The 56,451-nt window shown below is 57.7% G+C and carries 59 protein-coding genes (1 of these 59 only partly in view); 42 read left to right on the forward strand and 17 right to left on the reverse strand.

The features are described 5' to 3' along the window. From NOR97_RS16400 to NOR97_RS16470, 15 genes are all read left to right on the forward strand, one after another. Window positions 1-1,308, forward strand: coding sequence for an AAA family ATPase (locus tag NOR97_RS16400; protein WP_170345133.1), 1,308 nt, complete (start codon window positions 1-3; stop codon window positions 1,306-1,308). Next, the gene (locus NOR97_RS16405) at window positions 1,305-2,414 is read left to right on the forward strand and encodes a ParB N-terminal domain-containing protein (protein ID WP_257601169.1); all 1,110 of its coding nucleotides are present in this window, start codon (window positions 1,305-1,307) and stop codon (window positions 2,412-2,414) included. Before NOR97_RS16400 ends, NOR97_RS16405 begins: the two co-directional genes overlap by 4 nt. 974 nt (window positions 2,415-3,388) lie before the next feature. Further along, window positions 3,389-4,315, forward strand: a complete 927-nt coding sequence (locus NOR97_RS16410; protein ID WP_170346802.1) for a hypothetical protein — start codon at window positions 3,389-3,391, stop codon at window positions 4,313-4,315. Between the two features lie 84 nt (window positions 4,316-4,399). Continuing rightward, window positions 4,400-5,356 (forward strand): MoxR family ATPase, encoded by a 957-nt coding sequence (locus NOR97_RS16415; protein WP_257601170.1) that lies wholly within the window; start codon window positions 4,400-4,402, stop codon window positions 5,354-5,356. After that, a complete protein-coding gene (locus NOR97_RS16420) occupies window positions 5,353-6,258 on the forward strand; it encodes a DUF58 domain-containing protein (RefSeq protein ID WP_257601171.1) in 906 nt (301 codons plus the stop codon). The genes NOR97_RS16415 and NOR97_RS16420 overlap by 4 nt, the downstream gene beginning before the upstream one ends. After that, entirely contained in the window at window positions 6,255-6,626 is a 372-nt protein-coding gene (locus NOR97_RS16425) for a hypothetical protein (protein ID WP_170346804.1), read from the forward strand. Before NOR97_RS16420 ends, NOR97_RS16425 begins: the two co-directional genes overlap by 4 nt. Next, complete coding sequence (locus NOR97_RS16430) at window positions 6,619-7,578, forward strand: VWA domain-containing protein (RefSeq protein WP_257601172.1); 960 nt, start codon at window positions 6,619-6,621, stop codon at window positions 7,576-7,578. Before NOR97_RS16425 ends, NOR97_RS16430 begins: the two co-directional genes overlap by 8 nt. After that, window positions 7,578-8,477: a VWA domain-containing protein gene (locus tag NOR97_RS16435; protein WP_257601173.1), complete on the forward strand. Its 900-nt coding sequence runs from the start codon at window positions 7,578-7,580 to the stop codon at window positions 8,475-8,477. The genes NOR97_RS16430 and NOR97_RS16435 overlap by 1 nt, the downstream gene beginning before the upstream one ends. Next, window positions 8,474-9,148, forward strand: a complete 675-nt coding sequence (locus tag NOR97_RS16440; RefSeq protein WP_257601174.1) for a tetratricopeptide repeat protein — start codon at window positions 8,474-8,476, stop codon at window positions 9,146-9,148. The genes NOR97_RS16435 and NOR97_RS16440 overlap by 4 nt, the downstream gene beginning before the upstream one ends. After that, entirely contained in the window at window positions 9,145-10,326 is a 1,182-nt protein-coding gene (locus NOR97_RS16445) for a hypothetical protein (RefSeq protein WP_257601175.1), read from the forward strand. Before NOR97_RS16440 ends, NOR97_RS16445 begins: the two co-directional genes overlap by 4 nt. A 110-nt stretch (window positions 10,327-10,436) precedes the next feature. Beyond that, window positions 10,437-11,156, forward strand: a complete 720-nt coding sequence (locus tag NOR97_RS16450) for a response regulator transcription factor (protein ID WP_257601176.1) — start codon at window positions 10,437-10,439, stop codon at window positions 11,154-11,156. 9 nt (window positions 11,157-11,165) lie between these two features. Then, on the forward strand, window positions 11,166-12,323 hold the full coding sequence (locus NOR97_RS16455; RefSeq protein WP_170346810.1) for an FIST N-terminal domain-containing protein: 1,158 nt from the start codon (window positions 11,166-11,168) through the stop codon (window positions 12,321-12,323). Window positions 12,324-12,325: 2 nt separating this feature from the next. Beyond that, window positions 12,326-14,581: a PAS-domain containing protein gene (locus NOR97_RS16460; protein WP_257601177.1), complete on the forward strand. Its 2,256-nt coding sequence runs from the start codon at window positions 12,326-12,328 to the stop codon at window positions 14,579-14,581. Between the two features lie 45 nt (window positions 14,582-14,626). After that, window positions 14,627-15,301, forward strand: a complete 675-nt coding sequence (locus tag NOR97_RS16465) for a hypothetical protein (RefSeq protein ID WP_257601178.1) — start codon at window positions 14,627-14,629, stop codon at window positions 15,299-15,301. Window positions 15,302-15,333: 32 nt separating this feature from the next. Next, window positions 15,334-15,687 (forward strand): hypothetical protein, encoded by a 354-nt coding sequence (locus NOR97_RS16470; protein WP_170346913.1) that lies wholly within the window; start codon window positions 15,334-15,336, stop codon window positions 15,685-15,687. Between the two features lie 15 nt (window positions 15,688-15,702). Here the strand turns inward: NOR97_RS16470 and NOR97_RS16475 are convergent, their stop codons facing one another. Next, window positions 15,703-16,515, reverse strand: coding sequence for a quinoprotein dehydrogenase-associated SoxYZ-like carrier (locus NOR97_RS16475; protein ID WP_170346813.1), 813 nt, complete (start codon window positions 16,513-16,515; stop codon window positions 15,703-15,705). 122 nt (window positions 16,516-16,637) lie between these two features. Here NOR97_RS16475 and NOR97_RS16480 point away from each other — a divergent pair, with 122 nt between their 5' ends. Next, window positions 16,638-17,669, forward strand: a complete 1,032-nt coding sequence (locus tag NOR97_RS16480; RefSeq protein WP_257601179.1) for a quinoprotein relay system zinc metallohydrolase 2 — start codon at window positions 16,638-16,640, stop codon at window positions 17,667-17,669. Window positions 17,670-17,674: 5 nt separating this feature from the next. On the opposite strand, the gene NOR97_RS16485 is transcribed toward NOR97_RS16480, so the two are convergent. Further along, a complete protein-coding gene (locus NOR97_RS16485; protein WP_257601180.1) occupies window positions 17,675-18,454 on the reverse strand; it encodes a pentapeptide repeat-containing protein in 780 nt (259 codons plus the stop codon). 29 nt (window positions 18,455-18,483) lie between these two features. Further along, a complete protein-coding gene (locus NOR97_RS16490) occupies window positions 18,484-19,098 on the reverse strand; it encodes a hypothetical protein (protein WP_170346816.1) in 615 nt (204 codons plus the stop codon). Between the two features lie 174 nt (window positions 19,099-19,272). On the opposite strand from NOR97_RS16490, the gene NOR97_RS16495 reads away from it, so the two are divergent. The 7 genes from NOR97_RS16495 to NOR97_RS16525 all read left to right on the forward strand — a co-directional run bounded on the left by NOR97_RS16495 (window position 19,273) and on the right by NOR97_RS16525 (window position 25,521). Continuing rightward, window positions 19,273-20,385, forward strand: a complete 1,113-nt coding sequence (locus tag NOR97_RS16495; protein WP_117873003.1) for an S-(hydroxymethyl)glutathione dehydrogenase/class III alcohol dehydrogenase — start codon at window positions 19,273-19,275, stop codon at window positions 20,383-20,385. 1 nt (window position 20,386) lies between these two features. Beyond that, entirely contained in the window at window positions 20,387-21,220 is an 834-nt protein-coding gene (fghA, locus tag NOR97_RS16500; protein ID WP_257601181.1) for an S-formylglutathione hydrolase, read from the forward strand. A gap of 22 nt (window positions 21,221-21,242) precedes the next feature. After that, entirely contained in the window at window positions 21,243-21,632 is a 390-nt protein-coding gene (locus tag NOR97_RS16505; RefSeq protein ID WP_374041633.1) for a cytochrome c family protein, read from the forward strand. A gap of 136 nt (window positions 21,633-21,768) precedes the next feature. Beyond that, on the forward strand, window positions 21,769-23,571 hold the full coding sequence (gene xoxF5, locus NOR97_RS16510; RefSeq protein WP_170346817.1) for a lanthanide-dependent methanol dehydrogenase XoxF5: 1,803 nt from the start codon (window positions 21,769-21,771) through the stop codon (window positions 23,569-23,571). A gap of 69 nt (window positions 23,572-23,640) precedes the next feature. Next, window positions 23,641-24,144 (forward strand): c-type cytochrome, methanol metabolism-related, encoded by a 504-nt coding sequence (locus NOR97_RS16515; protein WP_171170159.1) that lies wholly within the window; start codon window positions 23,641-23,643, stop codon window positions 24,142-24,144. Beyond that, on the forward strand, window positions 24,128-24,970 hold the full coding sequence (locus tag NOR97_RS16520) for a substrate-binding domain-containing protein (protein ID WP_374041634.1): 843 nt from the start codon (window positions 24,128-24,130) through the stop codon (window positions 24,968-24,970). The genes NOR97_RS16515 and NOR97_RS16520 overlap by 17 nt, the downstream gene beginning before the upstream one ends. Continuing rightward, window positions 24,967-25,521, forward strand: a complete 555-nt coding sequence (locus tag NOR97_RS16525) for a PQQ-dependent catabolism-associated CXXCW motif protein (protein WP_257601184.1) — start codon at window positions 24,967-24,969, stop codon at window positions 25,519-25,521. Before NOR97_RS16520 ends, NOR97_RS16525 begins: the two co-directional genes overlap by 4 nt. 1 nt (window position 25,522) lies before the next feature. Here the strand turns inward: NOR97_RS16525 and NOR97_RS16530 are convergent, their stop codons facing one another. The 3 genes from NOR97_RS16530 to NOR97_RS16540 are packed head-to-tail and all read right to left on the reverse strand — an operon-like array spanning window position 25,523 to window position 27,808. Next, window positions 25,523-26,341, reverse strand: coding sequence for a quinoprotein dehydrogenase-associated SoxYZ-like carrier (locus NOR97_RS16530; protein WP_170346821.1), 819 nt, complete (start codon window positions 26,339-26,341; stop codon window positions 25,523-25,525). Next, window positions 26,338-27,282, reverse strand: coding sequence for a YncE family protein (locus NOR97_RS16535; protein WP_257601185.1), 945 nt, complete (start codon window positions 27,280-27,282; stop codon window positions 26,338-26,340). Before NOR97_RS16535 ends, NOR97_RS16530 begins: the two co-directional genes overlap by 4 nt. After that, entirely contained in the window at window positions 27,269-27,808 is a 540-nt protein-coding gene (locus NOR97_RS16540; protein ID WP_171363241.1) for an SRPBCC family protein, read from the reverse strand. Before NOR97_RS16540 ends, NOR97_RS16535 begins: the two co-directional genes overlap by 14 nt. A 366-nt stretch (window positions 27,809-28,174) precedes the next feature. Between NOR97_RS16540 and NOR97_RS16545 the strand changes: the two genes are divergently transcribed. The 7 genes from NOR97_RS16545 to NOR97_RS16575 are packed head-to-tail and all read left to right on the forward strand — an operon-like array spanning window position 28,175 to window position 33,348. After that, on the forward strand, window positions 28,175-29,308 hold the full coding sequence (locus NOR97_RS16545; RefSeq protein WP_257601401.1) for an ABC transporter substrate-binding protein: 1,134 nt from the start codon (window positions 28,175-28,177) through the stop codon (window positions 29,306-29,308). A 12-nt stretch (window positions 29,309-29,320) separates the two neighbouring features. Continuing rightward, window positions 29,321-30,292, forward strand: a complete 972-nt coding sequence (locus NOR97_RS16550; RefSeq protein ID WP_257601186.1) for a YVTN family beta-propeller repeat protein — start codon at window positions 29,321-29,323, stop codon at window positions 30,290-30,292. Window positions 30,293-30,311: 19 nt separating this feature from the next. Next, window positions 30,312-30,749: a hypothetical protein gene (locus NOR97_RS16555; protein ID WP_170346824.1), complete on the forward strand. Its 438-nt coding sequence runs from the start codon at window positions 30,312-30,314 to the stop codon at window positions 30,747-30,749. A 15-nt stretch (window positions 30,750-30,764) separates the two neighbouring features. Next, on the forward strand, window positions 30,765-31,013 hold the full coding sequence (locus NOR97_RS16560; RefSeq protein WP_257601187.1) for a PepSY domain-containing protein: 249 nt from the start codon (window positions 30,765-30,767) through the stop codon (window positions 31,011-31,013). 20 nt (window positions 31,014-31,033) lie between these two features. Next, on the forward strand, window positions 31,034-31,999 hold the full coding sequence (locus NOR97_RS16565; protein WP_257601188.1) for an ABC transporter substrate-binding protein: 966 nt from the start codon (window positions 31,034-31,036) through the stop codon (window positions 31,997-31,999). Between the two features lie 6 nt (window positions 32,000-32,005). Then, window positions 32,006-32,755, forward strand: coding sequence for an ABC transporter permease (locus tag NOR97_RS16570; protein WP_210093068.1), 750 nt, complete (start codon window positions 32,006-32,008; stop codon window positions 32,753-32,755). Further along, window positions 32,752-33,348, forward strand: coding sequence for an ABC transporter ATP-binding protein (locus NOR97_RS16575; RefSeq protein ID WP_257601189.1), 597 nt, complete (start codon window positions 32,752-32,754; stop codon window positions 33,346-33,348). Before NOR97_RS16570 ends, NOR97_RS16575 begins: the two co-directional genes overlap by 4 nt. Window positions 33,349-33,350: 2 nt before the next feature. On the opposite strand, the gene pqqE is transcribed toward NOR97_RS16575, so the two are convergent. The 10 genes from pqqE to NOR97_RS16625 all read right to left on the reverse strand — a co-directional run bounded on the left by pqqE (window position 33,351) and on the right by NOR97_RS16625 (window position 41,529). Next, window positions 33,351-34,463: a pyrroloquinoline quinone biosynthesis protein PqqE gene (pqqE, locus tag NOR97_RS16580; RefSeq protein ID WP_257601190.1), complete on the reverse strand. Its 1,113-nt coding sequence runs from the start codon at window positions 34,461-34,463 to the stop codon at window positions 33,351-33,353. Continuing rightward, window positions 34,463-34,735, reverse strand: a complete 273-nt coding sequence (gene pqqD, locus NOR97_RS16585; RefSeq protein WP_170346830.1) for a pyrroloquinoline quinone biosynthesis peptide chaperone PqqD — start codon at window positions 34,733-34,735, stop codon at window positions 34,463-34,465. Before pqqD ends, pqqE begins: the two co-directional genes overlap by 1 nt. After that, complete coding sequence (gene pqqC, locus NOR97_RS16590) at window positions 34,735-35,484, reverse strand: pyrroloquinoline-quinone synthase PqqC (RefSeq protein WP_171118343.1); 750 nt, start codon at window positions 35,482-35,484, stop codon at window positions 34,735-34,737. Before pqqC ends, pqqD begins: the two co-directional genes overlap by 1 nt. Then, window positions 35,481-36,377: a pyrroloquinoline quinone biosynthesis protein PqqB gene (pqqB, locus tag NOR97_RS16595; RefSeq protein ID WP_257601191.1), complete on the reverse strand. Its 897-nt coding sequence runs from the start codon at window positions 36,375-36,377 to the stop codon at window positions 35,481-35,483. Before pqqB ends, pqqC begins: the two co-directional genes overlap by 4 nt. 23 nt (window positions 36,378-36,400) lie before the next feature. Next, window positions 36,401-36,502 carry a pyrroloquinoline quinone precursor peptide PqqA gene (pqqA, locus tag NOR97_RS16600; protein ID WP_117873022.1) on the reverse strand — a complete coding sequence of 34 codons (102 nt, stop codon included), beginning with the start codon at window positions 36,500-36,502 and terminating at the stop codon, window positions 36,401-36,403. 102 nt (window positions 36,503-36,604) lie between these two features. Beyond that, window positions 36,605-37,288, reverse strand: a complete 684-nt coding sequence (locus NOR97_RS16605) for a response regulator transcription factor (RefSeq protein WP_170346833.1) — start codon at window positions 37,286-37,288, stop codon at window positions 36,605-36,607. A gap of 3 nt (window positions 37,289-37,291) precedes the next feature. Beyond that, window positions 37,292-38,893 (reverse strand): HAMP domain-containing sensor histidine kinase, encoded by a 1,602-nt coding sequence (locus tag NOR97_RS16610; protein WP_257601192.1) that lies wholly within the window; start codon window positions 38,891-38,893, stop codon window positions 37,292-37,294. Beyond that, window positions 38,890-39,681, reverse strand: a complete 792-nt coding sequence (locus NOR97_RS16615) for an ABC transporter permease (protein WP_170346835.1) — start codon at window positions 39,679-39,681, stop codon at window positions 38,890-38,892. The genes NOR97_RS16610 and NOR97_RS16615 overlap by 4 nt, the downstream gene beginning before the upstream one ends. Then, a complete protein-coding gene (locus tag NOR97_RS16620; RefSeq protein ID WP_257601193.1) occupies window positions 39,678-40,424 on the reverse strand; it encodes an ABC transporter ATP-binding protein in 747 nt (248 codons plus the stop codon). The genes NOR97_RS16615 and NOR97_RS16620 overlap by 4 nt, the downstream gene beginning before the upstream one ends. A gap of 220 nt (window positions 40,425-40,644) precedes the next feature. Continuing rightward, complete coding sequence (locus NOR97_RS16625; protein WP_257601194.1) at window positions 40,645-41,529, reverse strand: LysR family transcriptional regulator; 885 nt, start codon at window positions 41,527-41,529, stop codon at window positions 40,645-40,647. Window positions 41,530-41,637: 108 nt separating this feature from the next. On the opposite strand from NOR97_RS16625, the gene glyA reads away from it, so the two are divergent. From glyA to NOR97_RS16660, 7 genes are all read left to right on the forward strand, one after another. Beyond that, window positions 41,638-42,903, forward strand: a complete 1,266-nt coding sequence (glyA, locus tag NOR97_RS16630; protein ID WP_170346838.1) for a serine hydroxymethyltransferase — start codon at window positions 41,638-41,640, stop codon at window positions 42,901-42,903. A gap of 162 nt (window positions 42,904-43,065) precedes the next feature. Next, entirely contained in the window at window positions 43,066-43,821 is a 756-nt protein-coding gene (locus NOR97_RS16635) for a DeoR/GlpR family DNA-binding transcription regulator (RefSeq protein WP_170346839.1), read from the forward strand. Between the two features lie 123 nt (window positions 43,822-43,944). Beyond that, complete coding sequence (locus NOR97_RS21235; protein ID WP_374041637.1) at window positions 43,945-44,241, forward strand: FAD-dependent oxidoreductase; 297 nt, start codon at window positions 43,945-43,947, stop codon at window positions 44,239-44,241. A gap of 37 nt (window positions 44,242-44,278) precedes the next feature. Beyond that, on the forward strand, window positions 44,279-45,118 hold the full coding sequence (locus tag NOR97_RS16645; protein ID WP_257601195.1) for a DMT family transporter: 840 nt from the start codon (window positions 44,279-44,281) through the stop codon (window positions 45,116-45,118). Window positions 45,119-45,387: 269 nt separating this feature from the next. Then, on the forward strand, window positions 45,388-46,407 hold the full coding sequence (locus NOR97_RS16650) for a putative 2-aminoethylphosphonate ABC transporter substrate-binding protein (RefSeq protein WP_257601196.1): 1,020 nt from the start codon (window positions 45,388-45,390) through the stop codon (window positions 46,405-46,407). Window positions 46,408-46,539: 132 nt separating this feature from the next. Next, entirely contained in the window at window positions 46,540-47,655 is a 1,116-nt protein-coding gene (locus NOR97_RS16655; protein ID WP_257601197.1) for a putative 2-aminoethylphosphonate ABC transporter ATP-binding protein, read from the forward strand. Then, window positions 47,652-49,673: a putative 2-aminoethylphosphonate ABC transporter permease subunit gene (locus NOR97_RS16660; RefSeq protein WP_257601198.1), complete on the forward strand. Its 2,022-nt coding sequence runs from the start codon at window positions 47,652-47,654 to the stop codon at window positions 49,671-49,673. The genes NOR97_RS16655 and NOR97_RS16660 overlap by 4 nt, the downstream gene beginning before the upstream one ends. Window positions 49,674-49,697: 24 nt before the next feature. Here NOR97_RS16660 and NOR97_RS16665 read toward each other — a convergent pair whose 3' ends face one another. Then, complete coding sequence (locus tag NOR97_RS16665; protein ID WP_257601199.1) at window positions 49,698-50,588, reverse strand: LysR substrate-binding domain-containing protein; 891 nt, start codon at window positions 50,586-50,588, stop codon at window positions 49,698-49,700. Between the two features lie 120 nt (window positions 50,589-50,708). Between NOR97_RS16665 and NOR97_RS16670 the strand changes: the two genes are divergently transcribed. From NOR97_RS16670 to NOR97_RS16690, 5 genes are all read left to right on the forward strand, one after another. Next, window positions 50,709-51,896: a 2-aminoethylphosphonate--pyruvate transaminase gene (locus tag NOR97_RS16670; RefSeq protein ID WP_257601200.1), complete on the forward strand. Its 1,188-nt coding sequence runs from the start codon at window positions 50,709-50,711 to the stop codon at window positions 51,894-51,896. 18 nt (window positions 51,897-51,914) lie between these two features. Continuing rightward, complete coding sequence (phnA, locus tag NOR97_RS16675; protein WP_170346845.1) at window positions 51,915-53,159, forward strand: phosphonoacetate hydrolase; 1,245 nt, start codon at window positions 51,915-51,917, stop codon at window positions 53,157-53,159. Window positions 53,160-53,177: 18 nt separating this feature from the next. Further along, window positions 53,178-54,626, forward strand: a complete 1,449-nt coding sequence (gene phnY, locus NOR97_RS16680) for a phosphonoacetaldehyde dehydrogenase (protein ID WP_170346846.1) — start codon at window positions 53,178-53,180, stop codon at window positions 54,624-54,626. Window positions 54,627-54,732: 106 nt separating this feature from the next. Beyond that, a complete protein-coding gene (locus tag NOR97_RS16685) occupies window positions 54,733-56,085 on the forward strand; it encodes an aspartate aminotransferase family protein (protein ID WP_257601201.1) in 1,353 nt (450 codons plus the stop codon). 240 nt (window positions 56,086-56,325) lie between these two features. Next, window positions 56,326-56,451, forward strand: partial view of a Na/Pi cotransporter family protein gene (locus NOR97_RS16690; protein WP_170346848.1) — the start only. Its footprint extends 1,539 nt past the window's final position; only the first 126 of its 1,665 coding nucleotides appear in the window; the start codon lies at window positions 56,326-56,328; its stop codon lies beyond the right edge, outside the window.

Genomic DNA, 56,451 nt, shown 5'->3' on the forward strand with positions numbered 1-56,451 from the left:
ATGTACACGCACGAAGACCTGAATGCATTGCGCAATCAATCTCTCAAACTTCAGGGGTGGATTCGTCAGCAGACCTTTAGCCCCGAGATGGAGAAGACACTCCGCCGGTTTTCGAGCTGGGAGGTGTCCGAGCTGATCTTCCGGGTCAACCAGTCAACCTTTCGCGGAAAGCTGGCCGCTGATCCGTCGCTGCCCGGTGGCGAGGTTGAGCCCGAGGGGCGGCAGCGCTGGTTCAGCCTGGAGGAAGTGAATGAGTTGCGTCGGAGGCTCAAGGTAAATCGCAAATCCCTCATGCCGCCGCGTCCCGAGGGCAAGCGGGCCATTCGCGCAGCCGTGGCGAACTTCAAGGGCGGTGCGGGCAAGTCAACGGTAGCGTTGCATCTTGCGCATGCTGCGGCGCTTGATGGGTACCGTGTTCTTGTCGTTGACTTCGACCCGCAGGCCACGCTGAGCCATTCCATGGGCCTGACCGATGTCGCAGAGGATTATACTGTCTGGGGGATCATGGCCCGTGACCTGATCCGCGAGACCGAGCGCATGAACAACCGGCCCGCCGCGGCCGAGTCCGGCACCGCCCTGCCCCACCGGGAACTGCCCCCGGCGATCACCGATATGGGGCTTGGAGATCTGCGGATCAGCGATTTCATCAGACGGACGTCATGGTCGACCATCGATGCGATCCCATCCTGTGCGAACGCGGCCTTTGTCGAATTTGCCTCGGCACAGTATCGCCACCTGAACCCTGAGTGGTCTTTCTTTGCAGCGGTGTCCCGGTATCTGGATCAAATTCCTGACGACGCCTATGACCTGATCCTGTTCGATTGCCCGCCGGCCATTGGGTATCAGTCCATGAACGCGGTGTTCGCGGCGGACATGTTGTACATCCCGTCTGGCCCGGGATACTGGGAATATGACTCGACCACGTCCTTTATCGGTCAGTTGGCAGAAGCTTTGGAGGATCTGGCCTACGGGTTCGACAAAACCTTACCCACGGGTAAGATCGGTCTTCCCAAAACCTTCTGCGAACTGCGGTTCCTGCTTACACGGTACGAGCCCGGCAACGCCTTGCATCTGGCAATGTTCGATGCCTTTCAGAAGGTTTTCGGGGACCACGTCGCCCAGCACCCGGTTGAAATGACCCGCGCGGTCGAACAATCCGGCCGCTTTCTGAGTTCGGTTTATGAGATGGACTATCGCGAAATGACCCGCGAAACTTGGCGTCGGGCCCGCTCGACCTTTGACAATGTTTACGAGGAATTCCGGGGTGTGATGCTTTCTGCCTGGGACAAGCTGGAGGATGACGCATGAGCCGTAAGCGCAGAATGTTTGATATCGACCTGCCTGCAATGGATGACATTCCTGTCGGCAAGGTTCCGGACAAGGTTCTTGAAAAGCGGCGTGGACCGATGGCTGCGGCCATTTCGGAAAATGCCGATGCGCTGCGCGACCAGCAATCGACGGAAGAGTCCATCCGCGCAGAAAACGATCGTCTTGCGCATGAGCTTGTGCGGCTGCGTTCCGAAGGCCTGGTGACGGAGCGCGTGGCATTGGGTGACATTCTGTTTGAAAAGTTGACGCGGGATCGCAAACCAGGGCCGGATCCCGAGCTGGACGAGTTGAAGGCGTCAATTCAGGAAATTGGATTGTCCAACCCCATCCGACTTGAGCGCCGCACAGATGGACGATTTGAACTGATCCAGGGGATGCGGCGCCTGTCTGCCTATCGGGCCTTGTACGAGGAAACGGGAGACGAGTCCTATGCCAGAATTCCAGCGGGTATTTCAGAGGCGGGCGATCTCGACAGCAGCTACCGGCGCATGGTGGATGAGAACCTGATCCGCAAGGATATCTCGTTTGCTGAAATGGGTGCTTTGGCACGCGCGTATGCCGAAGACCCGGCAAATGATTGCCCGGATGTAGACAAGGCGGTTTCCACGCTGTTCAAATCCGCCAGTTACACAAAGCGGAGCTATATTAGATCGTTTGCCAGTTTGCTGATGATGTTGGACAAGGTTCTGAAACATCCGAACGACATTCCACGCAACGTAGGCGTAGAGTTGAAGCGCAAGCTGGACGCAACACCGGGTCTGGTGCGCCAGGTGAGCGCCGCAGTCATGAGCGAGCCGGACCGTGACGGAGCGCGGGAAGTTGCTATCCTCAGGTCTTTTCTGGGCGCACAGGAAACAAGCGTGGCAAGGAAGGCTCCGGTTGAAAGCGCCGGTAAACCACGGCGTGCGAAGACCACGTTTCAGGTATCTGGGCGGGCAGGGATCGCCAAGTGCTCGGCATCCAGTGGTCGGATTGAGTTGAGATATGATTTGGACTTTACACGTGTTGATCGCAGCAAACTTGAGGCGGCAATAGCTGCTTTCATCGATGCTCTTCCCGAGGAAGATGATCTTACCCACGGGTAAGGTTTGGTTTGAAGCTCCGAGAAAGGGCGCCGGTCGAATCCGGCGCCTTTGTCTTGTCGCAAAAGCCTGGGCGTTCTCAGCAAGGGATACCTGCCCATGAGTCCCCCTGAGTCTTCTTGCCTGAAGCTAGTGTCCTGTCACCGGCGCGGCAGGGGCTTGAGAGCGGCACGTGTGGCCTCTGTCATTGACGTTGGTTCAGAAACGTCCCGTTACGAGGAATGTTGTCGGGGCCACGCATCACGGCGTTTTGTCCCGGTTCGTGCCTTCAGGTCAGGGTAGGGGACTCGAAGCCGGTTCGGGATTGCAGCTTGCAATATGTGATGTGGGAACACGGGTGACATTACAGTTGTTCAGCGCGCGGAGTCTCGTCACAAGGATAACATGTGATAAGGAAAATTATCACGGTTTATAAGACTCGAGTCGCATTCGAAAGTAGTGTGCAAAAATATCATTTTTTGCACACAAAGCTTGCAAGGGGATTTGCACCTTCGCGATTTCGGGGCACCCAATTCAACCGAACAACGCAAAACCGGGGTGTGATGTGAAATCCTGAACGCACCAAATCGGTCCGGCGCACGGGTTTGGCTTGGGCGCAGGGTCCACAACCAATAATGGACGATCGCAATGCGGGTGACGCAGGCGCATATTCCCTGGTCATGCAGTGCAGTCCGAAATCAGCATGCACCATGGCCATGATCCCCGAGCAGCCATCTGCACGGCGGCCAACCAAATCAAGTTGTTCATCACGCCAACCTTGGTCCAGGTGCATCGATGCCAGGCTGTCTGCCCTGACGGGAATGGACCTGGTCGACATGGCGGGCAAAGTTCAATTCGCGCCGGCCGCGCTGCCCGGTTCCGCAGGTTTCTCGACCGGCGGGCTTGGCGGATCGCCATTCCCATCCAGGCGGATTTCAAAGAATTTTGCGAGAGACCCGTATCCCGGATACAATGCGCGTCACTTTGAGAGGGGCAGAATGCGCTATCTGTTATTGCAAGTATTGGCGATCGTCGCTTTTGCAGGCGCGCTTTGTGCAGAAAAGAACGATTACATCGAACTTGCACAAAGAGGATGGGGGTATGAGCTGCGGTCCACGATGCTGGGCCGTGATATGGCGATACCCGTTCACATCAATGGCCGCGATCAGGCCGGTGCAGCCTTGTGCCTGGTCGGTGAAAAACCGCATCCGCAAACGCTTGTCGTTCTTGATACCTTTCGGGCTTTGCTGAAACACAGCTTCGGCCACCCGACACCCATGCGGTACGCTGGCCCATCTGCGCGGGATTGTGGAACCGGTCGAACCGTGGTTTTGCGATTGTATTCCGGGTACCCTCCCAACCGGGACCTTTCCGCAGATATCGACTGGCTCAGTGAACTCCACCAGCTTGGACTGCCTGCGGGTCGGACCTATGTGGTGACATCACCGGCGATGGCACAGACCTTTTTTGGTCATCGGGGGCAGGGGACCCATATCGTGGTGAAACAACCGGCGCATGATCGACCCAGCAAGCTGGAAAGAGATTTTCACAAATCGATTCTGCTGGAAGAGCTGTTTCAGTCCTTCACCTTCGGCATGGACATCCTGCTGTATGACAAATCGTCAGGGTTTTTGTCCAAATTGCAGGAAACGCCGGTAAACTTGCAGCGCCTGCCTTGGAGTTCGCACGACTTCATGCGCGCATTGCTGGATTCGAACCCAAGCGGTCTTTGTGCGTTTGACGTCTTCATGATGCATGCTGTCGCGCAATCCCCGGTGGATCAAACCATTGACCCCGGCTTTATCGATTACATTGACGCCCAATATGACCGCCTATGGGCGCAGACGGATGAAACCCTGGCCAATCCCAGATTTGCAGCCCTTTTTGATGAAGGCTGCACCAATTCGGTTCGTGTGGCCAGGTAATACCATCTGACGTGTTTTGTCGGGCGGGTGACTCCGGGTAGCCTGAGCGCAGGCAACGCGCCCTCAGAGGCTATGGGAGGACATATGGATACGAGGCCTGAAAACCCGCCACGCGCCATTGCGGGATTGTCCGCGTATCTGTCGCAGGGGCTTATCGGTCACGCGCATCTGGTGGACTCTCTTTTGATCGCGCTGCTGGAAGGTGGCCATCTTCTTGTAGAAGGTCCGCCCGGTCTGGCGAAGACTCGAGCGGTCAAATGGCTGTCTAACGCTGTCGAGGGCGGCTTTGCCCGCATTCAATGCACACCTGACCTGATGCCGTCCGATCTGACCGGAACACCGGTTTACCAGCCTCAGGAAGGCCGCTTTGAATTTGTTCCGGGGCCGGTGTTTCACACGCTGGTGCTGGTTGACGAGATCAACCGCGCGCCGCCAAAGGTGCAGTCCGCCTTGCTGGAGGCCATGGCAGAACATCAGGTTACGGTTGGAAATGAAACCTATGCCCTGCCGGATCCCTTTCTGGTCGTGGCGACCCAGAACCCCATTGAACACGACGGAACCTTTCCCTTGCCCGAGGCGCAGTTGGACAGGTTTCTGCTGCATGTCGTACTGACATTGCCGGATCTGGAAACGGAACGCGAAATCCTCGATCTGGTCATCGCCGAAACACGGAATGGGCCGCCGGTCGCGCAGCAGATGACGCTTGAAGAGCTGAAGATTGCCCGTGCCGAGGCGCAGTCGGTTCACGTCGCGCCAGAGCTGCGGGACTATATCGTCCGGCTTGTGCTTGCGACCCGTGAAGGCCCGTTTGCCGATTTCGTCGAGCACGCAGTCTCGCCGCGTGGGTCGTTGGCCCTGGCCTCGGCATCGCGCGCACGCGCCTATCTGCGCGGTCGGGATTTCGCCCTGCCTGAAGATGTCGCCGCCGTCGCGCCCGATGCGCTGGCCCACCGCATGGTGCTGACCTGGAGAGCCGTTGCAGATGGCAAAAAGCCGCGCGAGTTGGTGGCGGACATTCTGAATGCGGTCGAGCCGCTGTGACGGGGGTACTGGCACATGCGGGGGTTCGCCTGACGACCGAGGCTTTGATTGCATTGCGGCATATCGCGTTGACCGACCACGGCAACCCGACAATGACGGCCCTGCCCGGAGGATTTTTGACCCGAAAACGCGGGCAGGGCGTCGAGGTTGCAGATGTACGCGAATACGTGGACGGGGATGACATTCGTCATTTGGATCGCGGTACAACCGCCCGCACGGGGCGTTTGCATATCCGGCAGTTTCAGGAGGAACAGGATCGCGTCGCCCTGTTGGTTGCGGATTTTCGTGCGCCGATGTTCTGGGGCCTCCGACGGGCGTTTCTGTCAGTCGCTGCCGCCGAAGCCCTGACCCTGATCGGGTGGTTCATGGTTGAAAGCGGCGGCCGTGTTGGTCTGTTGGCGCTCACCACCGGCGCACCCGTCATCGTACCCTTGCGCGGAAAAACGCGCGGGATGCTGGATGTGATCGGTGGCATGGTTCAGGCCCACGCGCACAGTCTGACCGGGCTGCAAAAGGGTGAGGATGAAAGCTGGACACTGGAACAGGCACTTGTCGGCGTTGAGCGCCTGACGCCGACTGGCGCCGAGATTATCATCGCGTCTGGCTTCGATCAGCAGGGAGGCGGCTTTTCGGACGTGCTGGACCGGCTCGATCATCGCCGCAACCCCAGACTGTTGCTTGTGACCGAAAGCAAAGCGCATGAGATGCCCAAAGGCTGGTATCCGTTCCGCCTTTCTGATGGGCGGCAAAAGCGGGTCTATCTGGCCCAGGCAGAGCCTTCCGGTGAACTTGCGTTTCAGAAGGTCGCAACACATCCTGCGCTTGTCCTGAATGCCAGTGACCCGGTCGAACAAACCTCTCGTCGCATTTCGTCGGTTTTCGCGGCAAGATATGTGGCATGAGTGAGAAAGCACTCTCTGAAGCCACGATGTTGGCCAGCCTGCGGGATATCCATTTGCCCGCCGAGGCCGCAGGCGGGGCGGTCGCGGAATACGCGGCTGTTCTTGGTATCGCGGCGCTGGCCTCGGTCGGCTGTGTCGCCATCCTGCGGTTGCTGAGCATCAGGACCGCAGCAAACATACAGCTGGGCCCATCTGATCAGTCTGCCGAACAACCGGGGTGGTCCGTGGATCGCCGCAGGGTGGCTCTTTTGCACAAACTGCGCGCTCAGAATCCGAAGCGTTATGCAGAGTTGACGGGTGATCTTTACCAACCCGGCGGTGAACCGGATCTGGAGACCTTGCAAGAGGAGGTCGCGGGTCGTGTTTGAACTTGCTGATCCCTGGGTCTTGCTGGCGCTGCCATTGCCTCTTGTCATCATGCGTTTGGTCAAACCGCGGCCGGTTTTCGAGCGGGGGTTCCCAGTCCCGGACCGCATAGGCGGAATGCTTATGGCGGCCAGCCCACAGGTTAAGGCCAGGACCCGGGTTTTGGCGGACCTCCTGATTTTGTGGATCATTTGGGCGCTCACGATTTTTGCCCTGTCCGGTCCGCGCGAACTGCAACCCGTCAGCGCCTTGAAAGTGTCCGGACGGGACCTTGCGATTGTTCTGGATCTTTCGGGATCGATGGTGCGGGATGATTTTCATCTCGACGGGCGCCAGATCACCCGTTTGGAGGCGGTGACCCGCGTTGGATCCGAGTTCGCCCGACGCCGCGCCGGCGACCGGGTGGCCTTGATTGTTTTCGGGTCCGAAGCCTATTTCGCCACGCCTTTCACTTTCGATACCGAGGCTGTCGCGCGACGGATCCAAGAGGCCACGATCGGTATCTCGGGCCGTGCGACGAACATCTCCGATGGTCTGGGCCTTGCTTTGAAGCGCCTGGCCAACAGCCAGGCGGCGTCGCGGGTCGTCATTCTGTTGTCGGATGGGGTGAACAACGCGGGCGCCACGAACCCCGGTGGCGTGGCCGAACTGGCGGCCGAGATGGGGGTGCGGGTCCATACGATTGCTCTGGGTCCAAAAGACCTGCAAAGCGCCGAACCTGGTGAGCGCGGCGTCGTCGATGCGACGACCCTGCGCGCCATTGCCGAAATTTCCGGCGGCGAAGCATTTCGCGTCAAGACCACCGATGATCTTATTGAAGTGACACAGGCACTGGATCGGTTGGAGGCGACGGACAGCGCGGGCCTTACGGCCGAGGTCTACCGATCATTTTGGACCTGGCCCGCAGCAATGGCGGCCGCACTTGCCCTGTTGGCGGCGTGGAGGCAAGCGTGATGATTGAGCTGGATGTCACCCTGCTCAGACCGGTCTGGGGGCTTTTGCTGCCCGTCGTCTGCGGGGCAGGGTGGTGGTTGCTTTCCCGCGCCGGAGGGTTCGGAGCCTGGGACAAGATTACCGAACCGCAGCTTGTCCAGGCGATGGCCGCGATTGGCCGGATCGAAGGCGGCTCCTTTCCGCTCAAACCGGCCGCGTTGCTGCTGACCACCGGCATCATCGCAATTGCTCTGACCGGCCCGGCAATCGAACGGCGCGACGCGCAAACCTATCGCAATCTGGATGGCGTTTTGTTACTTGTGGATGCATCTGACAGCGTGGCGGAAGGCGACCGCTGGCCGCAAGTGCTGAGCATGGGGCGTTTGGGTGTCAGTGCGCTTGGGTCCCGCCCCGGCGGCATCATCGTATACGCGGGCGACGCCTATGTCGCCACGGATATGACAACCGATCACCGCCAATTGGGTCAAACGCTCTCGCTCATCGATGGGCAGACCGTTCCGGACAAGGGATCGCGACCCGAACGCGCACTGGCTTTGGCGTTGCAGCGGATGGAAGAGGCGGGCATCCTGGCCGGGGACGTCGTCTTGTTCACTGACGGGGACGGACTTGGAGCACCTTCTTTGCAGCAGGTCGCATCGCTTGCCTCACGAGGGGCACGTGTGTCTTTGGTTTCAGTTCACCCTCCGACTGCGCAAAGTCAAACCCATGCCGCGCTCGGCGGGGGTGCCGTCTTCACTTTGGACCAGTCAGATGATCTGGTCAATTGGCTGGCAGATGATGCCGCCACCCGCTTGAAACGGGCGGACTATCCGGTGCTGTTCTGGCACGATCTGGGACGGTACCTGTTGTTCTTCGCTCTGCTCCCCCTGCTGTTTTTGTTCTGGAGGGAAGAGGCATGAGGTGGTTCGCGATTGCAGGTGCCGCATGTATTGCTTTTGCCTTTGCGCTGGGTGGCGCTGCCCCCTTTGGCCGCGTCGCATTGGCAATCGGTCTGTATCCAATGGCTGCAAAGCTGTTTTCCGACCCTGACTGGCAAGGTGTTGCCTTCTACCGTGCCGGGGTTTTTGACAAAGCAGCCAGTGCTTTCGAGCACGCCGGGAACCAGTACAACCTTGGCAATGCTTACGCCCGGACCGGCCAATTGGCCGCCGCGCTGGAAGCCTATGATCGGGCCATGGCCAAAGGAAACCTGGATGCTCAGGCGAATTTCGATCTGCTGGCCGCTTTTTACGCGGGGCAGCAGATCGCCCCCGAGGCTTTGGGCCTTTTCCCCGAACGCAATTCCGGGCCCAAGGCCGAGAGTTTTGTCGCGCGCGGGAATGCGCGGGCGGCGGGAACCGGCAGTGAGGTCACGAACGCGAACACGATGCTGGGACTGGCGGAATTGGACAGCCGCGGGCAACTGGGCGTGCGCCGTATCTTTGATGACAAGTTTATGGTTGCCGATCTGCGCTGGCTCAATCAGCTGTCCGACGTTCCGGGTGAATTCATGGCGGCCCGGATCGCACACGAACACAAGCGCCGGGCAAAGCTTGGTCTTTCGCCGCCAAAAGCGGAGAACCCGGAATGAAGTGGCTGGTCTTGCTTCTTGTTGCACTTCCGATGCAGGTTTTGGCGCAGTCCAAAACAGTGCTGCCGTCCGAGGCGTCGATAGAGGTTACCATTGCAGACGACGCCCCCGTTCCGTTCACCCGCGAGATGGTGCTGTTGACGATCCGGGGTGTCTATCGTCGGCACATCACGCGCGAAGAACTGATCCAGCCCCACTTGGATGGGTTCAGCTGGGCGCAGCTGGGGCCGGACAGCTGGTCGGAAGAAAGGATCAATGGTCGGAAATACAAGGTGTTTACCCGACGTATGGCGATCTATCCTGTCGAGGCAGGCCAGCTTTCAATTGGTCCGTTTGTGCACAGGTTGACCCTGACAGACGAAAACGACGACTGGTTCGAACATGAGATTCAGTCAGAGCCGCTGACCATTCAGGTGGCGCAAGCCCCGGCGACGCAGGATTGGTGGTTTCCGGTTCGCAAGTTGCAGATTTCGGATCAGTGGTCGAATGCGCCGGATCAACTTGCACCGGGTGAGGGGGTCTTGCGCGTCATTCGACTGGAAGCCCTGGGCGCGACGCCCGAGATGATGCCGCCCATGCCTGAGTTGACCTCACCTTCGGCCCTGATCTTCGCGCACCCTGAGAAAAGGCTTGTCGAACTGACCCCGGAAGGGCCGGTCACCTATGCGTTCTGGCGCTGGACCATACGCCCTTCGAACGACACGTCCGGCATCGTTGAACCCCTTCAATTCAGTTACTTTGACACTGTGACCCGCGAAACCCGAGAGGTCATCATCTCGCCGCAGCGCATTGCCTACGGCACGGTTGTCCAAGAGGCAGGCCCCGACAGATCGGAGGAAGATGCCCCACCAGCAAAGCTGTTGGGTTGGCAAGGTGCCGCAATCGCCAGCGTTGTTTTTCTGGCCGGTTTGGTATTGGGCATGTCCGGTCACAAACTGGCCGCTTCAAGAGCACTGCAACGCTTTGATATTTTCGATCCGTTGGCCCGAGAATTGCGGCGCAGTGCCGGGGCTGGTCGCGCAGACAGGCTGCGGCAAGCGGCTTCTGCCATCCTGCTTCGCGACGGCCATTCATCCAGTCGACTCAAACACGTGCAAGATTTTGACAGGCAGTATTTCGATCCCAAGGCCGCAAAGCCTGATTTGAAGGAGTTTGCCAGAAGTTTCCTCAAGAATTAGGTCATCTGAGTCATCAAGCTTTTGTTATCTATGGTATCTTTCGCTAGTATCAAAACGAAACAGTTGAACTGATCTGGAAATGCTGTACTTTTCCTTTTGGAGGAGAAGCAATGCACATTGCGGGATGTCCTAAACCGGTGGACCAGGTGTCCAGCGTGCTTATCGTGGATGATCATCCGCTGTTCAGCGATGCGTTGGCCGCGGCGTTGCAGTTGAGCTTCGAGAACTGCCGAATTGAAAAAGCCAACACGCTGAAGCAGACAATCGAGATTCTTGGCGCAGGCTTCAAGCCCGATCTGATCATGTTCGATCTGAAATTGCCGGACGTGACGGGTATATCGGGTTTTCAGCAGCTGCGACAGCGCTGTCCGAATGCCCCGGTTCTGGTGATATCGTCCCTGGCATCCGGAGAGCTGGTAAGATCTTTGCTGGACCACGGTGCGATGGGATTTCTGCCGAAAGACACGCCGGCGCAAACCCTGAAACACGCCATTCAGGAGATCACCTCTGGGCGGAGATACGTACCCACCGAATACAGCCGGGTCGAAGAGCTGAAGCCCTCCGAAAGCACCGTCTACCAGTCCAGCCCCGAGCTTTCATCATTGACGCCGCAGCAGGTCAAGATTCTCAAGCTTATCTGCGTGGGCCAATCCAACAAGCAGATTGCCTATGAGCTGTCTTTGGCAGAAGCGACGGTCAAGGCGCATATCACCGCTTTGCTGCGCCGCCTTGGGGTGCGCAACCGGACCCAGGCCGCTGTTCTGGTCGACTCGGTTGTCGCCAGACAGTCGCGACACGAACCGGAGGTCAAATCCTTTCTTCAACACTAGGGGGGGCACATGCGGGATCTGGAGCATGAACCGAATTTCATTGCGATTGGCCGTTCCGATGATTTGGACCCGACGACCGCCGTTGAAGAAGCCTGCGCGGAAATCGATAGTCTGTCGTCCTGCTTTGTCCTGGCCTTCGTTCCCAGCACTCTTGATCCAGTGGAAGTGTCGCGTTGCCTGAACGAAAGACTTGCGGGTGTTCCTGTCTTCGGCTGCACCACCGCAGGACAAATCACGCGTTCGGGTTATGAATCGCATGCGCTTTTGCTGCTGGCCTTTCCGAAGTCCAACTTTCGATGCTCGTCCGTTTTGTTCGAATCGCTCAGGCCGCTCAATTCAACGGAAATCGCTGCCGCAGCCCAGCGACTGGCCGAAAGATTCCGCCACACGGCGGGGTGGAACAGGCTGGCACTGGTGTTTACGGATGGATTGTCCAAGCAGGAAGACTTGCTGGTCTCAACGCTGGAAACCGTTCTGGATGGATTGCCGATATTCGGCGGCTCTGCCGGGGATGGCCTTCAATATGAAGAGACGTTCGTTTTTCACGGTGGCAAGGCGCACAACAATGCTGCCGTCCTGTTGTTGATTGAAACCAACCTTGGTTTTCAGGGTATCGGCTTTGATCATTTCCTGCCCATCGGGTCCGAGATCATCATCACCGACGCCAACCCGGAAGAACGCGTGGTCTATGAGATCAACGGGGCGCCGGCGGCGCAGGAATATGCCCGACTGGTCGGGTGCGCGGCCGAAGATCTGTCGCCGCTGGTATTTGCGGAAAACCCGCTGCTTCTCAGGCAGAACCTCAATTACTACGTTCGTGCCATTCGTGAACCGATGGAGGGGGGATCCCTGTCTTTTCTCGCGGCGATCGATGACGGCCTGATCATGACACTGGGGCGCGGGAAGGAGATCATTGAAACGCTCGAAGCCGGGCTGAATGTGCGCGACAACACCGGAACCGCCCCGGATTTCATTCTTGGGTTCGACTGTATTCTGCGGAAACTCGAAATCGAACAGAAACAGTTGAGCAAACAGGTTTCGGATGTTCTGCAATCTCACCGGGTGGTTGGCTTCAACACCTACGGAGAACAGCAATCCGGCGTACATATGAACCAGACCTTTGTGGGGGTCGCTTTCTTTGAGCCCGAGAAGCGGGACCTGAGCTGACCATGCTGAATCCAGACGACCCGCCAGAGATCCAGATATCCAAACAGGCCAAGATCATCGACGCGCTGATGCGGCGCGCCAACCGCCAGAAAGATGTGGGTCCGTCCGCCTTCCTGGCGTTTCAGTCGGCGATAGAGTTGCAGCAGCAGGTGATGGAGCAGAGTCGCGATCTGGAACGCGCGACCACCGAACTTGAAAGCGCCAGGTACGAACGCGAACAAACCCGCAAGAGCCTCGTCAGGGCCTTGTCTTCCATGGAAGAAGGGTTCGCGCTGTTCACGGATGGCGAATTGAACCTGTGCAACGAGCTGTTTCAGGCGATATTCCCGGATATGTCTGACGTTGTCGGGCCCGGCCTCAGCCTGGGTCGGTTTTTTCTGTTGGTACAGAACAGTCCCGAATTCGTATCGTCCGACCACGGAATATCGAAAATGTTGGATACGCTTGAGCGCAATTGTCATACCGGGATGGTGTCCAGCGACGTGATCGAACTGCGTGGGGATCGTTGGTATCAGCTCAGCGCACAATACACGTCGCCTCAGAATGTGGTCATACTGCTGACCGATATCACATCCGTTGTTCGCAGGAACCGCGATGAGAAAGAAACCCTGATTGACCGTCAGGAGGACTACCTTCAGGCGGTTTTCCAAAACATGAGCTCAGGCGTTTGCACGTTTTCATCAGATACCAAGATCATGATGCACAACGCGCGGTTCCGGGAAATACTGAACCTGCCGCTATCCGTCTTGCAGGCAAACATGCCAGTGCAAACGCTTTTGGATCTGATGCGGACGCGTGGGCTGATCAAGGCCGATGATGAACTCAGGATCGGCAAGTGGCAACACGAGCTGAAAAGCCGCGGCTGGTTGCGCAAACGTGTGCGCGACGGATCAGACCGCGTATTGGACATTCAGGTCAACCAACTGCCGGATGGTGGTTTTCTGGTCGAACTGAAAGACGTGACGTTTGAAGCACGCGCGACCGAAACCCTGGAAAACCGGGTTATGGAACGCACGGCAGAGTTGACCCATGCCAACGCCAAGCTGGTTCAGGAATACGAAGAAAAAGCGCGGGTGGAAGAGGCGCTGCGGATCGCAAAGGAACGCGCCGAAGCTGCGGTTTCTTCCAAGACACGATTTCTTGCGGCAGCCAGCCACGACCTGCTTCAGCCGATCAATGCCGCAAAACTCATGATCTCGACCCTGCTGGAGATCACGCGTGAGACCGAGCTTCATGAGATGATGGAGCGGTTGGACGGTGCCTTTGGATCTGCTGAACAACTGCTGCACTCATTGCTGGATATTTCGCGGCTCGAAACTACCGATCCGGACACGGTTTCACCCACGGAAGTTAGCCTCGCTACGATGATTGCAGGGATACAGGGCGATCAAACGCTGGTGGCCGAGAACAAGAACGTGACGCTTGATGTGGTTCCGTGTTCGGAAATCGTGAAATCCGATCCGATCTATCTGTTGCGCTCGATCCAGAATCTGGTGGTGAATGCCATCCAGTATACCGAACCGGGCGGTCGGGTTCTGGTGGGGTGTCGCAGGCGCGGCAACAAGGTCATTTTGCAAGTCTGGGATACGGGTATCGGGATCGCACGCAAAGATCAGCAACGCGTGTTCGAGGAATTCACGCGGGCCGAAAACGTGCCACTGGGTTCCGGCATGGGCCTGGGTTTGTCCGTCGTGGACCGCGCCTGCCGGCTGTTGGGTCACAAGCTTTCGCTGCGGTCCAAACCTGGCGTTGGTTCAGTGTTCAGCATAGAAATGGACAGGGTCGAAACCGGGCCAAGCACCATCGAACCCTTGGATCTTCTGGCCAACACGGGCGACGTGCCGCTGGATTTCATCATTCTGGTGATCGAAAACGACCGTGATGTTCTGTTTGGGACAACGCAGTGGTTGGAACAGAACGGTGCCAGTGTTCTGCCGGCCCGGTCGCCGAAGGAAGCGATGCAATTCATAAAAGACATTGGCATGCCGCCGGATATCATTCTGGCCGACTATCAATTGGATGATGGGGAAACCGGTGTTCATGCAATTCACCGGATCCGAGAGATGACGCAGACCCAAGTTCCGGCAATCCTGATCACCGCTGATCGCAGTGAAGCCCTGCGCAAAGACGGATTGCGGCATGAGATTTCGGTTATGGCGAAACCAGTCAAACTGCCGCGGCTCCGGTCTTTGATCATCTGGAAGATTCAGAACGCTTTGCACACGCAACCGCTCAATACCGACAAAAGTCGGCGGTGACATGGGGCGATTAGCCCATACTCTCATCGCGGGGAGGACAAAACCATGAGAAGGCTTTTTTGCGGTATCGCCGTTTTGTTTCTGAGTTTGAATTCTGTTTCCGCGGCATCGGTCGATGCCGAGCAAGCCTATGATTTGCTGTTCCAAAATGGCGTTCTGGACACAATCGAACGTGACAAGGAATTGATTTATCAGCGTACCGTCACAAACCGGATAAGGCCCGACACGGCGGAACGTGATACCGGTCTTATCTCTCTGAGTTTTTCGGATGACGGGAACGAGATGGCCCATCTGGAATTCCGCCAAGACGACAAACACCGCGCCATGGGTGTTTTTCCGGCCAGCGTCGGCAATCCGATGATCATGGTTTTCTATGAAAGCGCCATCCGGGATATGGCCGAGTCCGCGGGAGGTAGCCCGTTTTACATCCGAAACCGTATCAAAGATGCGCTGGTTCAACCTGCCGAGATCGTCGAGGGCGAGGCGGCGATCGATGGCAGAACCATTCCCGTTCAGACCATTGTCCTGCGCCCATTCGCCGAGGATCCGAACCGCGACCGGATGCAAGGGTTCGCAGACCTGGTTCTTCGCGTCACGGTGTCGGACAAGGTTCCGGGCTGGTATCTGAGCCTCGTGGCGGAAGCTGTTTCCGAACGTGACGGCGCGGCTGTTTATCGATCGGAAATGCGGTTTGAAGGAATGCAGGAGGGGCGCGAATGAAAACGCCATGCCAATTTCGGGAACGCGGCCGCATGACCTTTGCAGCCCTGATCGCAGGCAGTCTGGTTGCGCCCATTGCAGCGTCTGCACAAAGCGTCGCGGATCGGCTCAATGACTACCCGACCGCGGCACGCGCGGATTACGTGTTTGCATGCATGGTCACCAACGGTCAAACCCGCGAGATGCTGGACAGGTGTTCATGCTCGATCGATTTGATCGCCTCGATCCTGCCGTATGAGCAATATGAACAGGCGGAAACTGTTCTGTCGATGCGTCGGGTCGGGGGAGAGCGCATGGCGTTTTTCAAAAGTGCGGTGCTGGCCGAAAACATGGTGGCCGACCTGCGCCGGGCGCAGGCTGAAGCCGAGGTTGTCTGTTTTCGATAAACGCAGTCTGGTCCGTCAGCTGGCCGCGGCTTTGGGCAGGTCTTTCTCGAACGTGTTGCCCTCGGTATCCGTTGCCTTGACCGTCAACATGGTCGAGCCGTTGTCGTTATAGGCAAAACGGAAAGCCGGGTTTTCCGAGATCGATATGCCACCATCCATCGTGAACAGCAACTCTTCCCCTTGCCAGACTTCGATATGGTCGATGAAATGCGCGGGGATGAACAGTTGTGTTACCTGATCGCGTTGCAGGCCGGAATAGTTCGGGTGACGGATCATGATCTGAGCTTCTCGACGCGGCGTGGAAATCTGCGCCTCTTGCCCAAAGCTGCGCAGCTTCATCTTGCCCATGGACGCCAATGCGACCTCAGGGTCTTTGCTGGCCGGTGCCGAACAGCCGCCCGATGCTTTGACAAACCGGCCGGTCATATGAAGCCCGTCAGGCGTTTCAGCGATCACGCGGACATTCGAATACTGGTTCACGCGGACTCGCATCTCGAAATCCAACTGACCCATAGCTGGTGAAAAGCTGAAGACGCCTGCGACCGGGGCCGGGTTTTCGTCGATCACGACAGTGGCAGCGGAAATCCGGGCATCGGGATCAAGCTGTTTCAAAACGATGGGCACCGTTGCGGCATCATGCGCCCGGTACGGGGCGTCGAGCGAAAGCAGCGTGTCCGCATTTCCGATCTGGGCCTCGCCCACGACATCGTATTGCAGGTCCTTCCAGGTTTCGCTGTCGACCAGCGGATTTTTGATTGGCTGCTCTGCCCATGCAGGCAGGGCTAGTGCAAGTGAAAGGATTGCTACGGGTGCTAGTGCTCTGGCCATGTTGTCTCCTCCGGCAACCGGTGGCCAAGAATGTGCCACAAAACGCAAGGAAAATATATGCCGACGAAAGGCGCGGTGGTTCTGGCAGAGATCTGTGCCAATGTTCCGGTCGGAGGGCTGCTATGTTTGAAGCCGTGATTTTGCTATGCGCTCAGGTTGCGACAGAGCCTTGCAGAGAACAGCTTTTGCCGGGTTATGAGGCCCGATCACAGGCTGAATGCGAGCAGAAGCTGAAAACAACTCCTCCGCTGCTTTCCGATTGGCGCAGCGGCGAGCCCTATTGCCAACACATTGGTCAGGCACTGGAATTTGAAGAAGCTGCGCCGGGTCTGTTCGTGCATCGCGGTTTGATAGCGGAACCCGACGCGGACAATCTGGGCGATGTGTCCAATATCGGATTTGTCATCGGCCAGGACAGTGTCGCGGTGATTGATACGGGAACGGCACCCTGGATAGGAGAGGCCGTCTGGCGGGCCATTCGGGCCGAGACGGACAAGCCAGTCAGTCACGTAATTGTGACCCACATGCATCCCGATCACACATTGGGAACAGAGCCTTTGGCCCTTTCAGGTGCACAGGTTGTCGGCCATGCGGGGCTGGAGAGAGCACTGCTGGACCGGTTGGGCAACTATGTCGAAAGCCTGAGCGCCGCGATCGGCGACAGTGCCTATGTGGGTGTCGGGCCGATTTCCGTCGACATCGCTGTTGAAACCACGGACGAGATCGACCTGGGTGGGCGCAAACTGATCCTGCGGGCCTGGCCCCGGGCACATACCGGGAATGACTTGACCGTCATGGATGCAAACACCGGCGTCATGTTCACCGGCGATCTGGTGTTTCACCGGCATACCCCGGCATTGGATGGTCAACTGATCGGCTGGCAACGCGTACTGAAACAGATGACCGGGCTTGACGTCACTCAAATCGTACCGGGCCATGGTGGGCCGATCCTGGCGTGGCCTGAAGGTGCCGAGGATATGATGCGCTATTTGAACGTGTTGGAAACAGACACGCGCGAAGCAATCGGCAGTGGTCAGCGACTGGGCGATGCGGTTGAAACGATCGCTCAGGAAGAAGCGGTGCACTGGGAATTGTTTGACGCCTACAACCCGCGCAATGCGACGGTCGCATTCACCGAACTTGAATGGGAATAGCCCTGTCAGCGAATAGCCCGATCCAGGTTTTTCGCGGCGCCCAGATTGGCCTGATCTGCGCCCCGAACGTCAATCAGCCGCGTTGCCGTCAAATCGGCATTCGTAAAATCGGCACCGGACAATGTAGCCCCTGTCAGGTCGGCCCCGCCCAATGTGGCCATCGACAAATCGGCATTTGTGAAATCTGCGTTGGGCAATTTGGCGAATTCCAGATCGGCGCGGGACATTTTCGCGTCAGTGAAATCCACGTCCGATCCACGAGCCGAGGACAGGACGCCGCGCATAAGCCCCATGGATTGGTTGCGCATGTCGGCCGAAAAATCCGCCCCTTTGAATACAGCCCGGTTCAGTTTGGCCTTGGTAAAATCGGCGGCTGTTCGGGCGTTTGTGAAATCCGTATCGCTCAGATCCGCTTGGCTGAGCTGGGTCTGGAACAGCTCGGCCCCGACAAGCGATGCACCTGAAAGGTTGGCGCCGATCATCCAGGACTGGCTGAGAATCGCGCCGTCCAGAGTGGATCCCGACAAATTGGCGCCGTTCAAAGACGTCGCTCGCAGGATCGCATTGCTGAAATCCAACCCGGACAAGTCGAGATTGTTCAGCCAGACCCGGGTGAAATCTGCGGGGGCGTCGGCCGTAGCAGCCGCAAGCCGGGCAACAACGTCGGCGCGGGTCATTTGCGCCTGGGTCATCTTGGGCAGAGTCATGTCAACGCCGCTGAGCGGGGACTGGCCAAGGGCCGAGAGGGGCGACAGCGTCAGAAAGACGATCAGTAGGTGTTTCATGTTTCCCTCCTTGCCAAGAGGCCGCTGCATTAACCTTGATCTGAGGTCAACTGTTGCAGCATTTGCGAAATCGCAAACAGGCGTCGCTCGATGATTTGCGGTGTTTCGCACAGATAGGTGATCGAGCGTTGACGGTCAGAGTAGATCAGCTGGTCCCAATCCAGCTGCTCCTCAAGGGCGTCGATGCGGTCATAATCAGGCGGGTCGGATGACAGGGCCTGCTCCATTTCCACCCGGGCCAGATCAATCTTTTCCGCCATATCGATCTGCTTCAGCGAAAACTCTCCGATCCCCGCGATGATGTGCTTGCGTCTTTTGGACAAGGTGTCAAAGACGCGCTGGAACACCTGACCCAGAATATCCGGATCGCCGTTGTGACGCGCGGCAAACTCTGCAACCTGGGGCCGCAGGTCTTCCAGGTCGATCCGCCTCAGCGCCAACAGGCCAGCAATTTCATCGATGTCGGCACTGTCTTCGGTGGTTTCGCTGTCAGGGACCTGGTACGGCCACATGAGGCCCAGCGACAGGTCCTCGACCTTGCGTTGGATGCACGGCCAGGTTGGGTCGGAAAAATCCGCTGCCAGGCTCGGGCCAACCGCGCCGAGCCAGGCCAGAGCCATAAGTGTTAGCTTGCCGTTAGACATCGCAGCTCTCCTCCACGCGGACATCACGGACATCATGCATGGAATCTGCGCACGAAGTCCATTCAACCCAATACACACCATTGTCTTAATTGTTTGAACATGGCGCTCGCCCTCATACTCGACCCGAGTTGCCGGACTATGGTTGATTCCGGTGCCATGGGAGGAAAGACAGAGATGAGAACACGCGCGGCGGTTGCTGTGGCGGCAGGCCAACCCTTGGAAATCATGGAGGTTGAACTGGATGGCCCGAAAGCAGGTGAAGTCCTGATCGAGGTCAAAGCGACCGGTCTTTGTCATACGGATGAGTTCACTCGTTCAGGTGATGACCCTGAAGGGATTTTTCCGGCAATTCTGGGTCATGAAGGCGCCGGAGTGGTTCTGGAAGTAGGGGAAGGTGTTACCAGCCTTGAGGTTGGAGACCACGTGATCCCTCTTTACACCCCCGAATGCCGTGAATGCGAGTATTGTCTGAATCCCAAGACAAACCTGTGTCAGAAAGTACGTGCCACGCAGGGTGCGGGCTTGCTGCCGGATGGGACGACCCGGTTCAGCATGCTGGACGGGACACCCATCCATCACTACATGGGCTGTTCGACGTTTGCCAATCACACCGTTGTGCCCGAGATTGCGTTGGCCAAGGTGCGCAAGGACGCGCCGTTTGACAAGATTTGCTACATCGGCTGTGGAGTCACCACCGGCATCGGGGCCGTTATCAACACGGCCAAGGTCGAAATTGGTTCACGCTGCGTGGTCTTTGGTCTGGGCGGAATTGGCCTGAATGTCATTCAAGGCTGTCGCATGGCGGGCTGTGACCAGATCGTTGGTGTCGACCTGAATGACGGCAAGGCCGAAATGGCGACTCATTTCGGAATGACCGATTTCGTGAATCCCTCGAAAGTCAGCGGCGATATCGTGGCACATCTGGTCGAACTGACCGGCGGTGGCGCGGATTATACCTTTGACGCGACCGGCAATGTCGGCGTGATGCGAACCGCTTTGGAATGCGCGCACAAAGGTTGGGGAGAAAGCATCATCATCGGTGTGGCACCTGCTGGCGCCGAGATTTCAACGCGCCCGTTCCAGCTGGTCACCGGCCGGTCATGGCGCGGAACCGCGTTCGGCGGTGCCAAGGGCCGGACGGATGTTCCGAAGATCGTTGATTGGTACATGGCCGGGAAGATCGAGATCGACCCCATGATCACGCACAAGCTGACACTTGATGAAATCAACCACGGCTTTGACCTGATGCACCAGGGTAAATCGATCCGCGCGGTCGTGGAGTACTGACATGGGTCTGAAAACCATCTCGCAAAATCGCAGTTTCGGAGGGGAGCAGACCGTGTACTCCCACTCGTCCGAGACCTGTGATTGCGAGATGACCTTTGCCATCTACCTGCCGCCTCAGGCCAAATCCGGGCCGGTGCCGGTGTTGTGGTACTTGTCCGGCCTGACCTGCACCCATGAAAACGCGATGACCAAGGGCGGATTTCAGGAGGCGGCGGCGGATTACGGTGTCGCGGTTGTGTTTCCCGATACATCCCCGCGTGGCGAGAATGTTGCCGACGATGACGCTTATGATCTGGGGCAGGGGGCCGGATTCTACGTGAACGCCACACGGGACCCATGGCGGGCCCATTTCAGAATGTATGACTACATCGTCGACGAGCTTCGCGGAATTGTTCTGAAGAACTTCCCGGTGCAGGATCGTCACGGGATCACAGGCCATTCCATGGGTGGACATGGTGCGATTACGATCGCGATACGCAACGCCGACAAATTCGGGTCTCTTTCAGCATTTGCGCCGATTGCGCACCCGACGCGGTCGGATTGGGGCCGTAAACAGCTTAGCAGCTATCTGGGTGACGACGAAAACACCTGGGTCGAACATGACGCCACCCTGCTGCTGGAAGAACACGGCTGGAAAGGTGACCTGCTGATCGATCAGGGCGCGGATGATCAGTTTCTTGATCTGCTCAAACCCGAAGCACTGGCCAATATGATGGCCAAGCGCCGCCAGCCCGGACAGATCAGAATCCAAGAAGGGTATGACCACTCGTACTTCTTCGTGAACAGTTTTGCCCGCGACCATGTCGAATGGCACGCGGAACGTCTCAGCCAATGAAAACAGCAAGGAAAGATTGATAGTGATCAGAACGGTATTCGCAGCAACCTGCTTCATGCTTTTCCCCGCCTTTGCAAGCGCCGAAGGCGATCCCGAAGCGGGCGAAAAAGTCTTTCGCAAGTGCAAGGCCTGCCATGCGGTGGGCGAAGGGGCTGAAAACAAGGTGGGGCCGGTGCTGAACGGTATTGTTGGACGTCAGGCCGCAAGCGTCGAAGGATTTGGCTATTCACCGGTGTTGATTTCGCTGTCCGAAGAAGGGCTGGTCTGGACACCCGAAGAACTGGACGTGTTTCTGACGAAACCGCGCGACTATGCGAAGGGGATCAAGATGACCTTCGCCGGGCTGAGAAAAGAGGACGATCGAGCGAACATCATCGCATATCTTGCGACCTTTGAGGACAACGGGTCGTAGGAGATCGCATTGCTCTCCCACCTAAGCGACCGGAAAACCGTCGGTCGGGGCGAGCATCAACAGACACCGTAATCCGACCTGGGTGAGGTGTTGCAATGCAGAGAGAGAGATCGCTGCACGAAAGGGAGGAGATTGAATGAAAAATCTATCGCTTTGGACCTCCGGGATTGCCATTGCACTGGCCACCGCGGCCTATGCAAATGACGACCTGGTTGCCCAGATGGAGAACGCGAAACAATGGGCGATCCAGACGGGTGACTACAAAAATCAGCGCTATTCCGAACTGGATCAGATCAACGCAGACAATGTAGGTGATCTGCAAGTGGCGTGGACCTTCTCGACCGGTGTTCTGCGTGGGCACGAGGGTTCGCCGCTGGTTATTGGCGACATGATGTATGTCCACACGCCGTTCCCGAACATTGTCTATGCTCTGGATCTGGCAAACGAAGGCAAAATTGTCTGGAAATATGAGCCCAAGCAGGACCCGGACGTGATTCCGGTCATGTGCTGTGACACGGTGAACCGCGGTGTGGCTTATGCGGATGGCAAGATCTTCCTGCATCAGGCCGACACCAAGGTTGTGGCGCTTGATGCCAAGTCCGGGGATGTCGTCTGGGAAGTTCAGAATGGTGACCCGGCGATTGGCGAAACCAACACAGCCACGGTGTTGCCTATCAAGGACAAGGTCATTGTCGGTATCTCGGGTGGCGAATTCGGTGTGCGCGGGTCGGTTACGGCCTATGACATGAACTCGGGCGAGCTGGTCTGGCGGGCCTATTCCATGGGGCCGGATTCGGACATTCTTGTTGATCCGGAAAAGACCACCCATCTGGGTAAGCCGGTTGGCGCGGACTCGGGTACAAACACCTGGGAAGGCGATCAGTGGAAGATCGGCGGCGGCACCACATGGGGCTGGTATTCCGCGGATCTGGACGAGAACCTGATGTACTATGGCACCGGGAACCCATCGACCTGGAACCCGGCGCAGCGCCCGGGCGACAACCGCTGGTCCATGACCATCATGGCGCGTGACATCGACACCGGCGTGGCAAGATGGTTCTACCAGATGACGCCGCATGATGAATGGGACTATGACGGCATCAATGAAATGATCCTTACGGAACAGGAAATTGATGGCGAGCAGCGCAAACTGCTGACCCATTTCGACCGCAACGGTCTTGGTTACACCATGGACCGCGTGACGGGCGAGCTGCTGGTGGCCGAAAAATTCGACCCGGTTGTGAACTGGACAACTGGCGTCGACATGGATCCCAACAGCGAAACCTATGGCCGCCCGGCCGTGGTCGCGCAGTATTCGACGGAACAGAACGGCGAGGACGTGAACTCGACCGGTATCTGCCCGGCGGCTTTGGGCACCAAGGACCAACAGCCTGCGGCCTATTCGCCGAAGACTCAGTTGATGTATGTGCCAACCAACCATGTCTGCATGGATTATGAGCCGTTCCGCGTGTCCTATACCGCTGGTCAGCCCTATGTGGGTGCAACTCTGGCGATGTATCCGGCACCCGACAGCCATGGTGGCATGGGCAACTTCATTGCCTGGGACAACACTGATGGAAGCATCAAGTGGTCACTGCCCGAGCAGTTCTCGGTCTGGTCCGGTGCGCTGGCGACAGCGGGTGACGTTGTCTTCTATGGAACGCTCGAAGGGTATCTGAAGGCGGTTCATGCTGAAACAGGGGAAGAACTGTACAAGTTCAAAACGCCCTCTGGCATCATCGGCAACGTGATGACGTACGAGCAAGGTGGCAAGCAGTATATCGGCATTCTGTCCGGTGTCGGTGGTTGGGCCGGTATCGGTCTGGCGGCTGGTTTGACCAACCCGAATGACGGTCTGGGCGCCGTGGGTGGCTATGCCGCACTCAGCGACTATACCGCGCTGGGCGGTCAGCTGACCGTGTTCGCATTGCCGAACTAAGCCAAAGATCCGGCCGGCGCGGTTCAATCGGACTGCGCCGGTTTTCACTTGAAAAGAAACGAGCGTTCCATGAACCATTCTGTACGTCTTCTGGCATCAATTATTGCATCTTGCCTTCCTGTTGCCGCGATTGCCGACAATCTGGCAGTCGCGTATTCCGAAGATGGACGGTATTACACCGAAGACGATATCCCGACATTCAACGTGGCCGAGGATGGAACCGTAGACTGGATGACATTTTCGGGCTTCCGGCGCTATCACGCGGAATGCCATGTCTGTCACGGCCCGGATGGCGAGGGCTCGACCTATGCGCCGGCTCTGAAAGAGTCTGCGCTGGAAATGGATTATTACGACTTCGTTGATGTCGTCACCAATGGCCGCCAGGTGGTGAACGCCGCTGAAAACTCGGTAATGCCGGGATTTGGCGACAACCCGAATGTGATGTGCTTTCTGGATGACATCTATGTATACTTGAAGGCTCATGGGTCGGGTGCGATCCCGCGTGGCCGCCCGCCCAAGAAAGAGGCGAAATCTGACGTGATCCGCGAGGATGAAGATGCGTGTATGGGCTAAGGCCTGCCTGCCGGTTTTCGGACTTTGCGTCTGGCTTTGTCAGGCAGTGCCCGTGTCGGCGCAGACTTCTGACCTGGTTTCAAGAACGGCTTTTCGCGTCTGTGCGGATCCGGCCAACAAACCCATGTCATCCGAGGACGGATCGGGATTTGAAAACAAACTGGCCGAATTGATTGCCGCAAAGCTGGAACTGCCCGTGCAATATGTCTGGTTTCCGCAGGCGACGGGCTTCATACGGAACACGCTGGCCGCCAAACGATGCGATGTGGTGATCGGCTATGCGCAAGGTCATGAGCTGGTGCAGAACACCAACCACTACTATACGTCCGCCTATGCGCTGATCGTGCCGATGGACAGTGATCTGGCCCGGGTGGACATGTTGAACGATCCGATGCTCAAGGGGAAACGGATCGGGATCGTGGCGGGTACACCGCCTGCGGCTCATATGGCGCGGAACGGGCTGATCGGGCAAGCCAAGCCTTATAACCTGTTCGTTGACCGACGTGTGGAAAGCCCGGCCATCGACATGCTGGATGATCTGCAATCGGGTGAGATCGATGCGGCCATTCTTTGGGGCCCGCTGGGCGGGCCGTTGGTCACGGCAGACTATCCTGATTTCAAGGTGATCCCGCTGGTCAAGGAAGAGCTGCCGCCGCGTCTGTTTTACCGCATCACCATGGGCGTGCGTAAGGGTGAGAAGGTTTGGCAGCGGCAGTTGAACTCGCTGATCCGCCGCAATCAGGATGAGATCAATGCTGTGTTGGCCGAGGCCGGTGTTCCACTTGTGAATGATCTGGGGACCGAGGTTCTGGACCTATCGCAATGATGCGGGCAGCGGTGGCAATTGCGTTGATTTCGACCGCCGCAACAGCGCAGACAGTACCCGAACCAAGTGATTATCGCATGGATTACTACCGCGCGCCGGTGCCGGATCAGATAACCGGCGGGACGGTCATCGGCCCGGAAGAGGCATACGGCCTGTGGCAGGAACAAAGCGTCGCGTTCATCGACGTTTTGCCGCAGCCGCCCAAACCCGCCAATCTGCCTGAAGGCACGATCTGGCGCGACAAGCCGCGTGACAGCATTCCGGGATCACTCTGGTTGCCAAATGTCGGCTATGGCGCAATTGCCGATGTTACGGCAGACTATTTTCGAACCGGTCTAGAGGCCAGCACCAATGGCGATATCAACCACGGTGTCGTGTTCTTTTGCCTGGAAGATTGCTGGATGAGCTGGAATGCCGCCCGACGCGCAATCGAATGGGGATACACAAAAGTCTACTGGTTTCCGGAAGGTACCGACGGCTGGGCCTTGTGGGGCTATCCACTGGAACGGATAAAGCCAGCCCCGGGCCAACCCGTTGCCGGAGGCGGGTGATCTAAAAACCCGCCAGTTTTTTGTGTAAATGACTGACCGTACCGTCCGTATCCGTCATGGTCACATCGACCGCTTGCGCCCTGCTTGGAACGGAAATGCCAACCCTTGGATTTTCGGACAGAGAAATCGAGCCCGTCATCTGGACATACCCGGCGCCATCAAGATCGATATCCACGGTCTCTACATATCGCATCGGGATGAACAGCAGGGAAATCTGATCCATCTGCATTCCGGAATGCGACGGATGATCAATGTTCAGATCCATCTTGTTGGCCCGGCCCGCACCCAGGTTTGACAATCGTGTCCGCGTGTTCAGCGCAGGGACTCGGCCGACCAGTTCGGCCTCCATCGTGCCAAGGTTTGCCAGGGCCAGTTCCGGATCGGTCCCGGGAGGCGCCGCGCAGGCGCCAAGGCCCGAGGTTTTGACGAAAGTTTCTGACACCCAAAGGCGGCCATCGGTGGTTTCGGCGATGACATGCATCGGGGTCGGGCCGTTCACGCGCATGGTCACGTCGAAGTAGAAACTCGGCAGTGGCTCGTCCAGCTCGAACACGGCAGAAACCGGCATCGGGTTTTCATCCAGCACCAATGTCACCTTGGCCACTTTTGCCCCCCGAGGGGCTAGGACCTGAGCCGCCAGTTGAGCCCGCGCGTCATCGGGTGTGCGGTAAGGTGCATCAATCGCGATCAACGCATCTCCGTTCTGCATCGGTCTGTCGCCATAAAGCAGCGCTCGGACATTTTCCCATGCCTCGTTGGATGCCCAAACCGGGGCTGCCAACATGCTGAACAGGGCCGCAATCAGGTGAGATGCTTTCATTGTTGTCCTCCTTGCAGGAACCTGCCAAAGGCACGTGGTCCATCACAGGTTTCTAGTGTTTCTACCACCGACAGGGCCTGTGGGTCCACGATGCTGACGGTGTTGTCGAACCAGTTTGCGATGACCACCAGATCTTCGCCCGCCGTCGCATCAATGCCTTCGGGGTATTCTCCAACATCAATCACGCCCTCATGTTCGAGCGTCTCCAGAGATATGACGCTGAGCGTATTGGCATATTGGTTCGTGACGAACGCCCGACCTTGGGCGAAGGTGATGCCATAAGGGCGTTCCCCGACCGGGACCGTTGCGGTGATGGCGCCGGTTTCCGCATCGACCACGCTGACATCATTGCTGCCGACATTGCCGATGAACAGACGCCCATCGGGGGCAAAACGCAGCCCGAAGGGGCGTGATCCAACCGGGCTGCGGTGCAGAGGCTGAAGAGTGTCGGCATCGAAAACCGACACCTGGTCCGCGTCCTTGTCGGCCGACGCCAGAAAGCGCCCGTCTTTCGACATCGCAATACCCGCCGGGGCGGCTCCGGTGGGCAACTCGGATTGAACTTTCAGAGTTTCACTGTCCAGCACCCAAAGTCGGGCGTTGTACCAATCCGAGACAAAAACCCGCCCGCGATCCTGATCCAGAGCGATACCAATCGGCCCCCCTTCTAGCGTGACTTGCGCGATCGTTTCACCGGTCTCGGCGGACAAACGCCTTACCATTTTGCTGTCCGGGGACACGGTGAACAGCGTTTCATCCAGACCAACCGCCACACCCGCCGGCTTGCCAGGTAGGGGCCAGCGGGCCGTTTCCTGCATCCGTGCAAGATCTATCCGGCTCAGTTCTTCACCGTTCTGACAGGTGATGAATGCTGTCTGTGCCAGTGCCGGGCTGCCAGAGAGCGCCAAAAACAACATCAGCAGGTGGCTAACTTGCCGCACCGAACCGCTCGATCAACGCGTCGAGACCCGCCTGATAGACGCCGGTCACGGCGGCAATGGCGGCTTCGTCATTCAACTCGGCCGGAGGATCGTTGTTTGGATACCCGCGATAGAAGGCACCGCGCCATTCGATGATCGAACCACCTCCGTCGCGCGGTTTTACCGTCAGATGCGACGAATAGTTGGTGACAGGCAGCACCTCTACCGCGACCTCGGTGATCCGGTAGGAGTAGCTCATTTTCTCTGCGCTGTACTTGTACAGAATTTCATTGATCGTCGGCCCGCCTTCCTGACCAAGTGTCAGCAATCGGGTCGCATCAATCGCGTTGCCGCCGTTTCCTTCGGTCGCAAACACAGCAGGATGCCACGACATGTCATCGAAGTTTCCGACAACGGCCCAGACTTCCTCTGGCGAGGCTGCGACCTCGGCAGTCAGCGTGACTTTCTGCCGGGTGGGTCCGTGGGCCCAAACCGGACCCGGCACCAGCAGAGCGGTGGTTGCGGCAAGAAGAAATCGTCGATTCATTCCATGTCCTCCCTGAATGCGCAGAGCTTTGGCACACGCCGCGCGCTTGCGGCGTTTCTTTTGTCAGACCTGACGTGCGAGCGCACGTTGACGGTCACCCGTCACACCCCCTGAAAAATCGGCGGGTGTCGCGGGAAACCGCAGCAAGATCAACCATATACGCGCATTCTTATAAAATAAGAATCGAGCTTAATGATGAAGCTGATAGGCTTTGTTTTACAACACGGCCAAAAGTATTGGTTCCGTTTTTCGGGGCGTTATGCCCCGAATATTTCAACCTGAACTCTGACTTTCAGGCAACGGGAGGACATCTTGAGCATTCGCCTGCTGCCGCTGCTTGCGGCGCTTCTTTGGTGTGCATCCGCGATGACCGCGGCGGCGCTCGATGTGAAGGCTGCGGTGCTGCGGATCGACTATCCGTCGCTTCTGCCGATCTCGCGTTATGATTTGAAACCGGACGATCTGGGGTTTGCCGGTGCGGCGCTTGGGGATGAGGATAACGGAACCACGGGCGGATTTCTGGGACATACCTACGAGACCATAACGATGGCCGTTCCGCCGGAAGAGGCTGACGCCGCAATGGACCAGATCCTTGCCGGAGGCGTGCGCCTGATCGTCCTTTTGGCCAAGGCACCGGACATGTTGCGCCTGACGGACAAGGCGGCAGATTCCGGGGCGCTTGTTTTCAACGTGTCCGCGCCTGATGTCGATCTTCGCGACGCAAACTGCCGGGGCAACCTGCTTCATATCGCCCCGTCCCGCGCCATGAACGCCGATGCGGTTGCTCAGTTTGCCGTCTGGAAGAAATGGGGCGACTGGTTCCTGTTGGCCGGATCCAACCCCGAGGATGTCAAGCTCGCCGACGCGTATCGCCGTGCAGCGAACAAGTTCGGCGCGAAGATTGCCGAAGATCGGACCTTTGCGGATACCGGGGGATCTCGTAGAACGGATTCCGGTCATGTTCTTGTTCAGCGCCAATTGCCATTGGACACGCAAGATGCGCGAGACCATGACGTCGTGATTGCCGCGGACGAAACCGACTATTTTGCGCGCTATCTGTCCTATCACCTTTGGACCCCACGCCCCGTGATGGGTTCAGGCGGCTTGCGTCCGACGACGTTTCACGGCGCACATGAGGCATGGGGCGCGACCCAGTTCCAGACCCGTTTCGAGGATCTGACAGGCCGCTATGTCCGCCCCGAGGACTACAACGCCTGGCTTGCACTGCGCGTAATCGGCGAGGCCGTGACCCGCGCCAGCACCGCCGAACCGGAAGGTGTGCGCGATTATGCCCTTTCTGACCAGTTCGAACTTGCCGCATTCAAAGGACAGAAAGTGACATTCCGCGATTGGAACGGGCAGTTGCGTCAGCCGATCCTTCTGTATGACGGGTCGATCACTGTCAGCGTCAGCCCGCAAGAGGGGTTTCTGCACCAGGTCTCGCCGCTCGATACGATGGGGTTGGATCGGGCGGAATCCAGCTGTCGCGCATTTGAGTAACCGGAGGTATTGATGAAACGACTATTGCTGACCGTTGCCTGTGCTGCGCTGACCGCCGGTCCCGTGTTCGCGGGCAAGGCTTTTGTCTCGAACGAGCGGGGCAACACCATTACCGTGGTTGATACCGAAACCTGGGAGGTGATCACCGAATTTCCAGGCGGCAACCGACCGCGTGGGATCACCGTCAGCCCGGATGGCGGCACGCTGTATGTCTGTGCCTCGGATGACAATATCATCCGGGTGTTTGATACACAGACCTATGAGGAACTTCCCAGTTTGCCCTCTGGTCCGGACCCCGAGCTTTTCATTCTCGAACCCTCGGGCAAGCGGCTCTATATCGCCAATGAAGACGACAATCTGGTGACGGTCACAGACACCGAAACCCGCACCGTTCTGGCCGAAATTCCGGTAGGTGTCGAACCCGAAGGCATGGGAATGAGTCCCGACGCCAAATTCGTGGTCAACACGTCCGAGACCACCAACATGGCGCATTTCATTTCCACCGAGGACTATTCCATCAAGCATAATGTCCTGGTCGACCAGCGCCCGCGCTATGCCCAGTATACAGCGGATGGAACGCGCCTGTTCGTGACATCGGAAATCGGTGGAACCGTCACGGTCATGGACATTGCAGAAGACGGAACGCCGACGGTTGTCGGCAAAATTAGCTTTGAAGTAGCGGGCGTGCAGCCGGAATGGTTGCAGCCCGTTGGTGCCAAGGTGACTTCGGACGGCAAACGCCTGTTCGTTGCTTTGGGGCCTGCAAACCGGGTCGCCGTTGTTGACGCGCAAAGCCTTGAAGTTCTGGACTATATACTGGTGGGGCAGCGGGTCTGGCAGTTGGATTTTACGCCGGACGAAAAATACCTGCTGACCACAAATGGTAATTCAAACGACATCACAATCATTGATGTGGCCGCAGAGAAAGCCATCAAGTCAGTACAGGTCGGTCAACAGCCCTGGGGCGTGGTGACCATTGACTGAAGTTCTGGGAGGGACGGGAATGAAGAAACTAGTGATTGCAGCGATGGTTGCGGCGTTGGGTGGGCCAGTATCGGCGGCGCCGCTGTGTGACGATCTGGGATTTGCCGGGCTTCTGGCGAAATGCAACCGTGGGGAAACCATCAAGCTGACGCTTGCTTCGGGGCAACCCCTGGGTGAAGACGTGGTTCTGCAATCCGGCGCGTATTACAAGCTTGAGATCACCGCTGATGGGTCAGCGGAACTGGCCATCGAGGGGCCATCGTTCTTTCGCGCGATCTGGATGAACGAGATCGTGATCAACAAGATCGAGATCCGTCCGATGGCGGTGGACAGCATCGAGTTTGACAAGGCCGGCGTGGCTGAATTGTCGTTCATCGCAATCAAACCCGGCAGTCATGAAATTCGCATCCCCGGGTCCACCGGCGAAACGCAACGCATCACGGTTAGTATTCAATAGAGAAGGGATAGGTACATGAAAAATATGGGAATTTTGATAACCGTCGGGCTTCTCGCGGCCCCGGCTTTCGCCGACGACATTGACGCGGAAACGGTGGAAAAGATCGAAGCCTATCTTGCCTCTGTCGAGTGCCAGATGGATCCGGATGATATCGAGGTTGAAGACGATGGCTATGATCTGGATGACGTCATCTGCAAGGGCGGCAACCAGTTCGATATCAAGCTGGACAAGGATTTGAATGAAGTCAGCCGAAAGGCGGAATAGCGAATAAAAGGGATCGGGTCATGACCAAACTTCTTGCCGCCTGCCTTGCACTTGCACTCAGTTCGGGGGCTTTGGCAGCCGAGACCCTGCCGACCATTCGCGCGGCCGTACTCAAGATCGGAACGGTGAATTGGGAACTGGAGACCATTCGCCGGAACGGCTTGGATCGGAAACATGGCTTTGTCCTTGATGTTCAACCATTTGCCGACAATGGCGCAACGCGTATCGCGGTCGAGGGGGATGAGGCTGATTTGGCGGTTGCTGACTGGATTTGGGTTGCTCGTCAAAGGGCTGCCGGCAAGGACTATGTGTTCATCCCTTATTCCAAAGCCGTGGGCGGCGTGGTTGTGCCCGCTGACAGCCCGGCAACCAGTTTGAAGGATTTGGCGGGCGGCAAGATCGGCATCGCGGGTGGTCCGCTGGATAAATCCTGGCTGATTTTGCGCGCCTATGCAGCAAAAGAATACGGGATGGACTTGAAAGCCGACACCGAACAGGTGTTTGGTGCGCCCCCGCTGATCTTCAAATCTGCTTTGAACGGTGACTATGCCGGCGCGATCAATTTCTGGCATTTTCTGGCCAAGATGAAAGCGTCCGGCATGAAAGAGCTGATCTCGGTTGAGGATGCTGGGCAGGCTTTGGGGCTCGACACGAATACACCCCTGTTGGGTTATTACCTGAAACAGAGTTTTCTGAACGAACACCCCGACCTTGCGCAAAGCCTGTTTGCCGCCAGCCGCGACGCCAAGGACCTGCTGGCCAATTCGCCCGAGGCATGGGAGGCGATCAGACCGCGGATGAACGTCAAGTCTGATGCACAGTTTGAACAACTCAGGCTCGATTGGATCGCCGGTATTCCCGATCGTCGCCCGGTCGATGCGGTCGCGGCCAACAAGATGCTGGAACTTATGGCCGAATTGGGCGGGGCTGAGCTGGTGGGCGCTGCGACGACAGTGCCACAGGGTCTTTTTGCTGACGTGGAATAGGATCAGATGCAAAACGCGCGCCTCACGCCGCTTTTGTCCATCGCAGGCCTTGTGGCGTTGTGGATTGTTGCGGCGTCGCTGACCGCAGACCCTCAGATTCTGCCGCAACCCTGGGACCTGATCCCCCGGTTTCAGCAAGAACTTGCGTCAGGCGAATTGCTGCGCAGCCTTGGTGCGACACTGTTACGTGTGATCTGGGCCTTCGTGTTGGCGATGACATTGGGAACGATCATTGGACTGGCCATGGGGCGATCGGATGCGCTGAACCGCTGGCTTGATCCATGGCTGGTTGTCTTCCTGAATCTGCCCGCGTTGGTTCTGATCGTGCTGTGCTATCTCTGGATCGGGCTGACCGAGGCTGCGGCGATCACCGCGGTGACGCTGAACAAAATTCCCAATGTCGCGACGATCCTCCGAGAGGGCGGCAGGGCGCTGAGCCCGGATCTGGATGCGTTGGCACGGGTCTACCGGATGCCGTGGCAAAGGCGACAGCGCCATGTGATCCTGCCGCAGCTTGCGCCGTTTATCGCTGCTGCTGCACGGTCCGGGCTTTCTTTGATCTGGAAGATCGTGCTCGTGGTCGAGTTTCTTGGGCGCTCATCCGGTGTCGGGTTTCAAATCCACTTGTATTTTCAGCTGTTTGATGTGGCAATGGTGCTGGTCTATGCGTTTTCGTTCATTGCCGTCATGCTGGTTGTCGAATGGCTGGTTCTTCAACCCTTGGAGCGGAACGCTCGACGGTGGAGAACTGCATGATCCGAATTGACATCCGGAAGAAGCGCTTTGAACACCACGCCGTCCTGGGCCCCATTGCATTTGACATTGCCGCCGGGGAAACGGTCGCGCTGACCGGTCCATCGGGCATTGGAAAGACGACGCTGCTGCGATTGGTGGCAGGCATTGACCCGGATTTCGAAGGCCAGATCGTGCGGCCGGATCGACTGGCCATTGTGTTTCAGGAACCCACTTTGCTGCCATGGCGTTCGGCTATCGACAATCTGACCCTGATTCATGGCGACCTGTCGCAGGCTGAGGCCGACGCCGCGCTAACTGACGTGGGTTTGGACGGAAAGGGAGATTTGTTTCCCGGCCAGTTGTCACTGGGTCAGCAGCGCCGGCTTTCTCTGGCGCGCGCCTTTGCCGGGAAGCCCGAGTTTCTGATTATGGACGAGCCCTTTGTATCACTGGATTCCGAAACGGCCGAGACGATGCTGACCCTGACCGAGGACCTCATCGCGCGGCATCGCCCGGCGACCCTGTTCGTGACGCATTCCCAACCCGAAGCACAGCGTCTTTCCGACCGGATCCTGAACCTGGTAGCCGGGCCAGACGGGGCCGTTCTGGGTTAGGGTCATTCCGCAGGCTCTCTCGCGGCACCGGGTGCGGTTCGATATATGAAGGGCGCATCCGCTTTGGCGGCATGTTCGTTTGCCTGGTTTTGCAGGGTCTGATGATGGGGTGATTTGATGCAAACCGGATCGGTGGCAGCTGCGTCTCCGATAACGGCCATGGCCTGACAGCGGCAGCCGCCAAAATCAATGGTTTTGCGTTCGCAGGTTTTGCACGGGTCCGACATCCAATCCGTGCCGCGATAGGCATTGAACGCGCTGCCATGGAACCAGATATCCGCAAGCGGTGTGTCCTGTACCCGGTCAAATGTCAGATGCGGGATGGACTGTGCCGCATGGCAAGGCAGAACCTGACCGTCTGGCGCCACGTTCAGCCCGGTTGTGCCCCAGCCGCCCATACATCGCTTGGGATAGTCATCATGATAGTCCGCCGGAACATAATCAATGACCAGTTGTCCCCTGAGGTTCTTCCTGGCCTCGGCCACCTGTCGCGTCACCAGTTGCGCCTGTTCCCGCGTCGGCATCAAGGCATCCCTGTTCCGCAAGGCCCAGCCGTGGAACTGTACCGTTGCAACCTCGATCCGTCGTGCTCCCATTTCGCGCGCCAGTTCCAGCGCCTGCGGCAGCTGGTGGGCATTGTGACGGTGCAGCACGAAGTTCAGGGTCAGCGGAAACCCGATCTTCTTGATCCATTCGACCGTTTTCATCTTGCGGTCAAACCCACCCCGATAGCCGCCTACCTTATCCGCCATCGCGGCGTCAGTGCCCTGAAGAGAAAGCTGGATATGGTCCAGGCCGACGTCGTCCAGTTCATGCAGGCGTCGCTCGGACAGGCCGATCGCCGACGTGATCAGGTTGGTATACAACCCGGCCTCACGCGCGGCATTGACCAGCGCAACCAGATCGCGGCGGGATGCGGGCTCTCCACCTGACAGATGCAATTGCAAGACACCAAGCGCCGCCGCCTCCTTGAAAATACGTGCCCATGTTTCAGTATCCATTTCACTGTCGAGTTTGGCCATTTCGACTGGGTTGGAGCAATAAGGGCAGGACAATGGGCATCGATGCGTCAGCTCGGCCAGCATGGCAATTGGGGGAGGGGGTTTTACCTGCATCAGACGACATCCAGAAAACGACGCACCCGAAGGGCATCCAGAAACCCCGAGCTGTCTTCGACAATCTGTTCTTCCGGGGCGTTGTATTTCCTGGACAGGCTTGCGGTGATCTGACCAAAGCTGCGTTGGCCGTCTACTTCGCTCAGAATTGCATGTCCGATCTGATCCAACGTCACGGCCCGTTCAGGTGCCAGCAGTACCCATTGTTCCCGCACGGAATCGTACTGGATGCGGACACCACGTGGAAGCAAGGGGACCTGCTGCGCCAACATCACGATGCCTGCCGCATCCGTAAACCGGTGTCCGGCTTCCACGCCCCCGGCGGAATTCGGGCAGGTTCGACATAGGCGCCCCACAGGGCATCCAGCTGCGACCAGAGGACATCGGTCTTGAATATCAGTGCCTTGGCTGCCGCGTCCTGTTTTTCTGCGGTGTCGGCATGATCCAATACCCATGCCAGACCAAAGGCCACATCCTTGGGGGCTTCTTTCAGGCGGTTGCGGAAATAGGCAAGTGAGCTGTCATCCGCAAAATCGTAATGCCGAAGCAGGCCTTCGATCCTGTTGGCGTGAATCTTGGGAGCAAACAGTTCAGTGAGTGAGGCCGCAACCGCTTCCAGCAACGACTTTTCGCGGACGTATCGCACGTAAGCATCCACCGCAAATCTGGTGGCAGGCAACACGCCGTCACAGGAGGCGACATAGTCCGGATCCAGGCCGACCGCTTCGGCCAGCCGCAACCAGCGCCGGATACCACCTTCGTTGTCTTCCGTGCCGTCATGATCTTCGATCCGGGACCGCCAGGCTCGGCGCAGCGCCGGATCTTCTACACGCGACATGAAGGCGGCGTCCTTCATCGGGATGGAATGCTGATAGTAGTAGCGGTTGATCACCCAGGCCCGCACTTCGTCAGGCGTGCATTGACCACCGTGCAGGCGATGATGAAACGGATGCAGGTCGTGGTAACGCTCGGCTCCGATCTGACGAAGCCGGGCCTCGAACTCTTTGCGGCTTTGGGTCATAGCGTTATCTCCATGCCATCCTGGCCTATCGTCCAGCCTTTGGCCCGTGCCCGAGCGTTCTCGGCGCTGTCGGGGCGCAGAACCGGATTGGTGTTGTTCATGTGGATGAACACTTTCCGGCCGATTTTCATATCGGCGAAACCTGCGATCGATCCATCGGGGCCGTCCATCGACATATGGCCCATGCGCTTGCCCGTTTTCTGACCCAGCCCGGCCTGCACCATTTCCGTGTCGTGCCAAAGCGTGCCGTCGAAAAACAAAAGATCGGCCTCGTCAAGGCGGGCGCGCAACTCGGGCGTCAATGCGGCACAGCCCGGTATGTAATACGCCGTCTTCCCCTGCGCGCTCAGTGCCACCCCGACGGTTTGTTCGCCAACCAATTCGGTTTCGACATGTTCCCCTTCAAGATACAGAGGCACTTTGCCGGGCACCGGGAACAAAGTTGCCTGCAAGCCGGGAACCAGATCGAACGTCTGATTCAACGAGATCGGCGCACGTGTCACGACCGAGGCGTTCAAGGCGTCGAATATCGGGTTCTGCGCAAGAACATCCTGAATGCTTTGGGTTGCAAACAGCGTAAATGGCTGCATCTCGCGCAGCGTCAGCAAGCCAGCCACATGGTCTATGTCGCCATTCGTCACCAGCACCGATTGAATCGGTACCTCTCGTAACCCGGTCGGATACAGGACGGGCGTTTTGCCAAGCTGCGTTCGAATATCCGGAGATGCGTTCAGGATGGCCCAGTTGTGGCCATCGGGTGACACCGCGAGTGATGATTGCGTCTGCGCCGGAATATGTCCGCTTCGGGCCAGATTGCAGTTTTCACATCCGCAATTCCATTGCGGAAGGCCGCCGCCAGCAGCGGCCCCAAGTATTATTGCGCGCAACGTCATCTATTGTTGGCGCCTGCGGCTGATCAGATCAGGCCGCCGCCGCGCTCATCGTCATGATCGGGGCCGTACATGTTGATTTCCATGCCGCATTCGATTTCGCGAATAACAGGTCTGTTCCAAGCCATATCAGGGTCCTCCTCCTGGGGTGTGCTGATATTCAATGTGGCAGGACTTGCCGGTTGGCGCGACTCTTAATTAATAAGTATGAATTAGACTTTGGTCGGTACTCAGGTGTCATCCGACAACGGGGCGACCCCCTGTATGCAAAACCCCTGGTTGCGTATGGTTTTGATTTCAAACCCAAAATCATCCAATCCCAATTTCTTTCTCAGATATCCGATGTAGACGTCCACCACGTTTTCGTTACTGGACCCGTCCTGTGACCAGAGCGTGTCAAACAGCTCTCCTCGGGATATTGGCGATCCGGCCTTGCTGTTGAGCAGCGTGAGCAGTTCGAATTCACGTTCGGTGAGAGCAATGCTTGTCTCGCGGATTGAAAGTGTTCTGTCCCGCGACGACAGGCGCGCGGGGTCCGGGCGCTGAGAGAGCACGCGTTGTTCCTGTACTTGCAACCGGGCGACAAGCTCATCAAAGCTGAACGGCTTCACGACATAATCATCGGCCCCGGCTTCCAGCCCGGCGGCGCGGTGATCGACATCAGAGAGGGCCGACAACATCAGGATCGGGATTCCGACCCCGGCACGGCGCGCGGCCCGGACCAGTTCGACACCGCTATCCGTTCCCAGCATCACATCTACAATCGCACCTGAGAATGCACCACTTTTCAACCGCTCCAACCCTTGGTCGGCGCGGTTTTCAGCCTCGGCTGAGTAGCCGTGCAGCGAAAGGCCCCGGACAAGGGCCGACGTGATTCTGGGGTCGTCATCTATGATCAGCAGTCTGGAGACCATTTTCTATGCCTCTGCCAGCGGTAATCGAATGCAGACATTTGTACCGGCATTTGACCCCAGGGCGTTTTCACGTGGAACCGGGCTTGCAACCGAAATGGTTCCTTCATGGGCCTCGACGACCCACCTTGCCAGCGCCAGCCCGACACCGAAACCCTGACTGTTTGCCGCCCCTCCCTGAACAAACCGCTCGAAGATCCGGGTTTGGGCGCCGTGGGGAATTCCGGGGCCGTTATCCGTCAGCTGTATTTGAACGTCACCGTCAACCGATTGACCCGACAGCAGCAACGCCTTCCCGTCCCGCGCATGTCGGATCGCGTTGCGTATCAGACTGAGCAGGACCTGACGTATCCAGTTCAGGTCACAGTGTAACGCACAATCCGGGAAGTCGCCCGTTTCAAGCTGCATGTCGGCGCCGTCGATTTCAGGTTGAATGTCGCTCACAACTGTTTGCATCAGATCGCATAGTGCAACTTTGGTTGGTTCCAGAGCCAGCTCACCGGTTTCGGATCGGGCGACGCGCAGCAAATCATCGATTCTCTGGTTCAGTTTTGCGGCGCTGCTTTCGATCGTTGCCAACGTCTCTGGTGCGGTCTGAATATCCCTCTGGCCTATCTGAGCTTCCATCATGATGACGGTCAGCGGTGTGCGCAGTTCGTGGCTGACATCAGCAAAAAAGCGGCGCCGGTTTTCGTCGATCTTGGACAGGGATTCATTTGCAGCGCTCAGTTCCCGGGTTCGCTGGGCAATGGTCTCGTTCAACCGGGTCCATTCTGCGTCAACCTCGGCCTGGCGTTTTCTCAATGCAGCCGCCATTCGGTTGGTCTCGCCATATAACTGGCCGATCTCGTCATTGCGGGTTTGCGGCAGAGAAACTGCGAATTCGGATTGGCCGACCTGAACCGCCGCATTGCGCAGCCGATCCAGACGAGAGAACTGCGGCCGCACCAGACCAAAGTAGAACCACGCCGTGCTGAGCAAGGCGAACAGTGCCAGTGTCAGTGCCACCCAGGTCAGAACCCAGCGGGTCCTTTCGATCCCGGCCAATACGGAATTTCGAAACAGAACCTCGGTATTCACCGCCTGGCTGAGCAGAGGATCAAACGCCGACGCAAACGAGTCGACATAGGCGCGCAGCTGGGCCTGATCGGCTTCTGCGTCGGCTAGCCCTTCCAGCGTGCTGGCCAGCAGCGCCTCCATTCTGGCCAGACCCAGGGATTGGGTTCCGTAACGCGATTGTTCGTCTAGCCCCAGAGATCGAACCGCGGCCACGGCATCTTCCACATCAGAGCGAAGCTGTAGAAACGTTGTCGCAATCTGGTCTCGGATCGGGGACAGGCGATCAAGTCGAGACTCGACTGTTTGGCCGGTCTGTATCGACTCGGTTGCGATCACAAGGAATGTGGCGGCCTGGGTCGACAGAGCGGCATAGCGTGCCATACGGGTTTCTGACGCCAGCGCGGTTTCCAGACGGCTGGCGACGTTCTGCATCCCGAAATAAAGGGTCGCGGCCGCCAGCAGCGTGCCGGATCCAAGCACCACGGCGCCAAGGCCCAACCGGGTTTTCAGAAGCAGACTGCGCTTTGCGCTTTGGGGCGCGGCCGTCATGATTTCCGCCTCATCAGGCCTCGAGCCGGATCATACCCCCAAACGGCGATCGCACTCAGTATCGCGGTTGACGCCAGAACCCACAGCAGGGCCCCCCAGTTGATCTGCAAGTAAAGCAGAAACCGGATCAACTCGACCACATGCGTGAAAGGATTGAGCGCACAGATATCACGCAGCAACGGCGAGCTTTCAGCCATTTTCCACAGCGGATAGAGGGCGGAGGACAGGAAGAACATCGGGAAGATGACAAAGTTCATCACCCCGGCGAAATTCTCCAGCTGCCTGATGAAACTGGACAGCACCAACCCCAGCGCGCCCAGCATCAGACCGCCCAGAACCAATCCCGGAAGAACAGCGACATATCCGGGCAACGGCAGGACTATGCCGAACAATGCGGCCAGTGCGAGAAACGTATAGACTTGCAGGATGGATATCGCGGTTGATCCCAGCAGACGGCAGAACAACAGCCACCAGCGTGGGAACGAGCTGGTCAGCAGCAGGCGCATCGAGCCCATCTCGCGGTCATAGACAAGGCTGAGCGAGCTTTGCATCCCATTGAACAACAGAACCATCGCGCACAGGCCGGGGACGATATAGGTCTCGTAAGTGATATAGGTCTGATAGGGTGGAATGATCGACAGGCCGAGGGCCGCACGAAACCCTGCTGCGAAGATCAAAAGCCAGACCATTGGCCGGACCAGAGCTGCGAGAAATCGTTCGCGTTGATGGATGAAACGCAGAAACTCGCGTCCGATGATGGCGCGGGCGACTCCCAGGAAACCGTTCATGTCGGGACCTCGGTTCGGGACAGGAACCAATCGGACAATTTTTGATCCCCCCGCAGGCGGCCCACCTGCCCACTGGCAAGAATCTGACCGCGATGAAGAACCAGCAGCTGGTCGTCGTCGCGCATTTCATCTGTCAGATGCGTGGCCCACAAGATGCACAGCCCCTGTTCCGCCAGGTCGTGCACATGGTCGGTTATCGCGTGCCGTGCCGCGGCATCAAGCCCAACGGTCGGCTCGTCCAACAGCAACACCGAAGGGTCGTGCAGCAGGGCACGCGCCAGCTCCATCCGGCGGCGATGACCGCCATTGAGATCGCGTACACGTTCCCCGGCACGTTCCCGCATGTTCAGCTGATCCAGCGCCGCGTCGATACGGCCAGGGACCTCGGATCGTGGTAGCCCATGCAGAGCTGCGAAATAGGACATGTTCTGGCGCACCGTCAAACCCAGATCCAGTGTCGGTTGCTGAAAGACCACGCCAAGCTTTGCCAGCGCCTTGCGCGGGGATTGGCGCAGATCATGGCCTGCGACCGTGATTTCACCGTCCGGCGCCACAAGCAATCGCGTGAGCAACGACACCAGTGTCGATTTCCCGGCCCCATTCGGACCGAGCAGACCGCAGAACGTCCCCGCCGACACGTCAAAAGAGACAGCATCCAAAGCCGTCTTGGCGCCATAATGAAAGCTCAGGTCGCGTACGGCGAGACCAGGATCGGTTTCCGCCGAGGGGCGCGCGTCTGACATTCTTCCTCCGTCCCGAACCATGGTTCTTGACAGCAGCTTGCATCGTCGGGCCGCGTTTCTCAACCTTCCAGTCCGAGGCTGGACCACGACTTAAGTATGTGAAGGTTCACGGATTTGATGGGATTGTCCGAAGGATCCGTCGCCAAGTTCGGCCAGCCAGGATTGTCCGGGGACGGCGGGCCTGATTGGCGGGAACAACCCGTTTTGCGGTCACCGCTCTTCAGTTTGCATTCAGCAAAAACGATCTGAACTCTTTGAAGGCGGGGGATCTGCTGAATGAGGGTGTGAATTTGGCCACCATTGCGCGGGGCAGCTTCAACGAGGCCGAAAACGGGCGAACCAGGTCGCCATTGTCCAGCAAGTTCTGAACCAGAACTTCGTGCGCCATCAACACGCCGCCGCCATGACGCGCCTCCTCCAGCGCGACGGAATACAACGAGTGCACGGTTCCCGTCTTCGGTACACGTGGGCCATCTGGTTGGCTGTTCAGCCAATTGTCCCAATCATCTGCCCATGCCCCGTCATGGAGAAGTGTTTCCTTCGAAAGATCCGAAACAGAATTCAATCTGTTCGCGACCGAAGGGGCGCAAACCGGGAAAATCACATCTTCGGCTATTTTGATTTCGTTGATGCCGATCGGTTCACCGGAAAAAAACAAAGTCATGTCAAATGGTTCGCGCGCAAGGTTTGGCGGCGTTTCAAGGGCCACGACAGACACGGACAAATCCGGGGCAATTCGCCTAAGCGTTCCAAGCCGCGGGGCCAGCCACAACTGCGCGATCGATGGCAACGCAGCAACTTTGACCTTCCGAGGCAAGGCCTTGCTTCGAAGTTCCTGCACGGCCATTCCCAATTGATCAAACGCCTGGGTGAACCCGGGCAAAAGCTCTTCGGCAAGCGCCGTCATCTCGACCCCTCGGGCATTTCGAACAAAAAGTTGGGTGCCGGCCCAGGCTTCCAGGGTCTTGACGTGCTGAGTTATCGCGCCCGGAGTAACGGATAGCTCGTCTGCCGCCGCGGCAAAACTGCCCAGCCGAGCCGCTGCTTCAAATGCTCGGAGGGCATTGAGATGTGGACCTTTCGGGCGACGAGGAGAAAGTGACATCACTTGAGCCTTAGTTTTTCTGCGGCAAATAAATAGCAATACTGATTTGCTTCGGCCAGTGGAACTCTGAAATTCTGGAGAAAACGTAATCGCATCGGAGGAGCCCGGATGTCGCGGCACTTTGAAAACTCAGTCGGGATGACCGACCCCGTGGTCGCAGAAGCTCTTGCAAACGAGAAAAAGCGTCAGCAGCATCAAATTGAGCTGATCGCGTCCGAAAACATCGTCAGCCGCGCGGTTTTGGATGCCCTCGGACATGAAATGACCAACAAGACGCTTGAGGGATACCCGGGAAACCGGTTCCACGGGGGTGGTCAGTTCGTCGACGTCGTCGAGCAGGCGGCAATCGACCGCGCCAAGGAACTGTTCGGGTGCGACTATGCCAACGTTCAGCCTCATTCCGGCAGCCAGGCGAACCTTGCTGTTTTCTTTCTGCTGCTCAAGCCGGGCGACAGGGTCTTGTCGCTGGATCTGGCCGCCGGCGGTCACCTGAGTCACGGTCTGAAGGCCAACCTGTCGGGGCGCTGGTTCGAACCGCATCATTATGGTGTCGATGCCGAATCCGAGGTCATTGACTGCGATGCGCTGGAAAAACTGGCCGAGGAAATCCAGCCAAAGCTGCTGATTGCGGGTGGGTCTGCCTATCCGCGCGAAATCGAGTTCGAGCGCATGGGACAAATTGCCAGGAAGGTCGGCGCGCATTTTCACGTGGATATGGCTCATATTGCCGGGCTGGTCGCCGCGGGCGTGCACCCTTCGCCTTTTCCGCACGCGGACATTGTGACGTGCACCACGACAAAAACACTGCGTGGTCCTCGTGGCGGGCTGATCCTCACCAACAACAAGGACTGGTTCAAGACGCTGCAATCTGCGGTTTTCCCCGGCGTTCAGGGCTCGATCCACAGCCAGGTTCTGGCGGCCAAAGCGGTTTGCCTTGCCGAAGCGCTTACGGATGAATTCAAGGACTACGGCGCGCAGGTCAAAGCCAACGCCGCCAAACTTGCAGAAACCTTGCAGTCCCGGGGGTTGCGTATCGTGTCCGGAGGTACTGACACGCATCTGGTGCTCGTGGACCTCAGCCCCAAGGGTATCACAGGCAAACGTGCCGAGGTCGTTCTGGAAAAGGCCAATATTACGACCAACAAAAACGCGATTCCCAATGACAGCACGCGACCGCCGGAATGGGTTGGATTGCGCTTGGGCGTGAGCGCGGCAACGACCCGCGGAATGAAAGAAGCCGAGTTCGACCAGTTGGCAAACGTCATTGCGGATTTGATCGAAGCTGAGGCCGGGGATGATACCGGCGCGACCATTCTGCGCTGCAAAGCTTCGGTCGCCGCGTTGTGCAAATCGTTCCCCATCTACCCGGCGTAGTCACTGCGTGCCCGGTGGCAGGGTCCATTGACCGCTCTGGACCACTGGTGTGAGGGTGTCACCGCGGCGGCCATGGCTACGCGTGCCTGATCGGGTGTTTGGGCTGTACCCTGTTTGCAAATTTTGGCATATTCGTGCAGTCCGAAGCCAAAGGGCCGGCCAATGCTCGCACCCGAACGCCACGCCATTATACTGGAAGAAGTCTCGCGCCAGCCTGCGGTCTCGATCCGCTCGCTGACTGAACGGCTTGGTGTATCCCGGGAAACCGTGCGCAAGGATATTGAACAGTTGGCGCTGGAGAACAAGCTTCATCAGGTGCGGGGCGGCGCGACCAGTATTCGCAGGCGGGAACCTCCGATGGCCGACCGGGCTCAAACCAACCCGCAAGGCAAAGAGCGGATCGGAGCCTATGTGGCAAGCGTGATCCCGGACGGGGCCAGCGTGATAATCGACAGTGGGTCAACGACAGTGGCGGCGGCGCAGGCTCTGGCGGCTGTGCGGCAAAACCTTACCATATATACCAATGATTTGACGATTGCATCAGTGTTGGCGTCGGCGGCCGCCGAAGTCACGATGCTGGGCGGGCGGCTGGATTTTTCAGTGAATGCCACATTGGGTTTGGACACGCTCGACCACCTGTCGCGATACAATGCGGAATATGCGTTGATCGGGGTCGGCGGTGTGAGCTCTCGGGCATTGTTTACGGACTTCTCGCTGGAAGGCGCCAACCTGCGTCATATGATGATGCAGCGGGCGCAGCGGCCGCTGATCCTGGCTGATGGCAGCAAGTTCGACGTGGTTGGTCCGATCGTGATGAAACCGCTGCCGGTGAAAGCGACATTGGTGGTGGATGAGGAGTTGCCAGACAGCATAGCTGGCGCGCTGCAAAGCCAACCCGTGGATATTGTGAAGGCATAACGCAAAAACAGGAAAACAATTGCCAAAATTTGCAAAGTGCAAATAGGGTGAAGGGAAATCCGAATCCCTGAGTACGGAGCGAGCCGATGGCTGATACCAGACTTCCACGCTGCGCGACATGTCATTGTCGGAGGCGGCATCATTGGCTGCGCGGTTGCGTATCATCAGACCGGAAAGGGGCATCGCGACGTGCTGCTTTTTGAGCATGGGCAACTGAGCCGTGGCATCACATGGTGTGCGGCTGGTCTGGTTGGCCAATTGTGCAGCCAGCCCGCGATGACCAACCTGATCCGCCGCTCGCCGGGGTTGCATTGCCCAGCGGGTTTGAGCCCCCTAAACCGTTGCCGCCGCAATACAGGTCAAGCTTTGGTCGAGCCGCTGCATGCGCGCGCAAAAAGCGCTCTGAAAGCCGAATTGTGACGCAAGACAAGTTTTCAGCTCAATTCGTCGGGCCACAATGACAATACAGGCAGTTCTCATCGTATTGACCGCAGCCGTGTTGCACGCGCTCTGGAATGCGGTTGTCAAAGGCGCGCCCGACAAAGCGGTTGTTTTGGGGTTGGTGGCGCTTGGCCACGCCGTGCCTGCGCTGATTGCGTTGCCTTTTATCGGCTTGCCGGTTTGGGCGGCGCTTCCCTTCATCATCGGCTCGACCCTGATCCACTGGGGGTACTATTGGTTTCTCAACACCGCGTACAAGCATGGGGATCTGTCGGTGGTGTACCCGATCTCACGCGGGATGACGCCAATCCTGGTCACGGTGGGTGCCATTCTTTTCGCGGGTGAGTTTCTGCCGCCGATCGCGTGGGTCGGTATCGTCTGCATTTCGGCTGGGATTGGGTGCCTGTCCCTGGCCGGGCTGGGCCGAAACACAAGCTGGGTCGCCGTGGCGGCGGCGTTTGGCACGGGTCTGATGATAGCGTCCTATTCGATTGTGGATGGTATTGGTATCCGGCTGTCCGGGAACGTACTGGGATACATTGCGGCATTGTTCGTTGCCGAAATACTTGTTGCCGGGTTTATCTTTGCGACCAGATGGCAGCGTTTCGTCGCACTGCCCAGGCGTTATGTCTGGGCGGGTCTGACAGGCGGCGTCATCTCTGGCCTGGCGTATGGGCTGGTGCTGTATGCCAAGACCATTGCGCCCTTGGGCGTGGTATCCGCGCTTAGGGAAAGTTCGGTTATCTTTGCGTCGCTTATTGGTGTGATGTGGTTCGGCGAGGGGCCAAAGTCCAACAGGCTTCTTGCAGCGATCATTGTCGCGATCGGGATAGGACTGCTTGCGATGACACGTTGAGCGTTTTGCGCCACCGCAAGAAAGTCTGAAGAATTCAGCGCCTTTTACATGCCCTGATGTTCTGTTGATCGTTCTGATCCAGTTCCGCAATGATCTACCGGGACGGGCGGTTTCCATCTATAAGTAATGCTTATGACATCGAAGATATAATCGATTTTTATTGGCGTTTTTATCTGTCAAACTGCTGTCAAACAATCGGTGCACAATAATCGAGTTCGAACGCCGCGCAAGAATGGCGAAAACAACATAATTACCAACAGAGGATCACAATGAAACACAAATCATCATTTCTCGCAGCTCTGACTATAGGTGCGCTAACGGCAACGGTTGCGGCATCGGAAACGGAATTGACAGTTTATACCGCAGTCGAGGCGGAAGACTTGGCGCGGTACGCCGAGACGTTCAATCAAAGCCACCCTGATATCAAGATCAATTGGGTTCGCGACTCGACCGGGATCATTACGGCGAAATTGTTGGCAGAGCGTGATAATCCTCAGGCAGACGTTGTTTGGGGCCTGGCCGCCACGTCGCTGCTGCTGCTGAAGTCAGAAGGTATGTTGGAACCTTATGCGCCGGCCGGTGTGGAAAAGCTGGACAAAAAATTTGTTGATGGCGACAACCCCCCTGCCTGGGTCGGCATGGACGCCTGGGTTGCTGCCGTCTGCTACAATACAGTCGAGGCAGAGAAAGCCGGGCTGACCCCGCCGACATCCTGGAAGGATCTCACCGACCCGATGTACAAAGATCAGGTGATCATGCCCAATCCGAATTCATCGGGCACCGGGTTCCTTGACGTGTCCAGCTGGTTGCAGATGTTCGGTGAAGAAGGTGGTTGGGAATACATGGATGCGCTGCACGAGAACATCGCGCGGTACACCCATTCAGGTTCAAAACCCTGCAAACTGGCCGCGGCAGGCGAAATCCCGATTGGCATCTCCTTCGCGTTCCGCGGAGCAAAATCCAAAGCCGACGGCGCGCCGCTTGAGATCATCGTGCCTTCTGAGGGCGTGGGCTGGGACATGGAAGCCACCGCAATTGTCGCCGGTACCGCAAATCTGGAGGCTGCGCAGAAGCTGGTGGACTTCACCGTCACCAAAGAGGCCAACGAGATGTACAACACCGGCTATGCCGTCGTGGCCTATCCGGGCGTTGCGAAACCGGTTGAGCACTTCCCAGACGGTCTTCTGGATGCAATGATCGAAAATGATTTTGAGTTTGCCGCCAACAATCGCGCGGCAATCCTGAAGGAATGGCAGGCTCGCTATGACGGAAAGTCGGAAGCGAAGTAACCCCTTTGGCAGGAGAGGCTTTCGTGCCTCTCCTGCGCACCAGTCTCTTGTTCCCCTACAAACAACTTACTCACCCGGATTCAACCGGCCAGGATCGGCCGTGCCCGAGGTGCAGATGTGAGGACCTCTCCCGTGCTTCAGAAAACACCACCCGGTGAACTGTATCTCAGCATCCAGAATTTGTGGAAAGCGTTCGGAAGCTTTCTGGCGCTCAAGGACATCTCTTTGGAAATCAATGAAGGGGAATTTGTCTGTTTTCTCGGCCCGTCCGGGTGCGGCAAGACCACTCTTTTGCGGGCGATTGCCGGATTGGATTTGCAGACAAAGGGTACGGTCATGCAGGATGGCAAGGACGTATCCAATCTGCCCCCGTCCGAGAGGGATTTCGGGATCGTGTTTCAGTCCTACGCTCTGTTCCCGAACCTGACGATTGAAAAGAACATCGCCTTTGGCCTTGAAAACACCGGCCGCAGCAAATCGGATATCGCTGTTCGGGTAAACGAACTCTTGAACCTGGTTGGTCTGCCGGATCAGGGCAAGAAATATCCGGCGCAATTGTCAGGTGGGCAGCAGCAACGGATTGCACTGGCGCGTGCCATAGCAACCAACCCCGGACTTTTGCTGCTGGACGAACCCCTGTCGGCGCTGGACGCCAAAGTGCGCGTTCATCTGCGGCATGAGATCAAGGAGTTGCAGCGCAAGCTGGGTGTGACCACCGTAATGGTGACCCACGATCAGGAAGAAGCGCTGGCCATGGCAGACCGGATCGTGGTCATGAATCACGGGGTAATCGAACAGGTGGGGCCTCCTACCGAAATCTACCGGGAACCGGCCAACCTGTTCGTTGCCGATTTTATCGGTGAAATGAACCAGATCCGGTCGCAGGTCACGAAAGGCGGACGATTGAGCGTCGGGGAAAAGACCTTTGCCTGCCTCAGTCACAAGTTCAACGATGGAACCCCGATCATCGCGGCCATTCGACCCGAAGACATCATCCCTCATGAAGCTGGTTACCTCGACACGGGCGGCAATCGGAACTGCATAGAGGTGACGCTTGATGAGATGGAGTTCCTGGGTTCGTTCTGGCGCTGCCGATTGCACAACGAGAGGTTCGGATCATCGGAACTGATCGCGGATTTCTCGATCAACGCCGTGCGTCGTCTGGAACTGGAAGAAGGGCGCAGCATGGTGATTGAGCTCCCCGAGAACCGCCTTATGGCGTTTGACGTGCCGGAGGCTGAGGCATGAGCTCGGTTTCTACCAATCAGGACAGCCTGCCTGTCGGGCCGGACATCAAGCCCAAGCTCAGCCGTGATGATATCCTGATGCGCGGCAGCATGATGGTAATCGCGCTGTATCTGGTCGTGACACTGGCGTTGCCGCTTTACACGATGCTGTCCAAGTCGTTTTCGACCTATCGGATAGAGCTGTCCCAGTACGAGTTTCAGGTAAGTGACGACGCGGGCGTCTTTGATGGAACGATCCTGTCGGCTGACGAGTTGAACAGGCAATTGGGGGTCTTTTCCGACACTGATCTGGTGACCGGTTCCGACGGGCGTTTGCCTGTGACCGGACTCTTCCCCGATTTCAGCTTTCGCAGCCCGGTCATGTACAAGATCCGCAACACGACGGATACCGGGCGCTTTCTTGTCGGGTCGACTTTGAATGAAGGCACCGATTGGGTCGAGCTTGATTCCAACACGTTCCGCCGGGTGCAATTGCGGCCGGTCCAGTCGCGAGGGCTGGACAATTTCATCAACTACTTCTCGACACCGGCACTGTTCAATTCGATCAAGAACTCGCTTTGGATCTCGGTTGTCAGCACCATCGTGACGGTGACACTGGCGTTTTGGTTCGCCTATGCGCTGAACCGAAGCTGCATGCGGTTCAAAGGTGTTTTTCGCCTCATTGCGATGGCACCGATCCTGGTTCCGTCGCTCTTGCCGGGCATCGCGTTGGTCTACCTGTTCGGCAATCAGGGCATGATCAAGGAGTTGCTGTTTGGTGCCAGTATATACGGCCCCATCGGCATCGTGATCGGATCGGTTTTCTTTACCTTTCCGCACGCATTCCTGATCATATCGACCGCCCTCGCGATATCTGACGCGCGCCTGTATGAAGCTGCGGCCAGCTTGCGGTCGACGCCATGGCGGACCTTCTGGACCGTAACGATACCCGGGGCCCGCTATGGCCTGATCTCGGCGGCCTTTGTCGTGTTCAATCTGGTGATCACCGACTTCGGACTGCCAAAGGTCATTGGCGGTCAATTCAACGTGCTTGCCGTGGATATCTACAAACAGGTGATCGGCCAGCAGAACTTTGAAATGGGCGCCGTGGTATCCGTGGTTCTGGTCATCCCGGCCATTCTGGCTTTTGCCATCGATCGAATGGTTCAGTCCAAGCAGGTTGCGCTGCTTTCGGCGCGTTCCGTGCCATATCAGGCGACGCCAAACCCGAAAGCTGACCGCATATTCCTGATCTATTGCAGCCTGATCGGCCTGTTCATCGTTGGTCTTCTGGCAGTGTGTCAGTTTGCGGCGCTGATCAAGTTCTGGCCCTACGACCTGAGTCTGAGCCTCAAGAACTATCAGTTCAACAGAATGGACGGCGGCGGCTGGGGGTCGTATTTCAACTCGATCAGACTGGCGTTGCTGACGGCAGTCATCGGCACGACCGTCGTGTTCTTCGGGGCCTATCTGGTGGAAAAATCGAACGGGTTCAGAACCGGCCGGTCGATTTTCCAGATGTTCGCGATGCTGCCCATGGCGATCCCGGGCATGGTATTGGGGCTGTCCTACATCTTCTTCTTCAACAACCCGTCCAATCCGCTGAACGGGATTTACGGCACGATGGCGATTTTGGTGATTTGCACTGTGACGCATTTCTACACCGTATCGCACCTGACGGCCGTCACCGCGCTCAAGCAAATGGACAGGGAATTTGAGTCGGTGTCTGCCTCGCTCAAACAACCGACGATGAAGCTGTTTGCACGGGTAACGGTTCCGGTTTGCCTGCCAGCGGTGTTGGACATCTCGATCTATCTGTTCGTCAACGCGATGACGACCGTGTCGGCAGTGGTGTTTCTTTATTCTCCCAAAACGACGCTGGCCTCTATCGCGGTGCTGAACATGGATGATGCCGGGGATATAGCACCGGCGGCAGCAATGGGTATGATGATCTTTTACACCAACGCTGCTGCCCGGATCGTTCACCTGATTGCTTCAAAAGGCATTCTCAAGCGCACTCAGGCTTGGCGAAGCAGGTAGCCAAAGGAACCCTGCCCCCGCCGGTCAGGTATCGGCGGGGGGGCTTTTTTCTTCCAGCGCGCGCTGGGCGAAGTCCATGAAGGCTCGGATGATCTTTACGTTGCGCCGTTGCGAAAGCGAAATCATGCTTTCACCCATTTGCAACTTCACGCCTTTCAGCTTGATTTGCCGCAACCGATCATCATGCCCATACTCTGCTTCAGAGACAAATCCGATGCCTGCGCCCGAGGCCACAAGCTCGCGAACGGCCTCGCGCCCTTCCGCAACGATTGCAGGATTCAACGCGATACCGCGCCTTTCGGCTTCTTCTTCCAGTTTCTGACGTGTTTTTGACCCGTGCTCTCTGAAAACCAGCGGCAGATCGGCCAGTTCTCCCAAAGAAAGCGAAGGTTTGGATGCCAAAAGCATGCCTTGCGCAGCGAAGGCCACGATTTCAGTGGACCCCAGATTCAACACATCCATATCCTTGCCAGGGGACAGGCTGCCGACAACGCCGATCTCTGCATTGTACGACCGAAGTTCTTCCAGAATTTCTTCGGTGTTTCCGGATCGAACGGTGATCGTGATTTTTGGGTATTTCTTTTGAAACGACCCCAGGAAAGACGTCATGTGATGCGCTGAATCGGCGATGATCCGCAATTCTCCGTCGATCACGGCCTTGGTTTCCGAGAGGTAGTCCTCGATCTGATCTTCGATCTCGAAATACTGTTTTGTGAACCGGTAAAGCTGTTCCCCTTCAGGGGTGAGGTTCACGCGTTTTCGTTCGCGCTGAAACAACAGCAGGTCGTGTTCCTGTTCCAGCTTTCGAACCTGTTCGGAAATCGCCGGCTGCGTCAGAAAAAGTGCCTCGGCCGCGCGGGAAAACCCGCCATGTCTGGCCACGTAATGAAAGGCTTTGAGCTGGCTGTGCCGCATCACCGGTCCCCAATGATTTGTGCATAGGCTGCACTTATAATTAGATTGATATTTGCAATTTCACATATAGCAACCGTTGCTGCAATGGTGTTTGTGAAAACGCTGTTCTGGAGCCCGGTAATGACGCCTTCCCATCCAAAAATCGAGCAACCGCGCCTCGGCGAACCATACCTTTTGACACCCGGCCCTTTGACAACGTCCTACGCCGTGAAAGAGGCCATGCTGAAGGACTGGGGAAGCTGGGACGACGACTTTCGCGCCATGACAAGAGAGCTGCGGTCAAGCCTGCTGGACCTGCTTGGTGACGGCGCCGACGCGTTCGATTGCGTGCCAATGCAAGGCAGCGGATCGTTCTCGGTCGAAGCAATGCTGGCATCCTTCATCCCACCGGTAGGAAAGGCGCTGGTACTGGCCAACGGCGCCTATGGGCAGCGTTCTGCGCAGACGCTACAGTATCTGGGGCGGGACCATATCGTGCTGGACAAGGGCGATTACCTGCCGCCACGGGGCGACGAGGTTGCGCGCATTCTCGCGGATGACCCGGCCATCACGCATGTTGTTGCCATTCACTGCGAAACCAGCTCGGGTATCTTGAACCCTGTCGAGGAAATATCCCAAGCCACATATGCAGCCGGACGCAAGCTGTTGATCGACTCGATGTCTGCCTTTGGCGCGATCGAACTCAGGCCCTCGGATATTCGATATGAAGCCATGGTGTCTTCGGCCAACAAGTGCATCGAGGGCGTTCCCGGCTTTGGCTTCATTGTGGCGCGCAAGAGCGAGCTGGAAGCCGCAAAGGGCAACAGTCATTCCCTGTCTCTGGATGTGCACGCCCAGTGGGCGCACATGAACAAGACCGGTCAGTGGCGCTTTACCCCGCCGACGCACGTGGTCGCGGCCTTCATCGAAGCGCTTCGGGCGCATGCCGCTGAAGGCGGTGTTGCCGGCCGCGGCGCACGGTACACCCGCAACCGGGACGTCATGGTTTCGGGCATGCGCGAACTGGGTTTCGAAACGCTGCTGGACAATCGTTGGCTCAGCCCGATCATCGTCACGTTCTTCTGCCCCGCCGATGAGAGGTTCGTATTCGATCAGTTCTACAATCTGATGAAGGACAAAGGGTTCATCATCTACCCGGGCAAGCTGACCGTCGTCGACAGTTTCCGCGTCGGATGTATCGGTCAGATGGATGAAGACGTCATGCGTAAGGTTGTGAACGCAGCAAAGGAGTCCCTGGAAGAAATGGGCGTGACAAGCGCCGCTCCTCCTCTTCGGGCACTGGAAGAACGCGCCAAGCTGGCCGCTTAAACATCAAGGAAAATACAGATGACCATTCAAACCCCTGTCGAAGCAAATGAGCGCGTCTATCCGACGCCGAAGGTGCCCGCCATAGCCATCTGCCTTGATGGATGCGAGCCGGAATACCTCGATGTCGCGATTGCGAAAGGGCTGATGCCCAACCTCAAGCGGATCCGGGAAGAGGGCACGGACCGGCTGGCACATTCCGTTATCCCCTCGTTCACCAACCCCAACAATCTTTCGATTGCCACCGGGCGTCCGCCAATCGTGCATGGAATCTGCGGCAACTACCTCATCGACCCGGACAGTGGTGAAGAGGTGATGATGAATGATGTCCGTTTCCTGCGTGCGCCGACCATTTTTTCCCAGTTCTACGACGCGGGTTTCCGTGTGGCGATGGTGACCGCCAAGGACAAGCTGCGCGCGCTGCTGGGTGCCGGGCTGAAATTTGACGAAGGCAGGGCGGTTGCCTTTTCTTCCGAACGGTCGGGCGAAACGACGCTGGCGGAACACGGCATCGACAACGCCAGCAAATGGCTGGGCATGGACGTCCCCGAGGTTTACTCGGCAGAGCTTTCCGAATTTGTCTTTGCCGCTGGCGTCAAGCTGCTGAAAGAGTTCAAGCCCGACGTGATGTATTTGTCGACCACCGACTATATTCAGCACAAGTTTGCACCCGATCAAAAAGGCGCGCTGGATTTCTATGCCATGTTTGACCGGTATCTGGGCGAACTGGATGAACTGGGTGCGGCCATCGTGGTGACGGCGGATCACGGCATGAAGCCCAAGCATCTGGCGGATGGATCCCCCTCGGTGGTGTACGTGCAGGACCTGATGGACGAATGGCTGGGCAAGGATGCGGCGCGGGTCATCCTTCCGATTACCGATCCATACGTCGTGCATCATGGCGCGTTGGGTTCCTTCGCAACCGCCTATTTGCCTGATGGAGCAGACCGGGACGACATCATCGGCAAGCTCAAGGCGACCAACGGCATTACGCATGTGCTGACCAAGGCCGAAGCGATCGAGCAATTCGAATTGCCGGGCGACCGCATTGGCGACATCGTGATGGTTTCCGGCGAAAACATCTGCATCGGCACGTCCGAGCATCGCCATGATCTGGCAGCGCTCAAAGAACCGTTGCGCAGCCATGGCGGTTTGACCGAACAGGAAGTTCCCTTCATCGTGAACCGCGTCATCGACCTGCCGAACCAACCGGTGCTGCGCAATTTCGATGCCTTCTTTTACGCAACAACAGCGGCGGCACAGTAAGCTATGAAAGATCAGACCATGTCGAAAATCGAAGTACGCAACGAGGGAATGCGGATCGGTGGCGAGATTGTCTTTACCGACGAGACCGTTCCCGTTCTCTACCCGTACACCAATGAAGTTGTGGGCCACGTACCAGCCGGTACAGCCGAACATGCGCGCCGGGCTTTTGAGATTGCGGCGAATTACAAACCCAAGCTGACCCGATACGAGCGCAGCCAAATCCTGCAACGGGCAGGCGAGTTGATCGGCGAAAAGCGCGACTATCTTGCGAAATGGCTGACGCTGGAGTTGGGGATCTGTCACCAGCATGCGATCTACGAAACCAAGCGCGCGCAGGACGTGTATCAATTCGCGGCGGCCGAGGCACTGAAGGATGATGGTGAGATCTTTTCCTGCGACCTGACCCACAACGGCAAGGCCCGCAAGATTTTCACCACCCGAGAGCCGGTGAAAGCTATCAGTGCGATCACGCCGTTCAATCACCCGCTGAACATGGTCAGCCACAAGATCGCGCCGTCGATTGCCACCAACAATTGCATGGTTTGCAAGCCGACTGAGCTGACGCCGCTGACCGCATTGACACTGGCTGACATTCTTTATGAGGCCGGCTTGCCGCCCGAGATGTTTCAGGTCGTGACCGGCTGGCCCGGTGACATTGGCGACGAGATGATCACCAATGAACACATCGATATCATCACCTTTACCGGTGGTGTGCCAGTGGGCAAGATGATTGCCGAAAAGGGCGTCTACAAGCGTCAGGCGCTGGAACTTGGCGGCAACGACCCTCTGATCGTTCTGAATGACCTCAGTGAGGCCGATCTGGACAAGGCGGCGACCATTGCCGTGGCGGGGGCTACCGGAAACTCCGGTCAGCGTTGCACGGCGGTCAAGCGCATACTCGTGCAGGAAAGTGTGGCCGACAAGTTTGTGCCGCTGGTTCTTGAGAAGGCGAAGAAGATCAAGTTCGGCGATCCGCAGGACCCGGAAACCGAACTGGGATGCGTGATCCATGACAAGGCCGCCGAGATTTTTGAAAACCGCGTTCTTCAGGCTGAAAAAGAGGGTGCTGAAATTCTGTACCACCCCGGTCGTCAGGGGGCGCTGCTGCCGCCTATCGTGGTCGACAAGGTGCCCCATGACAGCGAACTGGTGATGGAGGAAACCTTTGGCCCCATCGTGCCGATCGTTCGCGTACCGGACAACGACGAAGAGGTGATGGCAATTTCAAACGGTACCGAGTTCGGCCTGTCTTCGGGTGTCTGCACAAACGATCTGAACCGGGCGATTGCCTTTATCAACGGGTTGAACGTCGGCACCTGCAACATCTGGGAACAGCCGGGTTACCGCATTGAAATGTCGCCCTTTGGCGGCATCAAGGACAGTGGAAACGGGGTGAAGGAAGGCGTCATCGAAGCGATGAAGTTTTTCACCAACGTCAAAACCTATTCGCTGCCGTGGCCTAACTGAGTCTGGTGCCCTTATCCCTTTTGCGGAAAGGGCAACACAGTTCCTCCCTGGTACTGGCGGGCCTTGCGGGGTCCGCATCTTTTGATGACGGCAATGAGGAGCGGACATGCCACAGATTGTCCATACTGAAGGGGAATCAAACACGTCCGAGGCGCGCAAGGCGTGGCTGCGAAAGTCCATGGGACCGAAGTCAACGCCATTGCTCAAACGCGATGCGAACGTGTTCCTGCATCAATCTTTGTCTTCACCCTGCGTCAGCACCATTGCAAAGGCCGAAGGGATCTGGATCGAGGACATCGAGGGTCGCCGGTACATGGATTTCCATGGCAATTCGGTGCACCATATCGGGTATGGCCATCCCCGTTTGGTTGCCGCCATTAAGGCACAGCTTGACGATCTGCCCTTTGCGCCCCGCCGCTTCACCAATGATCCGGCGGTGGAACTGGCCGAGAAACTGGCACAGATCGTGCCTGGTGATCTGGGCAAAATGCTTTTTACCACCGGCGGATCCGACGCCAACGAGGTCGCCCTCAAGATTGCGCGCGCCGCTACCGGCCGGTTCAAAACGATCAGCTTCTGGGATGCTTTCCATGGCGCGGGGTTCGGTGCTGCAAGCGTCGGCGGAGAGGCGACCTTTCGCAGTCATATCGCGGGGCCCCTTTTGTCCGGTACCGAACATGTCGCCCCCTTTGCCTGCTATCGATGCCCATACAATCATGCGGGCCCAGAAACCTGCGGGCTGGCCTGTGCAAAAATGGTCGAATTTGTTCTGGAGCGTGAAGGAGACGTGGCGGCAGTCATAGCGGAACCGATGCGCGCCGTGCCCTATGTCCCGCCGCCGGGGTTCTGGAAGACGGTGCGCGAGGCATGCAACCGTCACGGGGCGCTGTTGATCATGGATGAAATTCCGACGGGCCTTGGCAAGACGGGAAGGATGTTCGCCTTTGAGCATGACGAGATCATCCCGGACATCGTGACACTTGGGAAAGCGCTTGGCGGCGGCATCCTGCCCATCGCGGCCTGTGTCGCCCGCAAACAGCTGGATGTCTGCGGAGATTTTGCCATCGGGCATTACACGCACGAAAAGAACCCGGTCACCGCCCGGGCTGCTTTGACGACGATCCAGATCATCGAAGACGAAGGCCTGGTTCGCCGGTCAGCGGAACTGGGGGAACATGCCATTGCTCGCTTGATGGATGAACTTCAGAACGTTCCGATTGTCGGTGACATCCGGGGACGGGGCCTGATGTTCGGGATTGAAATCGTGGATGATCGCGCCGACAAAACGCCGGGGAACGCGAGCGCCGAACGGATCTACTATGCCTGCCTCGAGGCCGGTCTGAGCTATAAGATCAGCCAGGGGTGCGTTCTGACATTGTCACCGCCGCTGACCATCTCGCGTTTGGAGTTGGACCGCGCAATCGACATCGTAATTGCCGCAATCAAGGCCGAGAGTTGACGCCCCTTACCGATCTCGTGTCACAATGGGATCAGGGGCCGCGCCTTTCCGGGGCCCTTTGGCCAGGTTCATGGGTGACGGATGTTCCGTCAAAGCGCGGACAAGTGGTTGCGGTGAAGCACACAGGAGTTTACGCCTTGTAGGCCAAAATGGGATATATCCCTTCCCAATCGCGGTCGGTAACATGAACAATACAACGCGCTGCGACAAGCTGGGCCAAAAAGAATAACGGGGTAGAGTATGGCAATTGTCAGCTTCCTTATCAGCCTTGCCGGGGCCACGATGCTGCTGCTTTACGCGGTTCGTATGGTGCGAACCGGGATCGAGCGCAGCTATGGCGCGTCGTTCCAGCGGGTAATGACCCAA

Origin of the sequence: Ruegeria sp. YS9, from assembly GCF_024628725.1 — a bacterium.
Lineage (GTDB): Bacteria > Pseudomonadota > Alphaproteobacteria > Rhodobacterales > Rhodobacteraceae > Ruegeria > Ruegeria atlantica_C.

Excerpts from the sequence above, each read along its gene's own strand:
- NOR97_RS16400 (WP_170345133.1), top strand. The coding sequence starts at position 1 with ATGTACACGCACGAAGACCTGAATGCATTGCGCAATCAATCTCTCAAA.
- NOR97_RS16405 (WP_257601169.1), top strand. The coding sequence starts at position 1,305 with ATGAGCCGTAAGCGCAGAATGTTTGATATCGACCTGCCTGCAATGGAT.
- NOR97_RS16410 (WP_170346802.1), top strand. The coding sequence starts at position 3,389 with ATGCGCTATCTGTTATTGCAAGTATTGGCGATCGTCGCTTTTGCAGGC.
- NOR97_RS16415 (WP_257601170.1), top strand. The coding sequence starts at position 4,400 with ATGGATACGAGGCCTGAAAACCCGCCACGCGCCATTGCGGGATTGTCC.
- NOR97_RS16425 (WP_170346804.1), top strand. The coding sequence starts at position 6,255 with ATGAGTGAGAAAGCACTCTCTGAAGCCACGATGTTGGCCAGCCTGCGG.
- NOR97_RS16435 (WP_257601173.1), top strand. The coding sequence starts at position 7,578 with ATGATTGAGCTGGATGTCACCCTGCTCAGACCGGTCTGGGGGCTTTTG.
- NOR97_RS16440 (WP_257601174.1), top strand. The coding sequence starts at position 8,474 with ATGAGGTGGTTCGCGATTGCAGGTGCCGCATGTATTGCTTTTGCCTTT.
- NOR97_RS16445 (WP_257601175.1), top strand. The coding sequence starts at position 9,145 with ATGAAGTGGCTGGTCTTGCTTCTTGTTGCACTTCCGATGCAGGTTTTG.
- NOR97_RS16450 (WP_257601176.1), top strand. The coding sequence starts at position 10,437 with ATGCACATTGCGGGATGTCCTAAACCGGTGGACCAGGTGTCCAGCGTG.
- NOR97_RS16455 (WP_170346810.1), top strand. The coding sequence starts at position 11,166 with ATGCGGGATCTGGAGCATGAACCGAATTTCATTGCGATTGGCCGTTCC.
- NOR97_RS16460 (WP_257601177.1), top strand. The coding sequence starts at position 12,326 with ATGCTGAATCCAGACGACCCGCCAGAGATCCAGATATCCAAACAGGCC.
- NOR97_RS16465 (WP_257601178.1), top strand. The coding sequence starts at position 14,627 with ATGAGAAGGCTTTTTTGCGGTATCGCCGTTTTGTTTCTGAGTTTGAAT.
- NOR97_RS16470 (WP_170346913.1), top strand. The coding sequence starts at position 15,334 with ATGACCTTTGCAGCCCTGATCGCAGGCAGTCTGGTTGCGCCCATTGCA.
- NOR97_RS16475 (WP_170346813.1), bottom strand. The coding sequence starts at position 16,515 with ATGGCCAGAGCACTAGCACCCGTAGCAATCCTTTCACTTGCACTAGCC.
- NOR97_RS16480 (WP_257601179.1), top strand. The coding sequence starts at position 16,638 with ATGTTTGAAGCCGTGATTTTGCTATGCGCTCAGGTTGCGACAGAGCCT.
- NOR97_RS16485 (WP_257601180.1), bottom strand. The coding sequence starts at position 18,454 with ATGAAACACCTACTGATCGTCTTTCTGACGCTGTCGCCCCTCTCGGCC.
- NOR97_RS16490 (WP_170346816.1), bottom strand. The coding sequence starts at position 19,098 with ATGTCTAACGGCAAGCTAACACTTATGGCTCTGGCCTGGCTCGGCGCG.
- NOR97_RS16495 (WP_117873003.1), top strand. The coding sequence starts at position 19,273 with ATGAGAACACGCGCGGCGGTTGCTGTGGCGGCAGGCCAACCCTTGGAA.
- fghA (WP_257601181.1), top strand. The coding sequence starts at position 20,387 with ATGGGTCTGAAAACCATCTCGCAAAATCGCAGTTTCGGAGGGGAGCAG.
- xoxF5 (WP_170346817.1), top strand. The coding sequence starts at position 21,769 with ATGAAAAATCTATCGCTTTGGACCTCCGGGATTGCCATTGCACTGGCC.
- NOR97_RS16515 (WP_171170159.1), top strand. The coding sequence starts at position 23,641 with ATGAACCATTCTGTACGTCTTCTGGCATCAATTATTGCATCTTGCCTT.
- NOR97_RS16520 (WP_374041634.1), top strand. The coding sequence starts at position 24,128 with ATGCGTGTATGGGCTAAGGCCTGCCTGCCGGTTTTCGGACTTTGCGTC.
- NOR97_RS16525 (WP_257601184.1), top strand. The coding sequence starts at position 24,967 with ATGATGCGGGCAGCGGTGGCAATTGCGTTGATTTCGACCGCCGCAACA.
- NOR97_RS16530 (WP_170346821.1), bottom strand. The coding sequence starts at position 26,341 with ATGAAAGCATCTCACCTGATTGCGGCCCTGTTCAGCATGTTGGCAGCC.
- NOR97_RS16540 (WP_171363241.1), bottom strand. The coding sequence starts at position 27,808 with ATGAATCGACGATTTCTTCTTGCCGCAACCACCGCTCTGCTGGTGCCG.
- NOR97_RS16545 (WP_257601401.1), top strand. The coding sequence starts at position 28,175 with ATGACCGCGGCGGCGCTCGATGTGAAGGCTGCGGTGCTGCGGATCGAC.
- NOR97_RS16550 (WP_257601186.1), top strand. The coding sequence starts at position 29,321 with ATGAAACGACTATTGCTGACCGTTGCCTGTGCTGCGCTGACCGCCGGT.
- NOR97_RS16555 (WP_170346824.1), top strand. The coding sequence starts at position 30,312 with ATGAAGAAACTAGTGATTGCAGCGATGGTTGCGGCGTTGGGTGGGCCA.
- NOR97_RS16560 (WP_257601187.1), top strand. The coding sequence starts at position 30,765 with ATGAAAAATATGGGAATTTTGATAACCGTCGGGCTTCTCGCGGCCCCG.
- NOR97_RS16565 (WP_257601188.1), top strand. The coding sequence starts at position 31,034 with ATGACCAAACTTCTTGCCGCCTGCCTTGCACTTGCACTCAGTTCGGGG.
- NOR97_RS16570 (WP_210093068.1), top strand. The coding sequence starts at position 32,006 with ATGCAAAACGCGCGCCTCACGCCGCTTTTGTCCATCGCAGGCCTTGTG.
- NOR97_RS16575 (WP_257601189.1), top strand. The coding sequence starts at position 32,752 with ATGATCCGAATTGACATCCGGAAGAAGCGCTTTGAACACCACGCCGTC.
- pqqE (WP_257601190.1), bottom strand. The coding sequence starts at position 34,463 with ATGCAGGTAAAACCCCCTCCCCCAATTGCCATGCTGGCCGAGCTGACG.
- pqqD (WP_170346830.1), bottom strand. The coding sequence starts at position 34,735 with ATGTTGGCGCAGCAGGTCCCCTTGCTTCCACGTGGTGTCCGCATCCAG.
- pqqC (WP_171118343.1), bottom strand. The coding sequence starts at position 35,484 with ATGACCCAAAGCCGCAAAGAGTTCGAGGCCCGGCTTCGTCAGATCGGA.
- pqqB (WP_257601191.1), bottom strand. The coding sequence starts at position 36,377 with ATGACGTTGCGCGCAATAATACTTGGGGCCGCTGCTGGCGGCGGCCTT.
- pqqA (WP_117873022.1), bottom strand. The coding sequence starts at position 36,502 with ATGGCTTGGAACAGACCTGTTATTCGCGAAATCGAATGCGGCATGGAA.
- NOR97_RS16605 (WP_170346833.1), bottom strand. The coding sequence starts at position 37,288 with ATGGTCTCCAGACTGCTGATCATAGATGACGACCCCAGAATCACGTCG.
- NOR97_RS16610 (WP_257601192.1), bottom strand. The coding sequence starts at position 38,893 with ATGACGGCCGCGCCCCAAAGCGCAAAGCGCAGTCTGCTTCTGAAAACC.
- NOR97_RS16615 (WP_170346835.1), bottom strand. The coding sequence starts at position 39,681 with ATGAACGGTTTCCTGGGAGTCGCCCGCGCCATCATCGGACGCGAGTTT.
- NOR97_RS16620 (WP_257601193.1), bottom strand. The coding sequence starts at position 40,424 with ATGTCAGACGCGCGCCCCTCGGCGGAAACCGATCCTGGTCTCGCCGTA.
- NOR97_RS16625 (WP_257601194.1), bottom strand. The coding sequence starts at position 41,529 with ATGTCACTTTCTCCTCGTCGCCCGAAAGGTCCACATCTCAATGCCCTC.
- glyA (WP_170346838.1), top strand. The coding sequence starts at position 41,638 with ATGTCGCGGCACTTTGAAAACTCAGTCGGGATGACCGACCCCGTGGTC.
- NOR97_RS16635 (WP_170346839.1), top strand. The coding sequence starts at position 43,066 with ATGCTCGCACCCGAACGCCACGCCATTATACTGGAAGAAGTCTCGCGC.
- NOR97_RS16645 (WP_257601195.1), top strand. The coding sequence starts at position 44,279 with ATGACAATACAGGCAGTTCTCATCGTATTGACCGCAGCCGTGTTGCAC.
- NOR97_RS16650 (WP_257601196.1), top strand. The coding sequence starts at position 45,388 with ATGAAACACAAATCATCATTTCTCGCAGCTCTGACTATAGGTGCGCTA.
- NOR97_RS16660 (WP_257601198.1), top strand. The coding sequence starts at position 47,652 with ATGAGCTCGGTTTCTACCAATCAGGACAGCCTGCCTGTCGGGCCGGAC.
- NOR97_RS16665 (WP_257601199.1), bottom strand. The coding sequence starts at position 50,588 with ATGCGGCACAGCCAGCTCAAAGCCTTTCATTACGTGGCCAGACATGGC.
- NOR97_RS16670 (WP_257601200.1), top strand. The coding sequence starts at position 50,709 with ATGACGCCTTCCCATCCAAAAATCGAGCAACCGCGCCTCGGCGAACCA.
- phnA (WP_170346845.1), top strand. The coding sequence starts at position 51,915 with ATGACCATTCAAACCCCTGTCGAAGCAAATGAGCGCGTCTATCCGACG.
- phnY (WP_170346846.1), top strand. The coding sequence starts at position 53,178 with ATGTCGAAAATCGAAGTACGCAACGAGGGAATGCGGATCGGTGGCGAG.
- NOR97_RS16685 (WP_257601201.1), top strand. The coding sequence starts at position 54,733 with ATGCCACAGATTGTCCATACTGAAGGGGAATCAAACACGTCCGAGGCG.